The organism is Mycoplasma sp. 613B, assembly GCF_054343485.1.
Genome location: NZ_JBTGVH010000002.1, coordinates 1 through 57,671 on the forward strand (window position 1 = coordinate 1; position 57,671 = coordinate 57,671).

At 22.7% G+C, this 57,671-nt stretch carries 48 protein-coding genes, 1 tRNA gene and 1 rRNA gene (1 of these 50 running past the window's edge); 15 read left to right on the forward strand and 35 right to left on the reverse strand.

Annotated features, from left to right (window positions below; genetic code table 4):
* Positions 1–116: 116 nt before the first annotated feature.
* Together ACXX87_RS00340 and ACXX87_RS00345 are read right to left on the reverse strand one after the other, a co-directional pair.
* A complete protein-coding gene (locus tag ACXX87_RS00340) occupies positions 117–944 on the reverse strand; it encodes a hypothetical protein (RefSeq protein WP_458573057.1) in 828 nt (275 codons plus the stop codon).
* 1 nt (position 945) lies between these two features.
* Positions 946–3,111, reverse strand: coding sequence for a S8 family serine peptidase (locus ACXX87_RS00345; protein ID WP_458573058.1), 2,166 nt, complete (start codon positions 3,109–3,111; stop codon positions 946–948).
* A 448-nt stretch (positions 3,112–3,559) separates the two neighbouring features.
* Between ACXX87_RS00345 and trmB the strand changes: the two genes are divergently transcribed.
* The 8 genes from trmB to ACXX87_RS00385 all read left to right on the forward strand — a co-directional run bounded on the left by trmB (position 3,560) and on the right by ACXX87_RS00385 (position 9,709).
* Positions 3,560–4,171, forward strand: coding sequence for a tRNA (guanosine(46)-N7)-methyltransferase TrmB (gene trmB / locus ACXX87_RS00350; RefSeq protein WP_436358852.1), 612 nt, complete (start codon positions 3,560–3,562; stop codon positions 4,169–4,171).
* Positions 4,172–4,275: 104 nt separating this feature from the next.
* Entirely contained in the window at positions 4,276–5,106 is an 831-nt protein-coding gene (locus tag ACXX87_RS00355) for a hypothetical protein (RefSeq protein ID WP_458573059.1), read from the forward strand.
* A gap of 92 nt (positions 5,107–5,198) precedes the next feature.
* Positions 5,199–6,563, forward strand: coding sequence for a M17 family metallopeptidase (locus ACXX87_RS00360; protein ID WP_458573060.1), 1,365 nt, complete (start codon positions 5,199–5,201; stop codon positions 6,561–6,563).
* 224 nt (positions 6,564–6,787) lie between these two features.
* Complete coding sequence (locus ACXX87_RS00365) at positions 6,788–7,366, forward strand: DUF6088 family protein (RefSeq protein WP_458573061.1); 579 nt, start codon at positions 6,788–6,790, stop codon at positions 7,364–7,366.
* 8 nt (positions 7,367–7,374) lie between these two features.
* Positions 7,375–8,001: a type IV toxin-antitoxin system AbiEi family antitoxin domain-containing protein gene (locus ACXX87_RS00370; protein WP_458573062.1), complete on the forward strand. Its 627-nt coding sequence runs from the start codon at positions 7,375–7,377 to the stop codon at positions 7,999–8,001.
* Between the two features lie 16 nt (positions 8,002–8,017).
* Entirely contained in the window at positions 8,018–8,848 is an 831-nt protein-coding gene (locus ACXX87_RS00375; RefSeq protein WP_458557380.1) for a nucleotidyl transferase AbiEii/AbiGii toxin family protein, read from the forward strand.
* Entirely contained in the window at positions 8,841–9,053 is a 213-nt protein-coding gene (locus ACXX87_RS00380) for a hypothetical protein (protein ID WP_458559645.1), read from the forward strand. Before ACXX87_RS00375 ends, ACXX87_RS00380 begins: the two co-directional genes overlap by 8 nt.
* 209 nt (positions 9,054–9,262) lie before the next feature.
* Positions 9,263–9,709 carry a hypothetical protein gene (locus tag ACXX87_RS00385; protein WP_458573063.1) on the forward strand — a complete coding sequence of 149 codons (447 nt, stop codon included), beginning with the start codon at positions 9,263–9,265 and terminating at the stop codon, positions 9,707–9,709.
* Between the two features lie 1,024 nt (positions 9,710–10,733).
* Here the strand turns inward: ACXX87_RS00385 and ACXX87_RS00390 are convergent.
* From ACXX87_RS00390 to ACXX87_RS00415, 6 genes are all read right to left on the reverse strand, one after another.
* Positions 10,734–11,186, reverse strand: a complete 453-nt coding sequence (locus ACXX87_RS00390; RefSeq protein ID WP_458573064.1) for a hypothetical protein — start codon at positions 11,184–11,186, stop codon at positions 10,734–10,736.
* Positions 11,187–11,235: 49 nt separating this feature from the next.
* Positions 11,236–11,610, reverse strand: coding sequence for a hypothetical protein (locus tag ACXX87_RS00395; protein WP_458573065.1), 375 nt, complete (start codon positions 11,608–11,610; stop codon positions 11,236–11,238).
* Positions 11,582–13,618 (reverse strand): hypothetical protein, encoded by a 2,037-nt coding sequence (locus ACXX87_RS00400; protein WP_458573066.1) that lies wholly within the window; start codon positions 13,616–13,618, stop codon positions 11,582–11,584. Before ACXX87_RS00400 ends, ACXX87_RS00395 begins: the two co-directional genes overlap by 29 nt.
* A gap of 279 nt (positions 13,619–13,897) precedes the next feature.
* Positions 13,898–14,584, reverse strand: a complete 687-nt coding sequence (locus ACXX87_RS00405) for a hypothetical protein (RefSeq protein ID WP_458560377.1) — start codon at positions 14,582–14,584, stop codon at positions 13,898–13,900.
* 105 nt (positions 14,585–14,689) lie between these two features.
* The gene (locus ACXX87_RS00410) at positions 14,690–15,769 is read right to left on the reverse strand and encodes an SPFH domain-containing protein (RefSeq protein ID WP_458560378.1); all 1,080 of its coding nucleotides are present in this window, start codon (positions 15,767–15,769) and stop codon (positions 14,690–14,692) included.
* 17 nt (positions 15,770–15,786) lie between these two features.
* Positions 15,787–16,818: a hypothetical protein gene (locus tag ACXX87_RS00415; RefSeq protein WP_436358658.1), complete on the reverse strand. Its 1,032-nt coding sequence runs from the start codon at positions 16,816–16,818 to the stop codon at positions 15,787–15,789.
* 1,218 nt (positions 16,819–18,036) lie between these two features.
* On the opposite strand from ACXX87_RS00415, the gene metK reads away from it, so the two are divergent.
* Both metK and ACXX87_RS00425 read left to right on the forward strand, forming a co-directional pair.
* Positions 18,037–19,173 carry a methionine adenosyltransferase gene (gene metK, locus ACXX87_RS00420; protein ID WP_458573067.1) on the forward strand — a complete coding sequence of 379 codons (1,137 nt, stop codon included), beginning with the start codon at positions 18,037–18,039 and terminating at the stop codon, positions 19,171–19,173.
* Positions 19,174–20,166 carry a TM1812 family CRISPR-associated protein gene (locus ACXX87_RS00425; RefSeq protein ID WP_458573068.1) on the forward strand — a complete coding sequence of 331 codons (993 nt, stop codon included), beginning with the start codon at positions 19,174–19,176 and terminating at the stop codon, positions 20,164–20,166.
* Positions 20,167–20,668: 502 nt separating this feature from the next.
* On the opposite strand, the gene serS is transcribed toward ACXX87_RS00425, so the two are convergent.
* The gene (serS, locus tag ACXX87_RS00430) at positions 20,669–21,940 is read right to left on the reverse strand and encodes a serine--tRNA ligase (protein WP_458573069.1); all 1,272 of its coding nucleotides are present in this window, start codon (positions 21,938–21,940) and stop codon (positions 20,669–20,671) included.
* An 87-nt stretch (positions 21,941–22,027) separates the two neighbouring features.
* Here serS and ACXX87_RS00435 point away from each other — a divergent pair, with 87 nt between their 5' ends.
* The 4 genes from ACXX87_RS00435 (at position 22,028) to ACXX87_RS00450 (ending at position 25,828) form a co-directional block, all read left to right on the forward strand.
* Positions 22,028–24,157 (forward strand): AAA family ATPase, encoded by a 2,130-nt coding sequence (locus ACXX87_RS00435; protein ID WP_458573070.1) that lies wholly within the window; start codon positions 22,028–22,030, stop codon positions 24,155–24,157.
* Between the two features lie 55 nt (positions 24,158–24,212).
* The gene (gene pth / locus ACXX87_RS00440) at positions 24,213–24,791 is read left to right on the forward strand and encodes an aminoacyl-tRNA hydrolase (protein WP_458560382.1); all 579 of its coding nucleotides are present in this window, start codon (positions 24,213–24,215) and stop codon (positions 24,789–24,791) included.
* Positions 24,751–25,638 carry a tRNA lysidine(34) synthetase TilS gene (gene tilS / locus ACXX87_RS00445; protein ID WP_458560383.1) on the forward strand — a complete coding sequence of 296 codons (888 nt, stop codon included), beginning with the start codon at positions 24,751–24,753 and terminating at the stop codon, positions 25,636–25,638. The genes pth and tilS overlap by 41 nt, the downstream gene beginning before the upstream one ends.
* 116 nt (positions 25,639–25,754) lie before the next feature.
* Positions 25,755–25,828 (forward strand) — tRNA-Gly (locus tag ACXX87_RS00450).
* A 41-nt stretch (positions 25,829–25,869) separates the two neighbouring features.
* Here ACXX87_RS00450 and ACXX87_RS00455 read toward each other — a convergent pair.
* The 15 genes from ACXX87_RS00455 to ACXX87_RS00525 all read right to left on the reverse strand — a co-directional run bounded on the left by ACXX87_RS00455 (position 25,870) and on the right by ACXX87_RS00525 (position 42,708).
* Positions 25,870–26,112 (reverse strand): Smr/MutS family protein, encoded by a 243-nt coding sequence (locus ACXX87_RS00455; RefSeq protein WP_458560384.1) that lies wholly within the window; start codon positions 26,110–26,112, stop codon positions 25,870–25,872.
* A complete protein-coding gene (mutM, locus tag ACXX87_RS00460; RefSeq protein ID WP_458573071.1) occupies positions 26,113–26,931 on the reverse strand; it encodes a DNA-formamidopyrimidine glycosylase in 819 nt (272 codons plus the stop codon).
* A gap of 88 nt (positions 26,932–27,019) precedes the next feature.
* Complete coding sequence (locus ACXX87_RS00465; RefSeq protein WP_458560386.1) at positions 27,020–28,531, reverse strand: APC family permease; 1,512 nt, start codon at positions 28,529–28,531, stop codon at positions 27,020–27,022.
* A gap of 257 nt (positions 28,532–28,788) precedes the next feature.
* Complete coding sequence (gene whiA / locus ACXX87_RS00470; RefSeq protein WP_436358669.1) at positions 28,789–29,634, reverse strand: DNA-binding protein WhiA; 846 nt, start codon at positions 29,632–29,634, stop codon at positions 28,789–28,791.
* 35 nt (positions 29,635–29,669) lie between these two features.
* Positions 29,670–29,775: ribosomal RNA gene (gene rrf, locus ACXX87_RS00475) — 5S ribosomal RNA — on the reverse strand.
* Between the two features lie 66 nt (positions 29,776–29,841).
* The gene (locus ACXX87_RS00480; protein WP_458557638.1) at positions 29,842–32,706 is read right to left on the reverse strand and encodes an SGNH/GDSL hydrolase family protein; all 2,865 of its coding nucleotides are present in this window, start codon (positions 32,704–32,706) and stop codon (positions 29,842–29,844) included.
* 103 nt (positions 32,707–32,809) lie between these two features.
* Positions 32,810–34,336, reverse strand: a complete 1,527-nt coding sequence (locus ACXX87_RS00485) for a GIY-YIG nuclease family protein (protein WP_458559391.1) — start codon at positions 34,334–34,336, stop codon at positions 32,810–32,812.
* A gap of 9 nt (positions 34,337–34,345) precedes the next feature.
* Positions 34,346–35,002, reverse strand: a complete 657-nt coding sequence (locus ACXX87_RS00490) for a chromate transporter (protein WP_436358672.1) — start codon at positions 35,000–35,002, stop codon at positions 34,346–34,348.
* On the reverse strand, positions 35,002–35,571 hold the full coding sequence (locus ACXX87_RS00495) for a chromate transporter (RefSeq protein ID WP_436358673.1): 570 nt from the start codon (positions 35,569–35,571) through the stop codon (positions 35,002–35,004). Before ACXX87_RS00495 ends, ACXX87_RS00490 begins: the two co-directional genes overlap by 1 nt.
* 124 nt (positions 35,572–35,695) lie before the next feature.
* Positions 35,696–37,759, reverse strand: a complete 2,064-nt coding sequence (gene rnr / locus ACXX87_RS00500) for a ribonuclease R (RefSeq protein ID WP_458573072.1) — start codon at positions 37,757–37,759, stop codon at positions 35,696–35,698.
* A gap of 2 nt (positions 37,760–37,761) precedes the next feature.
* Positions 37,762–37,992, reverse strand: coding sequence for a preprotein translocase subunit SecG (secG, locus tag ACXX87_RS00505; protein ID WP_436358675.1), 231 nt, complete (start codon positions 37,990–37,992; stop codon positions 37,762–37,764).
* A 218-nt stretch (positions 37,993–38,210) separates the two neighbouring features.
* Positions 38,211–41,030: a DUF262 domain-containing protein gene (locus ACXX87_RS00510; RefSeq protein ID WP_458573073.1), complete on the reverse strand. Its 2,820-nt coding sequence runs from the start codon at positions 41,028–41,030 to the stop codon at positions 38,211–38,213.
* A complete protein-coding gene (gene dcm, locus ACXX87_RS00515) occupies positions 41,023–42,249 on the reverse strand; it encodes a DNA (cytosine-5-)-methyltransferase (RefSeq protein ID WP_436358677.1) in 1,227 nt (408 codons plus the stop codon). The genes ACXX87_RS00510 and dcm overlap by 8 nt, the downstream gene beginning before the upstream one ends.
* A complete protein-coding gene (locus ACXX87_RS00520; RefSeq protein ID WP_436358678.1) occupies positions 42,239–42,478 on the reverse strand; it encodes a hypothetical protein in 240 nt (79 codons plus the stop codon). Before ACXX87_RS00520 ends, dcm begins: the two co-directional genes overlap by 11 nt.
* 74 nt (positions 42,479–42,552) lie before the next feature.
* Entirely contained in the window at positions 42,553–42,708 is a 156-nt protein-coding gene (locus ACXX87_RS00525) for a hypothetical protein (RefSeq protein WP_436358679.1), read from the reverse strand.
* Positions 42,709–42,821: 113 nt separating this feature from the next.
* On the opposite strand from ACXX87_RS00525, the gene fmt reads away from it, so the two are divergent.
* Complete coding sequence (fmt, locus tag ACXX87_RS00530) at positions 42,822–43,661, forward strand: methionyl-tRNA formyltransferase (protein ID WP_436358680.1); 840 nt, start codon at positions 42,822–42,824, stop codon at positions 43,659–43,661.
* A 23-nt stretch (positions 43,662–43,684) separates the two neighbouring features.
* Here the strand turns inward: fmt and ACXX87_RS00535 are convergent, their stop codons facing one another.
* The 11 genes from ACXX87_RS00535 to ACXX87_RS00585 form a co-directional block, all read right to left on the reverse strand.
* Positions 43,685–44,695: a hypothetical protein gene (locus tag ACXX87_RS00535; RefSeq protein ID WP_458560390.1), complete on the reverse strand. Its 1,011-nt coding sequence runs from the start codon at positions 44,693–44,695 to the stop codon at positions 43,685–43,687.
* A 1-nt stretch (position 44,696) separates the two neighbouring features.
* Complete coding sequence (locus tag ACXX87_RS00540) at positions 44,697–46,508, reverse strand: S8 family serine peptidase (RefSeq protein WP_458560391.1); 1,812 nt, start codon at positions 46,506–46,508, stop codon at positions 44,697–44,699.
* A 24-nt stretch (positions 46,509–46,532) separates the two neighbouring features.
* Positions 46,533–47,546, reverse strand: coding sequence for a hypothetical protein (locus ACXX87_RS00545; protein WP_458560392.1), 1,014 nt, complete (start codon positions 47,544–47,546; stop codon positions 46,533–46,535).
* 151 nt (positions 47,547–47,697) lie between these two features.
* A complete protein-coding gene (locus ACXX87_RS00550) occupies positions 47,698–50,001 on the reverse strand; it encodes an alpha-amylase family glycosyl hydrolase (RefSeq protein WP_458560961.1) in 2,304 nt (767 codons plus the stop codon).
* Positions 50,002–50,205: 204 nt separating this feature from the next.
* Complete coding sequence (locus ACXX87_RS00555; protein WP_458560505.1) at positions 50,206–51,726, reverse strand: hypothetical protein; 1,521 nt, start codon at positions 51,724–51,726, stop codon at positions 50,206–50,208.
* Positions 51,707–52,183 carry a hypothetical protein gene (locus ACXX87_RS00560; RefSeq protein ID WP_458560504.1) on the reverse strand — a complete coding sequence of 159 codons (477 nt, stop codon included), beginning with the start codon at positions 52,181–52,183 and terminating at the stop codon, positions 51,707–51,709. The genes ACXX87_RS00555 and ACXX87_RS00560 overlap by 20 nt, the downstream gene beginning before the upstream one ends.
* A 191-nt stretch (positions 52,184–52,374) precedes the next feature.
* On the reverse strand, positions 52,375–52,827 hold the full coding sequence (locus tag ACXX87_RS00565) for a hypothetical protein (RefSeq protein WP_458560503.1): 453 nt from the start codon (positions 52,825–52,827) through the stop codon (positions 52,375–52,377).
* A 19-nt stretch (positions 52,828–52,846) separates the two neighbouring features.
* Positions 52,847–54,016 (reverse strand): hypothetical protein, encoded by a 1,170-nt coding sequence (locus ACXX87_RS00570; RefSeq protein WP_458573074.1) that lies wholly within the window; start codon positions 54,014–54,016, stop codon positions 52,847–52,849.
* Between the two features lie 206 nt (positions 54,017–54,222).
* Positions 54,223–55,551: a tRNA uridine-5-carboxymethylaminomethyl(34) synthesis GTPase MnmE gene (gene mnmE, locus ACXX87_RS00575; RefSeq protein ID WP_458560500.1), complete on the reverse strand. Its 1,329-nt coding sequence runs from the start codon at positions 55,549–55,551 to the stop codon at positions 54,223–54,225.
* Entirely contained in the window at positions 55,551–57,167 is a 1,617-nt protein-coding gene (locus tag ACXX87_RS00580; protein ID WP_458560963.1) for an ABC-F family ATP-binding cassette domain-containing protein, read from the reverse strand. Before ACXX87_RS00580 ends, mnmE begins: the two co-directional genes overlap by 1 nt.
* Before the next feature lie 115 nt (positions 57,168–57,282).
* Positions 57,283–57,671, reverse strand: the 3' portion of a protein-coding gene (locus tag ACXX87_RS00585) for an HAD family hydrolase (protein ID WP_458557578.1). It continues 427 nt past the right edge of the window; only the last 389 of its 816 coding nucleotides appear in the window; its start codon lies beyond the right edge, outside the window — the gene reads right to left on this strand; it ends in the stop codon at positions 57,283–57,285.

Genomic DNA, 57,671 nt, shown 5'->3' on the forward strand with positions numbered 1-57,671 from the left:
ATTATCTTTTTTCTGTATATTTTCTTTATTTTCGTGACAAGAAACGAGAAAAGTTAGTGTTGAAATTGTTGTAAGTACTGGTAATAATAATTTAATTTTTCTCATTTTTATATACCTTAACTATTATCTTTTTCTAATTCATGAAATTCAAAAGCGAGCGGATAATCTCAATCACGATCATATTTATCTTGATTTTTCTCATTAGTTAAATTTTCTTCAATTAAATCTTTAAGATTATTTGTTTTAGGAAATTTTATGTGAACAGTTTTTACTTCTTCAGTTAATCTACTTCTTGTTTCTACCAATAAAGAAAACAATACTATCTTTTTAGAGAAATAATTTTTTAATTTTTCTTCTATTGCTTCATCATTATCTAAATCAGTTGTTTTAATCATAGATTGAATTAATGATTTTTTTATTACATAAAACGCATTATTAGTTTCAAAATTATTTAAAAAATCAAAATCGAAAAATAGAAGAGAAGTATGGGTTTTCTTTAAATTTTTAAAATTAAAAGCAACACGTAAATCATTCATAAAAAATTTAAATTGTTTATAATTACTTATTGCTATAAATTGACGCAAATGGTTTAAATCAAAGTCAAAAATATGTTTTTTGTCTTCTTGACTAAATGGAGATAAACTAAAATCATATTTGAAATTTTCTTTTTTAAAAGGATTTTCAAAGAAAAAAGAAGTTAAATGATTTTTGTATACTACTCAGTCTCCGTACTCCGATAAAAAATATTTTTTGTATTTAACTTGATTTCATTCTTTGAATAATTCATCAGGATTATGATATTTATTGTGAGCAGGTTTTTCGAAAATAAATTTAAATTCATTATCTTTTTTCTGTATATTTTCTTTATTTTCGTGACAAGAAATAAAAGAAAATAAAGATAAACCACCAATGACAACAGGGATTAATAATTTAATTTTTTTCATTTTATTCTACTAAATGACTTATAGCAACTTCATCATCTAATTGTGAGATGGATGAATTTTGTTTATAAAGATAATATCTATATTTTCCTGATTTACTTATTTTGATATTTAAAATTTCTTTATTAGATTTAACTGATGTAGTTTCTTTAACTTTTTCTCATTCTTTTGTTTGGCTATTTCAATATTCTAAAACAATATTGAAATCTGTTACAACATTATTATTTTTAAACTCTTCTTCAAAGTAATTTTTATCTTTTTTACCAATATATATATTTTCAGGAATTTCTTTTTCAAAACCATTAAATAATCATGCTGAACTAATTTTTAGTATTGAATTATCTTTTAATTCTAATTCTTTTACAGTTTCATCTAATTTCCCTTTTTCTCTATCTCCTTTTATTGTAAATTCTCTTAAACTATCTACTGCCTCTTTTGCTTTTTTATAGTTTAAAATTCCTGCTCCAAAATCTTGATTATAACCTGTTCCATTAATTAAATTTTTACTAAATTCATTAAATAAATCAGATGAAACACCTATTAAAGAAAATATTGATACTGGTTTATTTCTAACTTTTGGAAAATTTCTATATAACTTAGAAATTACTCCTGTTACTAGTGGAGCAGCAAAACTTGTACCTTGCTCATCTTTAGAATTTTCAATAAATTTAAAATCATAATTTGTTCCTGGAGCAGCTACTGTAATATTTGGATAATCTTGTGAAAAATAGTAAGAGTTACTAGAGTTAACTGAAAAAGAAGTAGATTTTTTTGTTTCTGTGTCAAGTGCTGCAACTTTTATTGTATTTAAACCTAATTTCATTCCGTGAAAATTGTTGTTTATGTAATCATCTTTATGATTTCCTGCAGAAAATACAAAAATAATTTTATATTTTTTAGTAAATAAATCTAAAAAATATGCAATGTTATCATAAGAAGTTCTTAAAGTAATTGGGGAATATGGATTAGAAGAACCATAACCAAAACTTCCGTTTATTACTTGAATTCCTTTTGAAACTGAAGTTTTTAAGAGTTTTTCTAAATTATACATATTATTGAAAGTAAAAGTATATTTAGAACTATTAATTCTCCTGGTTGAAAGTAACAAATCATAAATTTTTGCAAAAGGATCGACTCCTTCTTTAGAAGAAATTAAACTAGCTACTTCTTCCTTATGATCCATTTGTTCTTCTATTGGAGTTTTAGTTTCAGAAACCAAATTATTAAATTTAAATAAATTATTATCTTTTCTTAAATTAATATTTTCAAGAACTCCTACTTTTGTTCTATAAACCCCTTCTGGTTCATTAGTTTTTTTGTCAATTTTTACTTTTGTTTCATCATAGTCATCATTAATTAAATCTAATTGTTTTCTAAAATGTGTTTTGTAGTCTGAAGTAGATAAATAATATCAACTTTCTTCTTTCTTTTTGGGTTCTTCTTTTTTAGTTGAAGTAGAACTGGATGATGAACTTGAAGAATAGGAATTTTTGTGTTGTCTATAAGTTCAATCATTGCTACTATAAGGATTATAGTTGCTAGAACTTGTACTTGCTTTTCCTGTATCTTGATCATATAATAGACATTTTCCCAAATCATCTGGTTTGTCAATACAATACTTAGTAATTAATCTTTCAGCTACATCTTTAAAAGATAAAGTTGCTACTATTTGTTCTTTAGAATAGTTAGCAAATTCTTTTTTATTGTCTAAAAATTCTGCAAATTTATTTACATTTTCCAAATCTACTTCTATGCTTATCATAGGAAGAATTTCAGAATAATAAGAATATTTAACAATATTTTTATCTTTAAGTTCGCTTAAAAGTAAATCTAAAACTTTTTTATTTTCTTTTGAATATTTTTCAATTTTGAGATTATTATCTAAATTATCATCTACAAAAACGTTTGTATATAATCTAAACACTTCTCTTCTTGGTAGAGATTCAACAAAATCACTTACCATTTTATCTTCTTTTGTTGGATTTTCTGAAAAACTTTCAGTTGAATAATTTTTTAATTTACTTAAAAATTCATAAATATTTAATTTTTTGTTTTCTTTATTATTTTTTTGTTGTGAATCATTAAGATTCATACTTACGCCTAAAACAAATGGACTTAATAAACCAGTTATTGGCATAAGAGTAAATAAAAATTTATTTTTCTTTTTCATAATTTTCTCCTTTATTTTATTTAAAAAGGTTGCAAAAAATCCTAAACTTAATTAGGATTTTCTTTTTAGTTTATTATTTAATTAAATAGATAAATTTATTTTAAAGTCCTAAAAAAGTAAAAATGAAAATACTGGTTAATTTTAATAATTAACTTGTTTATATTACGAATGATAATATTTTTAGTTATTTTCATTTTTCCTCCTGCAACCATAATTTCATTATAATACTTTTTTGCAAAATCTTCAAAATAAAATCAAAAAATATGCTATATTATGCTAATAATATTTTTTGATGTATTTTTTGTTAAAACTAACTTTTATTAAAAGATTTTTTTTGTTAAATAAAAAGCCTTTTATTTAATGATATCTTATTATTTTGGTTTTTAGAATTTTGTGTTGAAATTTATTTATTTCTTGTTTAAAAAATAAATTTTAGTATTATTTTGATATGAGATTAAGAAATATACCAAATGCAACAGAATTACTTTTAGAAAGCGAATATTTAATAACTGAATTTCCTTTTAAAGTGAATTCTAACACTGTACTTGAAATGGGTATGGGAAAAGGTGAAATGTTAGTTCAACTTGCTCAAAATAATCCTAATATTATGTATATAGGGATTGAAAAATATCCTACAGTTGCTTTAAAATCTATGAAAAAAGCAAAGAAATTAAATTTAAAAAATTTTAAAATAATTAATAAAGATATTGCAGAATTACCCAATTTATTAGAAGGAAAGGTAGATTTAATTTGACTAACTTTTTCAGATCCTTGACCTAAAAAAAGACACTATAAAAGAAGACTTACTTATAAAGATTTTTTAAATATTTATCAAAATTTATTATCTCCAAATGGTTTATTAAAATTTAAAACTGATAATGATGGTTTATTTGAATATAGTATTGAATCTATACAGGAATTTGGGGCAAATATTATAAATCTAACAAGGGATTTTCATAATAGTGACCTTTCTAAAAATAATATTATGACGGGTTATGAAAAAAAATGATCAGATAAAGGCAAAAATATAAATTATTTGGAAGTTAAATTTAATAAATAATTATGTATATAAATAATAAGAATTATCTTTTTTGAAATTATTTTACTAACTTAAAACTTTCAAAAGAAATATATTTATTTCCTTTTTTTGGTTCTTATGTTTTTATGTGATTATTTAAAAACATAGTCTTTTTGAATCTAAATGATAGTGATTTAGAAATTGATATAAAAAGAAAAATTTATTTTATTCTGTTTTTTCCTTTGTTTATAAGTTTCGTGTTTTTATTTGTATTTTTGATGTGCTCTGTATTTTTACTTCAAGAGTGAAATAATAATCCAGAAACAAGTTTCTATTTAAAATTTTTAGTTGCTACTAGCGGAATTATTATTTATATTTTACTTCATCCTTTATGAGTATTTCTTGCTTTTAAAGAATGTAAAAAATATTCTCATAAAGAGTACAATACAAAAGGAAAAATAGATTATAGTTTATTTCAAATAAAGGATCAAAAAGAGTTAATTTCCTTTGTATTTAGAAAAAACCATATAGATGATTTTTCTTGTTTAAAGCATTTTCAATTTATGATTAAAAATGAAACAAATAATAAAATAAAATTAACTGAAAAACAAAATATAAATATATCTAATAATTTAGTTGAAAATATAATTTTTAACTGATATAAAAAGCATTTTTACAAATTTAAATTAATGTTCTTACTAGTTTATATAAAAAATATAATTAAAAATCAAGAGCAAAATGATCTAAATAATAATGCTTTATATAAATACATAAATAAAGAGATTTTCTTTTTAATTGGTTTAAAATTGCTATTTTTTACAGCTTGAATTAGTTCTTTAATTTTAATTATTTTTCTATCAAATATTTTTGTCTTTTTCATTTTCTTATTCTGTTCAATACTTTCTTATTTAGTAATTTTAAAACCTTTTTTCGGTTTTATATTTAGAATAAAATTGTTGAAAAAACTTCAAGCATAAACATTTAACAAGATGTTTGTGCTTTTTTAATAAAAAAAGATAAAAATTTAAAAAAAAGTTTAAAATATATTTATTATAAGAATAGGAGAAAAATGATTAAATTTATAGAAAAATTAACAAATTCTAACTTTTCACTTGAAGCTGTATTCAAAGGTGAAAAGTTTGATTCAAATGTTATTGAAAAAAAATTCGCTTTAACTGAATTTATTACAGAGAAAAAAGCTGTAATGTTTTTAGGAGATAAATCAGAGTTTAAATTAAGTGATTTAGATACTTTATTAGATAAACTTGTTTCATTATCAAGAGTTTATGAAGTCAAACTTGAAAGTTTTGTAAATGAAGAAGTTTCATTAACAACACTTGCAACAAGATTACTAGAAAAATATGAATTTGTAAATGCAAATATTTACAACGTAAAAACAAACAAAAAAGAAGAAAAACATGATTTATATGTTTTAGTAAGTAATCTAAGTTCTTTAGATGCTGAACTTAAAAAAACAAAAGTGTTAGTTGAATCAGTAAATTTTGCAAGAAATTTACAAGCAACACCTCCAAACATTTGTAACTCAGAATGATTAGCAGAAAAAGTAAAAGAACAAGTTTCACAATTTAAAAATTTAAAAGTTACTGTTTTAAATAAAAAAGAAATTGAAAAACTTGGAATGGGTCTTTTATTATCTGTTAATAAAGGTTCTATGTATGAACCAAGATTAGTTGCTATTGAATACAACGGAAATCCTGATTCAGAAGAAAAAGTTGCATTTGTTGGAAAAGGTATTACTTTTGACTCTGGTGGATACAACATTAAAACCGGAAGAAGTATGCTTGGAATGAAATACGACATGTCAGGAGCTGCAATAGTAGCTTCAGCATTAAATGCAATTGCACAATTGAATCCTAAAGCAAACGTTGCTGCAGTATTAGCAATTACTGACAACAGAGTAAATGGTGATGCTAATTTACCAGATGCTGTTTGAACTTCAATGAATGGAAAAACAGTGGAAATCAATAACACAGATGCTGAAGGAAGATTAGTTCTTGCTGATGGAATGACATATGCTATTAGAAACTTAAAAGCAACTGCGGTTATTACAGTAGCTACATTAACAGGTGCTATTTTAGTAGCTCTTGGACATACATTCACAGGAACATTCTCAACTTGTGATTGCTTATGAAATAAATTAGATGAAGCTTCAAGACAACAAAATGAATTAATTTGAAGAATGCCTTTACACGATGATTTTGCTAAATTTATTAAAGGTTCAACAGTAGCAGATTTAAAAAATACTGACTTAACTGGAAATGGTGGTTCTATTTCTGCTGCTATGTTCTTGAAAGAATTTGCAGAAGGAAAATATTTTGCTCATTTAGACATTGCTGGAACAGCAGAAACAGGTGAAAAACCTATGGGTGTAATGGTTAAAACATTAGTTCAATATGCATTAAACAAAAAATAATAAAGATAAATTACAAACACAAACAAATCTGTTTGTGTTTTTTTACTAAATTTTTTATTTTTCCTTTATTAATCATAAAAAATATATAAATATTCAATATAAAAATGCACCAAAAAGTATATATTATTTGGTGCAAAAATGTAAGATTGTGATATAATAATTTTGTATAAATTCACCAAAAAGTTTATGTTATTTAGTGCAAAATAAAGAAATAAAGGAAAAATATGATAAGTAAACAAATAGAAGAAATAATGTATAAAAATAGGGGACAAATATTTACTGTTTCTGATTTTCTAAATTTAGCTTCTGTAAATACAATAAAATCTGCTTTGTTACGATTAAAAAACAAAGGTAAAATTCAACACTTAATGAGAGGTTTTTTTGTTTATCCAAATTATATAAGACTATTAGATGAATATTCTTTGCCTTCTCCTATAGAACTGGCAGAAAAAATTGCAAAAAAGTATGATTTTATTTTAACTCCTACAGGAAATACTGCATTGAATATGACGGGTATTTCAACTCAAGTACCAAATGTTTGTTTATTTTTAACAAATTGAAACTATAAAAAATACAAATATAAAAATTGAGATATTGTTTTCAAAAAAACAAGCAATAATTTAATTAATGGTTTTAATTTATATCAAAATTTAGTTATACAAAGTATAAAAACACTAGGACCTAATATAAGTGAAGAAAATATAGAAATATTAAAAAATTTTAAAAACAAGAATAAAGTACACTTTACAGATAAAATTAAAAAATTACCAAATTGGATTTTTAATATTATTCAAAAAATTTAAGGACTACTATGAAACATTTAGAACAAATTGAAAAAATAATTAACAAATATAATGGATTAATTAGTGCAAAAATTTTAAAAGATAATAATATTCCTACTTGATACCTTTATTATTTATACAAAAAAAATAAATTAGAAAAACACAAAATAAAAGGTTTTTACGTGCATTGTGATTATTTTAACTTAGACGAAGAATTTACTTTCCAATCCAAACACAAAAATGTTATTGTTAGTCATTTAAACGCTTTATATTACTGAAATTTAACAGACCATCATATTTGACTTAATCATTTTACCACTTCAAACAAAAGTATTAAATCCGAATACAAAATTTACAATGTAAATAAAAAACTCTTAAATTTAGGTGTTGTTACAATAAAAAATCAGTGAGGATTACCTATAAAAATTTATAATATGGAAAGAACTTTAATAGATATTTATAAAGACAGAAAAAATATGATTAAGGAAATATATTTAAAAGCATGAAAAACTTATCTATTAGAACCTATCCATCCTACTAACATAAAACGATTATTATATTATGCTAAAAAATTCAAAGTTCAATATGAAATTAAAGCAATATTAAATTATTTAGGTGTTTGAGAGAAAATGAGAGAATTAGCGAATTTAAAATAAAAACAAGGAAGTAAATATGAGTAATAAATTAATAAAAAATTATAGTGATTCTGTAAAAAATAAAGTGAAACATATCAATAATAAATATAAATTACCTCCAAATACAGCATTAAACACCTTTTTTATGTTAGAGTTTTTAAAATTAGTAGCAGAATCTAAATATAATAAAGAATTTGTAGTTAAAGGAGGGATGCTATTACTAAACAAATTAGGGTTAGATAAGAGATGAACTAAAGATATTGATTTTTTAAGTTTAAATAATGATATAAATTTAATCGAAAGCAAAATCAAAGAAATAATAAGAACAAATTCACAAATTAAATTCCAAGTGTTACCAAAAACAGAAAATATTAGAGAACAAGAATTATATGGTGGCATTAGAATATACCTTAAAGCATCTTTAAATAAAATAGAAACATTTTTTCATATTGATATTACAATTAAAGACGTTATTTATCCAAAAATTGTTAATAATGTTTATAATACATTAGAAAAACAACCTTTTAAATTACAAGAATTTCCTTTAGAAACTGTTTTTGCTGAAAAATTACACTCTTTATATGAATTAGGAGTTAATACATCTAGGTTTAAAGATTTCTTTGATTTTAATTTTTTAATAAATAATGTAGAAATAAATAGTTTAAAGCAAGTAATTAATTTAGTTTTTAACCATCGTCAAACCGTTTTTAATATAAATACTATGATTAATACAATTCTTAAAGTTAAAAATTCAAATAATATACAAAAATTATGAGATATTTATAAAATTAATATTAAAAGTGATTTAAAATTAGAAGAAATATTAAATAAATTACAAGAATTATTACAAAGGATTTTCAATGAATAATAGTAAAGAATTAGAGTTTATAAAAAAATATAAATATTATCGTAATAAAAAACAATTAGATAGTAGTGAATTTAGTAATTATTTATATGAGTTTTTTAAAAATAATACTTTAGATTTGTTTGAATTAGAAATTATATTAAAAAATCAAGTAAAAATATTTTTAGAAATACAAGATTTATGTGGATTCACATCAGTTAGAATATAAATAAATTTTTATTCAGGTAGTTTAGGAAGTGTAATAAATTTTTGTTTTTTTACTAAATTCTTTATTTTCCTGTGTTTCGCAGTTAAAAATTAAATATTAACCTATTTTACCTTGTTTAAATTCAGCATCTATTATTTATTATGATTGTATTTTACGGGATTATAATAGTTAGTCGCTTTAGCAAGTTAAATTTATCTATATGATTTTGAATGTTTCAAGTAGTAATGATAGGTTTATATTATTTATGAGATTGAACGTTAATTAGAAGAAAAGAAAATTCACTATATAATAACTTATATTCACAATACGCACCTATTATTTCTAATTATTTAACTCAAACTTACACCACAACAATTAATAACACCGATAATAGTGATAACAGTTCAAAAATAATTAATATTGATATGAGTCAAAACTATTTATCCCGAGGTTCTAACCAAAATAAATTAATTAATAATCAAGGAACTAAAAAAATTGAAAGTAAAAACAATGATGTTTCGTTAGATAAAATAGATGATTTATTAGAAGATAAAAATTTAAATAGATTAGTAGAAGATAAAAGAATAAATAGATTAGTAGAAAATAACGCAGTAAGTCCAAAAGAGATAGAAAACCAAAAATTAAGTTATTTTAATGAAGACAGTGATATATTTTAGATAATTGCTGTGATTAAGATTTATTTAGATGCCTGGCATCTATTTTTTTTAGTAATTTTAAAGATGCACAAAAACATAGTTAAAATCGACAGAAATTCTTCGGTGTAAATTTACATTATCGTTGATTATATCGAATTTCTAGCTGTTACAGAGTATATTTTAATTGAAGCATAGCGTCAGTAGGTTTAAATATTATAATTTATATGCTATTTTTTTTGGTATAATAATAGTATAAAGGACCCACACGTTTTGAATAGAACATAATTAGACACTATTTCGATGGTGTTTTTTATTTTTTACAACAGTAAATGTAATAAATTATTATAAAAGCACCACTAATAGAATAAATAGATAAAATTTGTGCGATAAATAATAAAAATTAGTATAAAAGAGTGCAATACATTGTAATCAACTCAAACGCACATATTTTAGGTATTATTACAGTATTAATTTAGAGAAAATATTTAGTTGCGAGTATTTTGTTATATTGGTTTAACTAAAAAAATAGTATAAAAAAAACACCATAGAGTAATATTACCTGTTGCTTAAATCTAATAATTACTTAAAAGCAACAAAAAGTATATATTAAATGGTGTTATAAAATATTGTATGTTTCAGTTTTTTTTATTTAATAATTCTAACGCAACAAATTTAATAATTAGTTACAATAAACGCACAGATAGGTTTTAGTATCGATTGTGGTGCTAATTTTATAATGTTTATCTATTGTAATTTACTGATAAAATACCTATAAATACTAATATTATAAATTCCAAAATAACTATTAATATAAAACACCCCCTGTAACGCTTATATTTTGCGTATTTTAAACGGTTTTGCTTTGGGAGTGTAAATACCAGAAAAAATTTCTGTTGAAAATAACGGTGTTTTTGTGAATGCGTAGCATTGTGTTTTTGTGAGTTTTAATTTTTTTAACAATTCATAATATTTTAAGATTATAAGATAATAGGTTTTAGTGGTAGTATTTTCTATTATCTCCTAATTAAAGTAATAAAAAAAACAACTATTTTCCAAGTTGCCTTCTGTTTTCAAAATAATCTAATCAATAAAATAATTCCTCTGTAATTTTATCTTGAAATGGTTTTAATTTTTCTTTTAGTGTTTCATCTGATATATTATTCATTAATTCATCTATTTCGGCTGAAATGTTACTTCATATGTTAGTTACTTCTGTCTTACAATAAAATAATTCCCCAAATTTATCTCTGTCAATCATTAATTCTATTGTATGTAACTCATCTTCTACTGGTTTAATTACTCTATAATCAACTCCTTTGGGGGAATCATAATCACTTAATAATTTCATTATGTTATCCATATGTTTTTGATTAAAGTCTTCAAAATTATAAGGTATTACTTTCTTTTCTTTTAATCATTTAACTATTTCACTATAAATACCTGATTTAAATCTTTCACAATCATTTTCATTTCCATTTTTATATCATCTTAATATCATTGTTTGTCTCCTTTTTAATTAATTTTTTTTGATTTATTATTTGTTTATGTTATTTTTTAGGTTTATCTTTAAAATTATCTTTTACTCATTGTTTTAAATCATAATTGTTTTTTGTTTTTTTATTTATCTCTAATGATTGTTTTGTTTTTTCTTTGCTTAATGAGTTGTTTAAATAATTTATCCCTAAATCATAGTTTGGTTTTTTATCAGTATTGTTTTTAACTACTTTTTTTGGTTTAGTTGTTTTTAGTGATTTATTTTTATCTTCATCTAATTTAATTTTATCAGTTTTAGTAGTTTTAACTTTTTTACTATCGCTATTATTAATTTTATTGTCTATTTTAGTTTTATCTATTTTATCATCTTTAATTTTGCTTGTATTATTAGATTTTTTACTATTTTTTTGGTTTTTTAATTTTATCATCTAATTCTGATTTTTCTTTAATATTTTTATCTACAACTATTTCGATATTGTTATTAGATATATTATTGTTTTGTTCTGATTTATTATCTATATTTTCAACAGTAACATCTTCTAATTTTTTAATATTGTTTGTAGTATTTATAGAATTTTCTTCTGTTGTATTGTCTAAATCAATTATTCAATCTGGTTTATTGTTCTCTATATTATCTACTTCTGGTTTATTATCTTTTGTTGTATTGTCTAAATCAATTATTCAATCTGCTTTATTTTCTTCTGCTTTATTTTCTTCTGGTTTATTTTCTTCTGGTTTATTTTCTTCTGGTTTATTTTGTTGTCTTGTTTTAGATATGTTTTCAAAGTTAATAATTAATCTTCCAAATTTATCGTCGTTAGATTTATCTGTTTTTTCAGTAATATTTATATTATTTTTAACGTTTTTATTAACATCTTTGGTTTTTATTTCGTCTTTAACTTTTTTGGTTTCATTTTCATTTAGTTCAGTATTTTTATTATTATCTTCAATTTTTTCTTCTTGTTTAGTTCCTTTTGCTACATCTTGTGGTTTTTCTTCAACTTTATTAGGTTCTGATTTGATTGTATTATCGGTATTGTTATTAATGTTATTATTATCTTTTTCAGTATTTACTTTATCAATATTATCATTAATTTTTTCTACTTTATTAGTATCTGATACATTATCGTTAGGTGTTGAATTGGTTGCTTTATTAATGTCGTTTGTAATAGTATTATTATCTGTGTTATTGTTGTTTGTAATAGTGTTGATTACATTATTATTACTGATATGTTCTTTATTAACAGTTTCTTTAATACTTTCTTTGTTATTTGTAACGGTTTCTTTAATTTTTTCAGATTTAATTTCTTTAATATCGGTTTTAGATTCTTTAATATCGGTTTTAGATTCTTTAATGATTGTTTCTTTTTGAATGGTATTAATTGGTGTATTATTACCCTCTTTTGTTGTTTCTGTAAATTTAGCAGGTAAGGCATTTAGTTTATCAATTAATGGTTTATTATCTGTTTTTAGATTATTTAATTGTAATTGGTTATTTGTTAATAATTTTTCATCTGTATTTTTAGTAACTATCCCTTTATCAAACTGTTCTTTAAATCTATCGTAGATACCTTTGTTAGTATTTTGAAAATCATTATACTTTTCTCTAACTTTTGCTTTAATATTATCGCTGGATAGTTTTTGTGATGCCTGTTGAAATATTTTATTAGTCTTAGCTTGTCTTTTTTCAGAGTATTTTTGTGATGTTACATACTCACCTTTACCTTGACGAACTTGTTTCTTTTTAATAGCAGTTTCTCAATTAGTTAATTTTTTATTAGATAATAGTTTTTTACCGATTTTTGACTGTCCAAAAGCACTATCTCTTATTTTCTCTGAATATTTTGAAACAACATTTGCTTTTTTCTCTAAATATTTCTGTCCAACCCCGGTTCCTAAAAATTTACCTTTTGCGTTTTTACCAAGAAATGCTCCAACACCACCGACTTTGGCAGCAAGTTTAACAGCACCACCAATAGCTTCTTTAATTTTTTCAAATGGTTGAGGTAATTCAGCATAAAATTCTACATCTCATCTAGCAGCTAAGTCATTACCCCATTTATTATATACTTCAATTGAAATTCCAAAAAATACTATTCCAATTAAAAATACAAATAAATTATTAATAGAAGAAGCAAAGTTTTGTCTAAATAGAAATTGAATTGCTGAATCTTTAAATAATACAAATATTAATTGAAATAAAATAAACACTGTAAGATATCCAACGTTAAATACTAAATTTTTTCAGTTAATTCATCATTGTTCAATATTTTCATAAACTGTATCTTTACGGGGATTATATGCTATTGATTCTACTATAATTGAAAAACTCTTAAATAATAGTAATATTGTATTAGTACCAAATGTAATTATATAATCAAACGCCCAAGTAAATAATGCTTTTAAAATTACAACTACAAATACAAATACAAACAATATTACTGAGTTTCCCAGTTGAAAATCAAATATTAACCGATTTTGCCTTGTTTTAGGTATTTTCGGTTTTTTTATTTCTATTTTTACTTGTTAACTTTTATATAATTTTTAAACTCTTCATAAATTTTTCAAGCGTAATTGGAAAATTCTCCTTCTTTTTTAGTTTTTAAGAGAATTTCATTTGTATTAGAATCTCTTTCAACAATAAAGTGAGACAAAAAACTTAATATTAGGTTAAGTTTTTCTGTCTATATTTATTACTTTCTCCTAAATATAATCTTATTGTTTTGCTGCTGCTAATGCTCTTAAGTCAGTTAATGTAGCAGCTATCATATTTATTCCTGCTAAATCAATTACTCCACCAGTTACAAAGTTTAGGATTGCCAGTGGTATTTCACTAGTCCCTGTTAAAATCCCTGGTTGTGATAAGAAAACTTTTACTAATCCTAAGAAAAATATATGTGGAAATGATATAACAATTCGTTCTTTTAATACAGATGGTATAGATACAACTGCATTTTTGTCTTTTGATACTTTAATAAGTTCACTAATTAAGAAGTATAACGCATATACAAAGTTAGCAAGCGCAACACTTATTACTAAAATTGATACTATACTACTTACTATTGTAACAGCGGTAATATTATGAGTCACACTAGCAATAGTAGCTCCGGTTAATAATGTTTTAGGTGCTACTCCTGAACCACTAATAATTTGTGTGTATGAATATGATAAAAATATACTTAATAGTGCTGCTATTGGCATTAAAATTTTTGCTTTTGCTCAGTATAATTGTGGTAGTGTTTTAATTTGGTTTTCTTCTTTGTATTTTATTATTGATTTATATAAATGTAATCCCATTATAACTGCAATACTTAAATATAATAATATAGCAAATATATCAAATACAAAACTAGTAAGTGGTACTGCTTTTGCTGGGAATTTTGCAAATTCTTTTAATTTCATTGTTCTCCTTTTTTTATTATTTATTTATTACAAAAAATAAACAACAAAATAAATATTGTATTCAAAATTTACTTTCTTGTTTATGTTTAAGTATTTTTCTTTTTACTAGATTTTAGAATCTTTTCTTATAATTTCTAATGCTGTTTCTTTTAAATTTGGAGAAACAACTAGAGTATTAGTGTTTTTTGATTTGATTAAATCGGATAATTTATCAATGGCTTTTCAAACTAATACTTCTTCTGAAATATTTGCAGATTTTATAATTTCAATATAGTCTCTTTCTGCTTCTGCTAATCTTTTTAATCTGTAATATTCATCTTCTGTTTCAAGTTTTTTAATTTTACTTTTTTCTTCTGCTGTGTTAATTTCTTTTAATGCTTTAACATCATCTTCGTCTAAATTAATATCATTATTTAAATTAACTATTTCTAAACCTGTATTAGATATAATTGATTCAATTTCTTTTAATAAATTAGATTTTAGTTGATTGTTTATACCTGATAATTCTTCTCAATTTTTGCTTCTTATAAAATCTGAAATAGAGTTTTTAACACCAATTTCTAATTTTTTCTTATGAGCTTCTTTTTGTCTATAAAATAATTCTGGTTCTAAAACCTTTCACATTAATACTAATTCAATATTTAATCTTTTGTTATCTTTGGTAAACAATTTGTTAATATCAAATCTCATTGGAGTTTCGTCTAAACCAAAAGTTGCTTTGCTTGCTCCTTCGTTTTCAAATAAAGAAGTTTTAATTTGTTCATCTTCTTCTCAGTAATATGTTCCAGGAGTTTTTAAAAATTGGGTAATGATTTTTGTATTTTTGTTTTCAATAACAGTAAACTCGTTTTCAGCAAGATCGATTCTTCTTTTTTGTCTTTCTCTTTCTTGTCTTTCTTTTTCTTCTAAAAGCATTTTAGCTATTAAATTATCGATTTCTGTACTGAAAGTCTCTAAATCCTTAATTGTATTATTTTCAACTTGCATAGAATTAAGTTTTGCTAAATTATTTTCTTTATCAGGAGATTTTAGAGTTTCTATTTTAGTTCTTAATTCTGATTTTTTTCTTTCAAAAGCTGCTTTTTTTCTTTGTGCTTCTTTTTCTTTCTTTTTCTTTAAAAAGAATCAAACACCAGCACCTATTACGATAACTGCAGCAATAACAGATATAATTATATATATCATTTTTTAAACATCCTTTCTTAATTTTTTATTTTTTTAACTTTAGTCACATAAAAGATTCCATGCTTTTCTCTTTGAATATTAACCATAGTACCCGCTTCAAGAAAACCTTGTCCTTGTGCTGCAAGGACTTTCTTTTCTTGCCCGCTAATTTTTATGCTTCCATATTTTGGATTTGGATTACTATTCTCTTCATCAGCATCTTGTAAAAGTATAAATTCTCCTGCTTGATAGTAAGGATTGTGATTTTTAAGTGCCAATTCAAAAGCTGATGAATTTGAAAATATTAATACTTTTTCTGAATTTGTATATGCTTCTTTTTCATATTCTTTTATTTTTAATTTAATAATTTCATTTCAACAAGTTTCAATTGTTTTTTCTGAAATTTCAACCAAAGAATAGTCTTTTAATTTATCTAGTATCTTGGTTTTATAAATTTTAAAATCCAAAATTTCAGCTTGTTCTAAAGATTTGCTTCTTTTAACATTTTCTTTTGCATTATTGAAGAATTCAATTGCAATTTTTTCAACAATTTTTCTAATTAGATATTTTTTAAATATTACTTCTTTTTCATTAAAAGCAACATAGATTATATTTTCTAAAGAAAATGGATTGAATGTATAATTTTTAAATTTAGCATCAAAATTTAATCATTCATCTAAAGATTTGTCTTTTAATGTTGGATTTTTAAAACATTCTAATACAGATTCATTTCCTGCTAATTTATAAATTTCTTCTAAGGTATTGACATCGGAATTATAAAAATATTTTGGTTCAGATTTAGATTCTGATTTTACAGTAATAGGATGAACTAAATTTGAAATAGTTTGATATTGTTTATAATCATATTCATAGGAAAGAGAAAATTCATTAATTTTATTTGTTTTCTTATTTTTATAACCTTCTAAATGTCATTTTCAAGTTCACTCTTCACTCATATCAACTTCATCTAATTTTCCTGATGTTAAAACATTTTCTCAACTTTCTTCAAAATATGTATAACCTTTCAATAAATAAAATAATTTAGAAATAATTGATTTTTTATTATTCATAAAACCTCCTTTCATAAAGCATTATACAAAAAAAAAAAAAACAAAGATTTTGGTAAAAAAGTCCATTTTTCTTTGTTTTTAGACTAAATTTAAAGAAAAAAAGAGTTGTATTTTTCTTGTAAATATACAAAATTTTTTAATTATTTAATATAAATAAAAAATAAATTTAAGAAATAAATATTTTCAAAAAGATTAATTATAAATCAAAATATATTAATAAAATTTTTAATTTATTAAAACAAAATAAGTAGATAATATTAGTAATTAAAATTAGAAGTACTTAATTTTGAAATCAACTCAATTTTTTTTCTTTTAATTCAAAATAGTTGAATCCTATATGATTTTCAAAATTCTTATTTTATATTAATAAAAAACTTAATAAATAATATAGGTAACTACAAAATTAAAGTTTGAATAACAAATCAAAAAAAATTAAATTAAGCTATTTAGTAAAAATTCCTAATACCAAAGAATATTAAATTATTTATATACAAATAAAAATAATATATTGAAATTTATTACAAGACTTACAAGCACCATTTTACAACTATGTAGAAAAGAAGAAGTATAAAGAATAAAAACTAGACTAAATCATTTAAAAACAATTTTACATTAACTTCAATTTTTATAACTACAACTCAAATATTTTAATTTAATAAAAATAAAAAAATCTCTCTTTAAAATCAGAGAGAAAATTATTAATTGAAATTTTTATTTCTTTAATTTTGAGGAAACTCAAAACAAAAATAAGAAAGATTCTTGTTAAAAAGAATAAACTTTATACGAAATATTATGTTACTATTTTGTTTACTTTTTATTAACTATTTTTTCCAAATATATGGGAAAAACAGGCATATTTGAAAAATATAACTCAATTTTTGCAAAATCCTATTTTTCTTAAATTTTTGGGGGGTAAAAATTGGTTCATTTTGCCAAAAAGTTTATTTTTCATTAAAATTTTACCATTTTTTTAACTTTTTGCCAAAAAAAATTATTTTTTTTTATTTTTGGAAAAATGTTGTATCATTTTAGTGTAAAAAAATACATTAAGAGTCACTGAGTTTAAGGGAACTTTGAAGTGAGCCAACCTGCAATGCAAGGTGGAAACCCTTGGGATATTAAATATCTGTCATGTATAGAAATCTTTAATGTTCCAAAAATTCTCTTTTGTAAATTAGAGAATTTTATTTTTTAAAAAAACAAATAACAAGGAGAAAAATGTATAAAAAATTATTTACAAGTGAAAGTGTAGGAAAAGGACATCCAGATAAAATATGTGATCAAATTAGTGATGGAGTATTAGATGCTATTCTAAAGAAAGATCCAGATGCAAGAGTTGCATGTGAAGTTATGGCTTCTAATAGATTAATTATCATAGGAGGAGAAATAACAACTAAGACTTATGTAGACGTTGTTAAAGTAGCTTGAAATACAGTTAAGAAATTAGGATATAATGAAAGTGACTTTACAATTGTTTCTAACGTTAATAGTCAAAGTCCAGATATCAACCAAGGAGTTGACAAAAAAGATGGAGAAATAGGAGCAGGTGATCAAGGTATTATGTTTGGTTATGCAACCGATGAAACACCTGAATTTATGCCTTTAGCAATTACACTTGCTCATGCATTAGTAAAAAGAGCAGAAGAGTTAAGAGTAAGTCATAAATTTAAATGAGCAAAGTCTGATATGAAAAGTCAAGTAACTATTGATTATACAGATGAAAAAAATATTAGAATTGATACTATACTTATGTCAATTCAACATGATGCTAATTATGACGAAAATGCCTTTAAATCCTTTATAAAAGAAGAGATTATGCTATTTATTTCTAATAAGTATAATTTAAATAATGACTATAAAATCTTAATAAATCCTACAGGTAAATTTACAATAGGTGGTCCTATTGGCGATGCTGGATTAACAGGGAGAAAAATAATAGTTGATACCTACGGTGGTGCTGCAAAACATGGAGGTGGAGCCTTTAGTGGAAAAGATTATACAAAAGTAGACAGAAGTGCTGCCTACGCAGCAAGATGAGTGGCTAAAAATTTAGTTGCCGCAAAAGTAGCAAAAAAAATTGAAATTCAATTATCTTATGCCATCGGTATAAGCAAACCAATTTCCATTAATGTTAATACTTTCAACACATCTAATTATAGTGATGAATTTATCTTAGAAATCATTGATAAAACATTTAATTTAACACCAGCAGGAATTATTAATGATTTAAATCTTAAACAACCTATTTATCAACAAACTGCTTCATTTGGACACTTTGGAAGAAATGATTTAGATTTACCTTGAGAAAGATTAAATAAGGTAAATGAAATAGAAAATATACTTAAAAAGAGATAGATGAAAAAATACCTTACTTTTGAAGAGCAGTTAGACAGATTAATAAATACAAAAAAAATGAAAATTTTTCCTAAGGAAAGACATGATACACTAAAAAATTTAAAAAATAATAATTACATCAATTACTTTACTCCTTTTAAAATGGTTTTTGCTAAAATCAAAAAAGATGAGTTATTAGATTGAAAATATATATTAGGAAAGTGAAAGGAAAAAAATAAATTTTTCAACTTTTTTCAATTCTTTTATGAAAAGGATAAAATAAATAATGAACATATTTATGAAAAATGATTTACATATGATAAATTAAAAAAGTATAATGAAAATAATAAAAAATTTTCTGAATTCTTCTTAAACATTGTGTTAGAAATAGAAAGAAGAATAAAAACTATTCTTGCAAACAATATTGGTAAATGGATGTTGAATACAGGATTTTCAGGAAAAGAATGAATTGTTTTTTTAGAAAAAACTTTTATTAACAATTCTAAAGAAGATATTAAGAGTTTTAATAAATTTAAGGAAAAAGTTTTAAATAAATCTAATTATATTTGAATCAATATAGAAGAATTTACTATAGGAAATTTAAAATTTCTCTTAGAAAAAATATTAAATAAAAAAAATAAATTTTTAGATGAACAAAAAAAGAAGGAATTAGTTAGAGAACTTATTAATATAACAGAAGAAGTGGATGAATTTTTAAGTATATTAAGTTTCATTTCTAAATTAAGAAATTTTTTAGCCCACTCTAAAAACATTCAATATTTTTTTATATTAGAAATAAATGAAATTATTCAAGGAAAATTAAAAGAAAAAAAGAATTTTAAGTTGATTATTAGTAAGGAAATAAAATTTCTATATAGGATAGATGAAAATTTTTTTCCAGCATTACCATATATTTTTGATTTATTGATTATTGAAGAAAAAAAGAGAATTAATGAAGATATGGTTAAAAATAAATTTAAAAAAGTACATGAAATTTATAAGTCTATTATTTAATTTAAAAACTCACTTTAAAAGTGAGTTTTCTTTGTTCCCCATACCAAGCCTAAAAAACGGACATAAATAAGGGATCCGCCAATTAGCGACCGTTCTTTCAATAAATAAATTCTACCATATTATTTTTTATTTTTTTTTATTTTTTTTATTTTTTTTTATTAAAACAAAAATAAAATGTTACCCCATTCCCAATATAAAATGTGACTTTTTGTTTATGTGGTTAAATTCATATAAAAAGAAATACAACTATAATGACACATTAGAATTTAAAAGAAAAGGAATTTTAAAAGTTATTTCTTCAAATAAAAAAAATATTAGCTAATAAAAACATTATAATTTAATTATGAAATCAGAATCACAAACTAAAAAATCAAATCAAAAAAAATAAAGCAGTTGGAAAAAAAAGACAACCAATGTCCCTGGAAAAAGAAAAATAAAATCTCCGATTTAAAATGGGAGATTTTTCTTTTAAAAAATTAGTTATCACAATGTTTTGTGGATTTTACTTTGAAATTTTAGTTAAACCATTCATATAAGGAACTAAAACTTTTGGAATATCAATTGTTCCATCTTCATTTTGATATTGCTCTAAAATAGCAGCAAAAACTCTATCAATAGCTATACCAGAACCATTTATAGTATTTGCATACTCTGTTTTATTATCTTCATTTTTATATCTAATTAATGCTCTTCTTGCTTGAAAATCACCAAAGAATGAAATTGATGAAACTTCTCTAAATCTTTGTTCTGAAGGAAGTCATAATTCTAAATCAAATGTTTGTTTAGAAGAAAAACCTAAATCTCCTGTGCTTAATGCTACTGTTCTATATGGAATTTCTAGTTTTTCTAAAATATTAGCAGCATCTTTTACAGTTTGGTGAAATTCATTCATTTTGTCTTTATCATTAACTATTTTAACTAATTCTACTTTGTGAAATTCGTGAGATCTAATTAATCCTTTAGTATCTCTTCCACCACTTCCTGATTCAGATCTATAACATTTTGTATAACCAACGTATTTTTTAGCAACATTTAAATCTAAAATTTCATCATTATGATAATTGGTTAAAGTTACTTCTGCTGTAGGAATCATTCACATATCATTATTTTCAATTTTATATAAATCTTCAGCAAACTTTGGAAGTTGTCCTGTTCCATAAAGCATTTTGCTTAAAACCATTGTAGGAGTAACCATTTCTGTATAACCATTTTTTACGTGTTCATCTAACATAAATGAAACTAATGCTCTTACTAATCTTGCTCCTTCATTTTTAAAAATAGCAAATCTAGAACCAGACATTTTAACTGCTCTTGCAAAATCTAAAATGTCTAAATCTAAACCAATTTCATAGTGTGGTTTTAATGTTTTTACAAGTCCTCTACCAATTTTGTCTTTAACTTCAACTACTACATTATCATTTTCATCTAAACCTACAGGAACTGAATCTAAAGGTAAATTAGGAATATTTAGTAATATATTTTCAATTTTAGAGTTAATTTCGTTGCTTTGCTCACTTAATGAATCAATTTGAATTTTAAGTTCACTTACTTCCTTTTTGATTTGGTCAGTATTTTCTTTATTTCTTACCATTTGACCAATTTTTGCAGATTTTTCATTTCTTTGACTTTCTAAAAATTGAAGTTTTGACATAACTTCACTTCTTTTTTCTCCAAGTTTAAAAATTTCTTCTACTAAAGAAATATCAAAATTTCTTGTTTTAAGTTTATTAATAACTTCTTCTTTATTATTTAATATAAATTTAATATTTAACATAAATAAAATTATAATACAAAAACTAAAAATATATCTTATTAGTTAAAATTGAATTGATATTTTTTAATAGTAGTTTATAATTTCCATATGAAAGAATTTGAAGTCAAAGTAGAAAGAAAGATTTTTGAAAACAATACTAAAAATTTCTTTATTTTTTTAGTAAAAACTAAAGAAAAACAAATAATTAGTCTAACTTCAAAAATTAATTTAGAATTAAAAAAATCTTATTTAATTACTGCTTTAGAAAAAAACCATCCAAAATATCAAAATAGTTGAGAATTAAAAAAATGTGAATTAATTATTGAAACCAACGAAAAAGAAATAGTAAAATACTTTTCTTCTTCACTTTTTCCAGGAATAGGTCAAAAAATGGCTCAAAGTATTTATAACACTTGGGGTGATAAATCCATATCTATTTTGAAAAATGATCCTAATCTCATTTATTCTATTCCTAAATTAATTCCCGAAAGAAAAGCAAAAATTATTTTTGACAAAATTTCTGCCAATTCTTTAAAACAAGAAATAGAGATTTTCTTTTTTTCAAACGGATTAGAAAATTTATATTCTAAATTAGATAAAAAATACAGACTTCTAGAATTTTGAAAATACTTAAAAGAGCAACCTTTTTGTATTTTAGATACAGTTGATGAATATGTTTTTGCTGATGTAGATAAAATGGCTTTAGCTTTAGGTATAAAACCAGAAAGTAAAATTAGAAAAAAATACATAATTTTAAATGAGTTTTTATCTTATTTAAAAGATAATGAAAATACTTTTTTAGAACCAGAAGAAATAAAACATGTATATAAAAATGCAAATAAAAAAATTTTTATGAGTATTGAAGAATTTAAAGAATATGTAAAGATTTTAATGGATCAAAAATTTTTATTTTTTGTCAAAGATAAAAAAAATATTACTCACTTTATAATGTATGAACAAGAGCAATTTATTGCAAAAACTATTAATGAAATTAAAAAGAAAGAATATAAATTTAAATATAAAAAATCTATTATTGGTAAGTATTTAGACGATATACAAAAAAATTCTGTTATTTCTGCTTTTGAAAATAATTTAACTATTATAACAGGTGGTCCAGGGACTGGTAAAACAGAAATTCTAAAATTCATTTATAAAGGATTTAGCGATGTTTTTGGAGAAAAAAACGTCGCAGTTCTCACTCCAACAGGTAGAGCCTCTTTTCATATTTTGCAAAAAGCATCCATCCCTTCTAGAACAATTCATTCATTTTTAGAAGTCTCATGAGAAAACGAAAATATTGAATATAATTTAGAATTAACAAAAGAAATTAATGCTTTAATTATCGATGAATTTTCTATGGTGAATACTGATTTATTCTATAAACTCTTAAAATCTTTGGATTTAAATAAAATCAAAAAGATAGTTTTAATTGGAGACAAAGATCAATTACCTTCCATTGGTTATGGAAATTTATTAAATGACTTTATTAACAGTGATAAATTTATTACTAATAAATTAATAAATAATTATCGTCAAAAAGACAAACAAGAAATATTAGAAATTGCAGCGTCAGTAAATAATGGCCAAATACCTGTATTTAAAAATAATTATGTAAAATTTTATGAAAGTAATGCAAAGTCTTTTCTAGAAATTTTCAATAAGCAAATTGACTTATTTTTATCAAAATTTTCAATAAATGATTTTATTGTAATTGCTCCAAAATATGCAGGAAATGCAGGAATTAATAATATTAATAAAATAATTCAAAGCAAAATTTTTGATGAAAAAAATAATACTTTTTTTGAAATAGACGGCATTAAGTACTTTGTTAACGACAAAGTTATGCAAACAGAAAATGATTCCAGTCAAAATTTAGTAAACGGGGAAATCGGTTATATAGAAAATATTCTGTTTTATAAAGAAAAAGTGGAATTTATAATAATTAAATTTAATGATAAACTAATTAAATTTACAGAGCAAAAATTCAGAAATTCTATAGTTTTATCTTATTGTGTTTCTGTACATAAATTTCAAGGTTCTGAAACATCTGCTCTTATATATTTAATTTTTAAAGAATATAATATATTTTTAAATAAAAAAATCTTTTATACAGGAATTACAAGAGCAAAGGATGAATTAATAATTATTGGAGAAAAAGATGCTATTGAAATAGCTGTATCAACAGAAGAGAGAGAAAGAAAAACAAATATCAATTATTTTTTAGAACAAAATGACTAAAGAATTTTACTTTTATTTGTAAAAATTATTCTTATAATGGAATATAATTTAAAATATGAAATTAATTATAGGTTTAGGAAATCCTGGTGTTGAATATGAAAATACAAAGCACAACGTGGGATTTTGAGTTTTAGATAAAATAGCTAATGAATTAGAATTAAAATTTGAAAGAAGCAAATTCAATGGTGTTTTTGCAAAAAAAGAAGATTATGTTTTAGCAAAACCATTTACTTACATGAATAAGTCAGGTGATTTTGTAAGAGAAATAATGTCTTTCTTTAAAATTCCTGCTGATGATATTCTTGTTATTTATGATGATATGGACTTTAAAATAGGTCAAGCAGCAATTAAAAATCACGGTTCTCACGCTGGGCATAATGGTATGAAAAACATTATTGAACAACTAGGTACTGATCAAATTAAAAGATTAAAAATAGGAATTGGTCGACCAGAAAATAAAAACACTAGAAATTACGTTTTAACCCCTTTTAGTCAAAATGAAAAAGAAATAATTGATAAAGTTGTTGAAGATGCCGCTCTTGCTTCAATTGAATTTATTTCAAACGATATAAGAATGGTTATTGAAAGGTTTAATGCTAAAAATAAAAAAGCAAAGAGTTCTCTTAGCAGTTAGTGGCGGACCAGATTCTATCTTTATGTTAAATAAATTTAAAAATAAAGATATTGTTGTGGCACACGTTAACTATAAAAAAAGAGAAACTAGTGATGAAGATCAAACAATAGTAGAGAATTTTTGTAAAAAATACAAAATTCCTTTTTTTGTTCTAACTGTTAGTTATGATAATTATGAAAAGATAGAAAATTTCCAAAATTTTGCCAGACAAATAAGATATGATTTTTTTAAAAAAATTTATAAAGAAAATAACTGTAATTTCCTTTATATTGCCCATAATAAAGATGATTTTTTTGAGACAATAATGCTTCAAAAAAATAAAAATAAAATAGTTAATTATTGAGGTATAAAAAAGAAAAGTCAACTCTTTGATATGCAAATTTATAGACCATTACTTTTTAAGTATTCAAAAAACAAAATTGAAAAAATATTAAAAAATAAAAACATAAATTTTGCCATTGACTATACAAATAACTTACCAATTTATGAAAGAAATAAAATTAGAATTGAGTTTAAAAATAAATCTTTTTATAAAAATCTAACAATTTTTTCTTACAAAATTAAAAACATTTTTTTATTATTTAAAGATAGAAAAAATAAAAAAATGTTGCAAAAATGAGAAAAAACAAATTTTGATATTGATTGATTAAAACAACAAACAGAAAAAAAGCAAAAAAATTTAATATATAACCTAATTCACCAAAAATTTTTAAATATAAATTTAACTGAAAATAAAATTAATTTAATTTTACAATTTCTCTTTTCTCAAAATAGGACATCTTCCTTTTTATTAAAAAAAGGTATTTTTCTTTATAAAGTAAAAAATCACATAATATTTAATGACTAAAAATCGCTTTTTTTATTTATTTTTTCCGTTTTTTTTAAATTTTTTTTAAAAAAATAAAAATTTCTATAAAAATTCTTGATTTTTACAAAAAATAGTTTATAATAATAAAGTATCTCGCGAGTGTAGTTTAATGGCAGAACTTCAGCCTTCCAAGCTGACTATGAGGGTTCGATTCCCTTCACTCGCTCCAATCATTAATTTGACCAAAAAAGCAAGCTATAAAGCTTGCTTTTAAAATGCTTTTTTGAATACTGAAAAGTTTATTTCACCTTCTGTAAAAAACAAATTTTCTCTTTCAAGAAAACTTCTAACAAAAACTTTTAATGTTCCTGTACCCCTTCCTACAATTATATTTAAACTGTCATATTGATTTGAATTATTAAATTCAAAAATGGCATTTGATAATACTATTTCTGCTTCTGATGTAGTTAATCCGTGCAAATCAATTGTTTTTTCATAACTTCAATTATTCATTTATTTTTGACATTCCTTACAGTAATAGGTTCCTCTACCATTTACTTTTATTTTTAAAATTTCATTTTGACAGATAGGGCAAGGTAATCCTTTTTTAGTGTGAACTTGTAAAAAGTTTTGGAAAGAACCTTTTTTCTTGTTTAATGATGTGTAAGAATTTATACTACTTCCGCCTAATTCAGTGGAGCGATCTAAAATATCTGTAGCTACTTCTAAAATTTCTTTAGCTTGTTTTTTGGAAATTAAATTACTAGGAGTTTCTGGATAAATTTTGGTTGCAAACAGCACTTCATCTACATAAATATTTCCTAATCCTAAAACAAGAGTTTGATCTAATAAAGAAGTTTTAATTGCTTTTTTTCTAGATTTTAATTTTTTATAAAATTCTTCTAAATTTGTTTGTGCAGGTATCTTTCCTAATTTAGCAAGTGGATTTGTTGTTAAATAATTTTGCTTTGTTCTTAAGTGAAAAGTTCCAAATGTTCTTGTATCATTGTAGTGTAAATTACTATTATCACTAAACTCAAAAAGAACATAATCATGTTTTAATCTTGTTTTTGCTGGTTCAAAATAATTATATTTTCCTTCCATTCTCAAATGACTTAAAATAATATTATCATTAGTTAAATGAAATACAAGAAATTTTCCTTCATTAGTTACTTCTACAATTGTTTGTCCAATTAAAGCTTCTTTAAACTTTTCTACGGAAATTTCCTTTATAAATGAATCTCTAAAAATATGAATATTCTCAATTTTTTTATTTTGAACATATTTATTTAATTCTTGTCTTACGACTCTAACTTCTGGTAATTCTGGCATAATATAAAAATTTTACACTTTTATTATAAATATTTCAAAAATATTATAAAAATGACTAAATATAAGAAAAAAATCGGTTTGTAACCGATTAATTTTCTGCTTCATATTCTTGTAATTTTAACTTCATTTCTTCTAAAATATTTCTTTTGAAAACTTTTTTCTCTAAGAAAATATTTAAATATAAAGAACCAATACAGAATCCTAAAAATAAGAAATAAACTAAAACAGGAACTCATTTATATATTAAATTTCCATTGTCTCTAAATAAACCTCATGAAGATTTAAAATCAGGGTTAAATAAATCTGAAAAAATTGTATATAAATAAACTACTTCTACAAAAGCAATACCTACAACAGAAATTACAGAAAATGTATAAAATAAATAACTATTTAATTTCTTAGTTTCTGTAATTTTATTTCTTTTTATTAAATATGAACCAATTACAAATCCATATATACCAAAAAAGAAAACTGTAGGATAATTTGTTGCTCCATCTATTCAACTATCCATTTTTAAAACCACTGAAGGTACTAAAATCAAGATAGCTCAAAAAGTTAAAATGATTGCATTGTATATTAATTCTGTTTTTTTAGCACCTATTTTTCTTTTTAGTGCATATGAACCAAAAAATAAATTTAAGTCAATTGCACTATATGTTTCACTAATAAATGCTAATGTTATTCCGTTTATTACTCCAAAAGTTGATATTAAAATAAAGAACACTACAGATGGAATAATATATTTAGATACAGTTTTTGGTAATGTATCTGCTAAAACTGTTCAAACAATACCGCTATTATGTAAAATGGATGACACAGCAATTAAAGTATATAAAATAACTATAAGAGTCATTCCAAATAAAATTACAAAAGGTAAATTTTTAGATGCATTTTTCATTTTGTTTCTTACAGAACCGGCAACTAAAAAAGCATCATAAGAAAAGAGAACTGCAGGAATTGCGACAATCATTCCTTTTAATCCAAAAGGTGCTTTCCCTTCAAAATCTAAAAACGCATTTACTCCACCTTCTGAATTATGAGTGTCAAAAAACGCAATTCCCACAACAACAGCAACTATTAAAGGAATAAATTTTGTAAATGTTACTACTGTTTGTATTATTCCGCTTGTTCTAATAGATAAATGATTTAAAGCTAAAAATAGAACAGAGAATAATAAACCTACTACAACAATTACTCAAAATGGAATTTTACCAAACTCCAAACTTGTTATTCCTGATAAGAAAAAGAAAAATATTTCTGATCCAAAAATACCTAAAACACTAGTTAATAACCCATAATAAAAAAGTGAATATAAAAATGATACTCCATACCCTGCTTTTACACCATAAATTTTATAAGCTCAACTAGATAAACCTGTTAATTTAGTTTTTCTGAAACTTCCTATTTCAGAAAAACTAAGAGCTGCACCAAGTGAAATAACTCCACCAATAATTCAACTCAATAATCAAGCTAATCCATTATTTCCGGTTGCTTTAGCTACTGATGCGTTTTTGAAGAATATTCCTATTCCCACAACAGAACCAATAAGCAACATCAATGAAACAAATAAGCCAATTTTTCTTACTGATTTTTCTTGCATAAAATCTCCTTATTATTTTTTATTATATAAAAGAGAAAAACTCCTACTTTTTTAAAAGTAAGAGTTTGTTTTATTCATTATTTTTAAAATAATTTTATTCTCTTACTTAAAAAAGGTATGAAAAAAAGCAATTGCATAAATTTCAATTGAGTTATTTCAGAACATAATAATTGAACTTGATTTGCTCATTTTCATACCCTTCCTAAGTTTATATAACAAATTTATTATATATTATTTTTGACTTTTTTATAAAAATATTATTTTGCTTTATATTTAGACACGATTTGAGCTAATTTTATCGATCAATGATTTAAGCCACCTTTAGTTTTTATTATATTATGCTCTTCTTTTAAAATTTCCACTATTTCATTTAAATGTAAATACGGGAATTTTACTCTTATTTCAAAAAAAATCACTTGATCATCAGTGAGTTGATCTACCAAATTATTTTCTTTTAAAAATAAATAATTTTTTATATCTCTTTGAGAAGCATTTACAAGTCTTTGTTGATTATGAAAGTCTAAATTAGCAAGTCTATTTGCGTTATTTTCAATATCTCTTTCATTTTTCAAATTGAAAAATTTTAAAAAACTAGTGTTTGCTCTAATTGCACTTAAAAAGTCCAAAATATTATTTACTTTCTTTTCATAAATAAAAAATTTATTTTTTCTTTTTTTAGAAATAAAATTAAATTCATAGTTATTTAATTTTTCAATCATTAAATTACCTATTTTCTCTTCAAAATAACTTATTTCAAGATGATAAGAAGTAGAATCTATGCCAGAAATAGTACCACCACCCAAAAATGTTCCTGCAAAAAAGAAAGCTGGTTCATTAATAACTAATTCTAAATCAATATCTTTTTTTAAAATGATTATTCAGTTTTTATTTTTAATTGAACGATAAAATTTAATCTTAAATTTATCTAATTTTTCCTTTATTTTCATAGAAATATCTGCTCTATTAATTTTTATAACAACTTCTAAATCATTATTATTAAATTGACAATTTGTAAAGATTAAACCTTTTAAGAAGCTTTTAAATTGCTTTTCTTTCATCTTGTTTTCAATTAATTCCATTTTTATTTCATGAGTAAATGACATAAAACCTCCTTTATATCTATAAAAAAGCAAAAAAAAAGCAGCAACTCCCTATTTTCCCATCTCTGGTATCTTCGGCGTAAAAGGTCTTAACTACTGAGTTCGGAATGGTATCAGGTGATCCCCTTTGCTATGGTCGCTTGTATATATATTACCACAATTTTAAAAATAGTCAATAATTTTTTTATTTTTTTTACTTGTATAAGCAAACTATTTGTTTAAATCTGGTTTTCCTTGTTTAATAAATTTAAATAGATTTTCTCTTCATTTAATATTGTGCTTGTTAGCTTCAGTATTATAATAAATCATTTTCATTAAATCGTTGTTATGAATTGATTTGGCTGAATCACCAAAAAATGATGAATATCTATTTCCAAATATTGAAGTTATTAATGTCTGTTGCTCTTTTGACTTTCCTGCTAAGGAATTATATATACTTTTTTCTATATTGAATGGTGAAGAAGAATAGTAAATAATATAGTGAAAAGAACTTTCTCTTGCATAAGTTTCATATGCATATCATAAAATTAATCCTGAAAATCTATATAGAAATTTTCTATATGGATTGTCCAATTCATTAACATTTGGATGAGTCTTTTTAAACTCTTTATATTTTTCAAATGCTTTTGTTGAAATTAAAGTAATTTTTGAAACTAAAGAATCACCGCTTAATTTAGTAATATCACTTATACTTAAACTTGTTCTTTTTTTTGTGTCAGGATCATTATTTATATTATTTAAATAATAAAAGAATAGATTCTTTTCTTTTGTTAAGTTTTCGGTGTTGCTAAATGGAGAATTTTCTATTATTACATTGAAAAAGTTAACAAAATTTTCTATTGAAATATCGCCAGTTTCTATTAATTTAAAAAAATCTGCTAATTTAGTTAAATCACCAGTTAGTGAATTGAAATCCAAAATACTAATTACTTTTTCAAAAGAAAAGTTATTAAAACTCAACTCTCCTTTAACAAAAGAATCTATTAATTTATCAATATTTTGTAAAACTAAATCAATTTTATCGACAGAACCTATTAAATCAGTTATAAAAGGTAAAATATTTTCCTTGTTTTCTTGAGGATTTTCTAAATTTAGTTTTTGTTCTATAGTATTAGATATAACATTTAAAATGGTTTCATTGTTTTTTAAGGATTTAATAAAATTTATTAAATTGGTTTTGAATTCTTCTTTATGGTTTTCTAAATAAACTACAAATAAAGAATTAAAATCATTAATTGAATCATAATGATTTTCATTTATAATAAAATCATTTAATATATCTGAAATTACTTTAATAAAGGATTTTTCCTTTGTTAAAGTTAAAATTGTTGCTTTATTTTCTTTTAAATTTACTAAGTTTAACTTGTCCAGATTTTCTAAAATAAAGGTTGTTGCAAAATTAGTTAATGCAGTTAATTTATTCTTATTTTTTATAGCAAAATCAGATTTTAAAAATTGTTTTAAAATTCTTAAAATAAATTTTTGATCTTTAAATATTGTTTTTAATTCTTCTAATAACAATTTAGAAGTTATTATTTGTGTACCTTCTATGCCATTTAAATCTAAATCATTTTCATCAAAATATTTTTGTAGTTTTAAAATTACAACATCTATAAAATCGGTTCTTAAAAACTCTTCCATTAATTTAAATATAAATGTTTTATTTTCTTCTGTTTTTTCATTAAAAAGTTCTACAATTTCATCATTTATTCCGTATTTTTCCTTTATTTTAGAAATAAACGAATTTATTATTTGATTAGTTAAATGGTGATTTGCATTAATTCAATTTAAGACTATTCTTTTCATTGAAAAGAGTTTGCTTTTTTCTTTATTTAATTCTGTTTGATAATTTGATTTTTCTAAAATCTCATCATTAAATAGTTTGGAATTTGAAATTATTTTAACTATCTCTTCGTTATTTTTTGAAAAATCAAAAATTTTATGAAAAGCATTTTTATCTTTATCTATATAGTTTTCATCTCAATTCTTAACTAAACTATAGTTTTTATCTATGTCATTTAGAGATAATTTTAAAATAATATCTTGAGCCATTTTTTTATATCCTAATTCTGTTGGATGAATATCAAAAATAGATTTTGCTCATTTATCATTATTAGATTTTCAATCATCTTCATCAAAAGTTTCAATATAATTAATTTTAGTTTCAATTGCTACTTTTTTAGAGACTGCATTAATGGAATCTAAAATTTGGTTACTTAAATTAACTTTTTCCTGTGCTATTGAACTAAAAAAATGATCAATTATATTTAATAGTCTCAATAAAGGCATTGGATAACCAACAAGTACAATTTCTGTTTTACTGTTTATTTCCTTTATTTTAGAGACTAATTTATTTAAATTTACATAATTTTCTTTAGAAATTCTTTCTAAATCTTGTTTTAAATTAAAAATTGCTTCTTTTTGAGTTTCTTTATTAAATAACTTTTCTAAGTTATTAAAATTTAAAGAACCAAATAAATCATTAGCCCCTAAACTTATTGTTATAAGATTAGATTCCTTTATTTTATTTTTTAAATTTTCTAAATTTTCTTTTTGAAAATCACCAAAAGCCTCTTTTATTCTATGTCTAAATGGATTTAGAGAGTCATCATCTCAAGATAAAAGAAATTGAAAATAACCTTTTTCTGCTTTAAGATTATAGTTTGCATTAGGTGCATCTAGTAAATATAATCAATCTACTATTCTTGTACCTGATAAAGCATAGTTATTAAACTGGTGTATTGCATTTGGTTTTAATTTGTTTATATAATTTGCTAAAAAAGCAGGAAAACTTAATCCTTCAATTTGATTATTTTTTAAATCTCCTGCAATTTCAAAACCGTATTCACTATTGAAACCGGCACTAATGGAATCTCCAATAGCTAAATAATTAATATTGTCTTTTAATAAATCTTTTTGATCATTATTAGTAATCTTAGTTTTTTGTGAGTTATTACTATTATCAGATTTATTTAAGTTTTGTTGAACATATAAAACGCTCGGGATTGTTATAACTGCTACAGATAATGTCAACCCTGTAGAAGCTCCTAATATGATTTTTGTTTTCTTTTTCATATTACCTCCTTGAGTTGCAAAAATAATACCATAAGAAAAAAATAAAATTAAAAAAATAAAGAAAATGTATAAAAATCTTATACATTTTTATCTATAAATAGCTTTAATTGAATTTTTTTAACTTTATTGCGTTTCTGTAATTTTTTGCAGTTTTGTCTACTTTTTCCTGTATTTTAGAAAGAAAAAGAAATAAGTATTCACTTACATTTATTTGATTATCTTTATAATCTACTAAGTATTTTGTTCTATGATGTTCATCTTTTTTAAGACCAAAAACTTGTATAGATAAAGAGTTTTTAAATAGAATTTTATCTATTGCTGAAATTTGATTTTGGAAACCATCAACTAAAATTAAATCTAGTTCTAAATGAGAAAATTTTTCTAAATATTTTTGAAAACCTTGTTTCATAAAATCGACATCAGAGTTTGATTTACTATTTTTATGAACATAGAAAAAGTTTAGATCTTCAATGTTTTCAGTCTTATTATAATAAAGAATAGAAGTGACTGGAACTTTATCTAATTCAAAAGAATTATCAATAATAATAAAATTTTCTAATTTTTGTAATTGTAATTTCTCTTTTAATTCTAAAATAATAAAATCTTGATTTTGATTTTTAATTTCATCGATTTTAGATATTCTATTTTTATTGTGAGATTCTGCATTTTCACAAGCTAATTTAAATTGTCCTTTTTTTGCTATTTGGATTTTTTTATCCAAATTAATTAAATTAAAATCTATATTTGAAAAATTAGCACCTAAAACTATTTTTTTAGGAATTATATTTTCTTTATAATACTCATTAATAAAATTTGCTATAAAAAGGTTTTTATCTGTATTTTTGTCAAATTTATCATCTATAATGCTTAACAAAGATCCTGCACGATAAATAAAAATTGTAGTAAAAAAGAATTTTTCAGTTTCTTGAATATCAAAAATATCAACATCGTATTCGATATTTAATTCTATAGTCTGTTTCTCATTAAGATTTTTCTCTAATTTATCTATAAATTTTTTAATTTCTAAAGCTAATTCTAACTTTACATCATCAAACTTATAAATTTCATATTTCTCTTTTAATTCCTTTATAAAAAAGGACATTTTGTTTGATAATAACTTTTTTATTTGAAAAAAAGTAGAGTTTAGAGATTCTTCATTTCATTGATCTTCTTTTATTTTAAGTCCATCTTTATATAAAAACATTTTTTCAATTAGATTTTGAATTTCTCTAAAACCGTAACTAGGTGGAAGTGGTCCAAAGTGATATAAATTCTTTCCTTCTTTAAAGTTATTTTCTCTTAAAATAGAGATTTTTTTATCTTTTTTAACTACTAAATAAGGATATTTTTTATTATTTTTTAAAAGAATATTATATTTTGGTTTTTTTTCATTAATTAATCTGGTTTCTAAAATTAAAGAATCTTTTTCGCTATTAGTTTCAATGATTTCAAAATCCCTGATTTCTTCTACCATTTTATAAGTATAACGAGAATTGATGCTACCTTTAAAGTATTGCATCATTCTGTTTCTCAAATTCTTAGCTTTACCTATATATATGATTTCATTTTTTTCATTTTTTCACAAATAAACTCCAGGTTTAGTTGTAACTTTTTTTACTTTTGTTAACACTTTTCTCCTTTACAATCAAGGTTCAAAAACAATAAATGCAGTTATTATAGAAATTAAAATTAATAAAAATACGGGTTTTTTCTTTATATTTCACACTATAGAAATAATTATAAAAAATATAGAATAAATTATTAATGCTATAAACCTTCATCCACTAAAAAACGAACTTTTTTCTGTTGATTTTACACCAAAATATCTTAAATTAGTATCATTAAAATAAATATTTGGAAATGTAATGCTTATAAATAATTGAATAGCAAGAGCAAATAAAATTCCTGCTAAAACTGGATTTAAATATTTTATAACTTTAGATAAATATTTATTTTTTTCTGTATTTTTTATTAATTTTACAGATAAAATCATTAAAAATATAGAAGGAAGACAAAAAATTAAATATGTAAAAAAACTTATTATTCATCCTCATCATTGTCCGTTTGAAACTAAAATACCAGTAAATGCTGCAAATTTGGTAGAAACTACACCGGGAGTAGAATTAGAAATGGTTATAACTGTATCAATTTGATCTTTTGTAATTTCTAGATTGAATGTATTTGATAAAAAATTTCAAAAATTTTCAAAAATAGGTATGAAAACTTGACCACCACCAAAAACAATTAAACCTATTATTAGTACTCCTAAAAAACAAGCTAAAATAGCTAAAATCATTATTTTTTCCCCTTTTTAACTCTAATAAATTCAACTATAAATACTATAAAAATAACTAATACTAAAGGAATTGCTGGTATATTAAAAGGACTTGGAGCAAACAAACAAAATGATAATGTTAGTATAAAAAGTGGAATTCAAATTGGTAAGCTTAATGTTTTAAAACTTGTTTTTAAATATCTATAAGCAAATGCTATTATTGTTCCAATTAATACAGGAATAACTGCTGCATTAATTACATATAAATATTTATTAGGTAAAAATGTTGTTAAAAAATAAAGAAGCATTGCCATAATAACGTGTGGCATTATTGCTAAAAGTGTAACTATCATTCCTTTTATTTTACCTAGTTTTACTATGGAAATATAAGATAACATTTCTATAACCGCTGGCCCAGGAATTAAATTAACAGCAACAATTCCATCATTAAATTCTTTTTCAGTTATTCATCCATATTGATCAACTGCATATTTTTTTATTATTGGCATTAGTGCATTTCCGCCACCAAAACCAATAAAAGTACATTTAATAATAAATAAAAAAACTTTTCAAAATTCCTTACTTTTCATAACATAAATTTTACATTTTTTTAAATCTCTGTTATATTTTTTTTAAAAAAAATACTTTTATAAAGGATTTATAGGTATAAAAGGATTTTTTACAAAAATTTCAAAATAAAAGCATAGTATAAAACTATGCTAAAATTGCGTTTATTTTTCCTTCAAATTTAGAAACAGATTCTATTTTTATATTTACAAAATCACCAACTTTATATGTTATTTTTTGATTAGATAAAAATAACTCATTTTCATCAACTTCAAATCCTTCCCCAGGTAAAGCGGAAACGTGAACTAATGCACTTGCTCCAGTTTCTAATTCAACAAAAAAACCAAATTTTTTAACTGAAACTATTTGTGCTTTAAATTCTTTATTATTGATTTTGTCTTCATAAAATTCTGCCATTTTTATTCCAAGAACTTCTCTTTCTAAAGAAATAGCGCTTTGTTCACTTAAAGAATTTTTTAAAGAAATTTCTTGTAATTCATTTTTGTATGCTTCGATTTTTTCTGTATTTTTTAAAAATACTAGTTCTCTAAGTAATCTATGAACTATCAAATCTGGGTATCTACGAATAGGACTTGTGAAGTGTGTATAATATTCTGAAGCAAGTCCGAAATGACCAACATTTTTTTCTGAATAAATTGCTTTTTGCATAGTTCTTAATAAATTAATTTTTATAAAGTTATCAAAATTAATTTTTTTAATTTTTTCCATTGCTTTGGCAAATTCCTTCGGTTCTTCTGTTAAAGGAATAGTTACATTTATATTTAATAGTTTTAAAACATGGTTAAAAGCATTTATTTTTTCAACATCTGGTGCTGGATGGATTCTATAAATAAAAGGAAAATTCTTTTTAGTCATAAATTCTGCAACATTTTCGTTAGCTCTTACCATGAAATCTTCTATCATGTTTTCACTTTCATTTCTTTCTCTAACTACTATATCAACAGTTTTTCCATTTTTATCTAAAACTACTTTTGATTCTTCGAATTCAAAATCTATAAATCCTTGTTTTACCTTATATTTTCGAATAATTTCTGTTAAATTTTTAGCATTAGTTAATAACTCAGAAATGTTTTTATCAAATTCTTTGTTTTTATTATAAAAATCATTAACTTCTTTGTATGTTAGTCTTTTGTAAGAGTTAATTATGGATGGATAAAATTTCATTCATACATTATTTCCTTTGGAATCAATTTCACATTCCATTGTAATAGTGAATCTATCAACATTAGGATTTAAAGAACAAATACCGTTAGAAAGTTCAAAAGGCAACATTGGAATAACTCTGTCTGCTAAATAAATAGATGTTCCTCTTTTTCTTGCTTCTAAATCTATTGTTTCATTTTCTTTAACATAATAACTTACATCAGCTATATGAACTCCTAAAATATAGTTTCCATTTTCAAGTTTTTTTACACTAATAGCATCATCAAAATCTTTAGTATCATCACCATCAATTGTCACTATTATTTCTTTTCTTAAATCAATTCTGTCACTTATATCTTCATTATAAATTGTTTGTGGTAAAAGTTTAGCAGCTAATAAAACATCTTCAGGAAAAATATGTGGTATTTCGCTTTTTTCTATACTTAACTCAATATCTTGAAAAGGTTTATTTAAATCACCATAGTTTTTAATCAAGTCAATAACTAAATTATTACCTTGTATATCTACTATTTTTACTTTTACTAAATCATTTTCACTAAAAGCGTATTTATTTTTTCATCTAAATCTTGCTTTTAAACGTGGATCTAAAGAAATAAAATCAAAAAAGGAACCATTTTTTTTAATGTAACCATAGTGAAAACTTTTTGATCTTTCAACCACTTTGTTAATTGCACATCATATTTCCCCATCTTTTTCTTCAAAACATGTTGCTTCAACCAAATCCTTGTCCAAAGAGTTGCAAGTATAAACTTTTGGAACAAAGAAATCTTCGGTTTCTGAAACTTTTATAAAGCCAAAACCTTTTGAATTTAAAGAAAATTCTCCTACAATTTTTTTAAATTCATGTTTATAAGAGTATTTTTGATCCTTACAAAACAAATGATTATTTTGCACTGATTTATTTAAAAAAATAGAAAATTCCTTATTTAATTTTCTATCTATTTGCATTTTTTTTACTAATTCTAAAAAAGTTAAAGATTTATTTGTTACTAATGATTGTATTGCTTTTAAATTAAATGTTTTCATTTTTAAAACAACCTAATGACTAAAGAAACTAAAAGTAAAACAAAACCCATTGAAAACATTGTTCATTTTAGTACTTTTTTAAGTCCTCTTTCTTTTGAAACTTTAAATAAATCTAAATCTGAAGAACCAACAAGTGCTCCTGAAAAACCATTAGAGTTAGGAGACATTAAAAGAGAAACTATCATTATAACTAATGAAATTATTACTAAAATTACTGTTAATGCTATTTTCATATTTCTCCTTTTCTTTTAATTTATTATAAATTATAAACAATTTATATTATAAAACTATTAAAAAGTTTAAAAAACTATTTTTAATTAAGAAGAATTTATGAATTTCTCTATTAAAAGCAACTGTTACAAAAATTTTTTTGTTTTTTAGTTAATATTTTTTTGTTACTTTATTAGTATTTATTAAATATTAAAAGGATTAAATCAAATATTCGCTATTTCTATTCATAAAACAATATAGAAATGTAAGCTTTAATGATTTCTTTTGTTCTTTTTTCTCTTTGATTTAATAATTCTAAAAATTCATCTTTACTTGAAATTTTATCAATGTCTAAATTATCTAATTTTGAAATTTGAATTTTATTATTAGTTCATTTTATAGAATTTGATGTTTTCATTTGTTCAAAATCAAGTAGATAAAAATCTGTATTTTGAAAACCTTCAATAGTTTTGTTTTCAATGTTGCTTTCTTTATAGTTTTTCGTTGTTTTATTACTAAATTTAGAGTTATCTTTTCCTAACAATAAAAACCCATTACCAATTAAATTAGTTATTCTCTCTATTTGTTCTCTGTTTATTCCTAATTCAAGTAAGTTTTTCAATGTACTTTGATCTAATTTTTGTGGAAAATTATGTTCATATGTATAAGGAATAAAATCGATACTTTGATATTTTTCTTCTTGTGATTTAAAACCTGTAAAACTCTTTGGAGTTTTTGAATTTTGTAAGCTGTAAATAACTTTTGCAATAATGTTTTTGTATAGTTTGTTATCGCTTTTACTATTTTGTTTTTCATATAAATATTTTCATAATTCATTGATTTTTTCAACAAGTGATAATTTTGTTAAATCAACTATTATTCTTTCTAAAAGTTCATAAAGTTTTGATTCATTTATTAAATTAAAATCTGAATTTAATAAATCATTTTTACAAATTAATTTTATGGAACTAGAAAGCGATTGTCCAGCAAATCTTATTTCTCATAAAGCTGAAAATTTTTCTATTTCAGCTAAATATTTACTAAAAATAACCATTTTTTCTGTATTTTCTTCATTTTCAAATAATTGCAAGTTATATGCTAATGATCAAATTAATTGAGTAAAAATAGTTTTAGAACCAGAATTAGAAATATTATTAATTTGAAAATTAACTTGTTTGTAGTCATAAATTTTTTGCTCATACTCTGTTAAAATGGCATTAAAATTATTTAAATATTTATTATTTTCTTTAATTTCACTATCACTTAATAAAGTAGAGAATTTATTAAAATGTCCAGTAGAACAATATTCAAATTCAATTATATCTTTTCATAGTAATTCCAATTTATCTTCAAATTCAAAATTACTATTATAATATTCAAATAAATTTTCAAATTTATTATAACAATTTGCTATTTCGTCATAAAATTTTTTGTTTGTTCTTTCCAATTCTTCAAATAATCTATATTTTATAAAAACTGCATCTAAAAAATTTGAAATTTTTTTGAGATCTTCATTTCAAACGTTTTTCTGTTTTCGTCTAAAATAAATATTAACAGTTAAATTATATAATTTTATCTTATTCTCTTTTTCATCACGATATATATCAAAAACTTTATTTCTTAGTAAATCAAGCACTCCTAATTTTTTGCTATATTGATTTAAATTTTGAAAAATTTTAGTTACAAAATCATCATCCATAACTTTTATATATGTAGTAATTAAGAATGTTTTATTTAAAATATAATCAATGAAATCTAAAAGAAAATCCTCGTCTTTTTTATCAAATTTCTTAACAATAAGGTTTATTATTTCAAAAGAGTTTTCGTAAAATCTATCCTTTTGTAATTGAGCATCTTTTTTTATAGAATTAAAAATATTTTGCAGACTTAAATAATTACTATCATCTTTTGCAAACTCAGTAATCATTTCTTTTATTTTAGGAATTAAGTGTATTAATTTTTCTTGAGCATTTTCAAAAAATTTATTTTTAGAAAATTTATATAATAAAATAATAATTATTATTAAAGACACCATTCTTTGTTGACCATCTACAATAGAGTTTGTTGTTGCATTTTGAACAATAATTATATTATTTAGAAAACTGAAATCATTTTTTCTTTGCTTAGTATTAATAAAATCATTATAAATAGATTCAAAAAGTCCAATTATAATATTAGAATCTCAAGAATAAGTTCTTTGATATAAAGGTAAAATATATTTTAATTCTTGCGAAGTAAAAATATCTTTAACACTTGTTTTAATGACTTCAAATTCACTTTTGGTTGAATAATTAGAAATTTTTTTAATTGCTTCATCTAAAGAGTTGTCTTCATATCTTACAATATTTTTTTCATAATTATCTATAACTTCATATAAAATAGATAAATAATCTTCTATCCCCGTTATGTTTTTTATGTCAGAAATTATTTTTTCCATATCATCATTATCGATTTCTTTATATAAAAATTCTAATACAAAGTCTTCATAAAATCGTTTTTCATTACCAACTTTTACTAAAGTGTTAAATATGCCTTTAAGTCTATCGTTAAATAATGTTTCATCTGAAACTACTAAAACATTTCATCAAAATTTTGTTTCAATAGAAGAATTCGAAATTTCCTTTTCTTCCTTAATGTCTCTTAATTTATCTATAACAAATTTTTTTATATAATTAGCAAAATTAGATTTTACAAATTTTTTAAGAGCATAGAAATTGTTTGATTCAGTCTTTCTTACATCTATTAATTCTTTATTAATTTTGTAATTATCTCCTATCGGTTCTATAATCCCAAGAGAAGATAAAACATCTAAAATTTGTCTAATTGTAGAGTCTGATTTAGACTTTTTGTCTTTATAAAAGGGGAATTGTGTGTTATTTTTAAATTCAGCTAAAACTTCTTTTTTATCAATTGTTAAAATGATTTCTTCATTTTCATCAACTTCATTAAGTCACTGAAGTACTGTGAAACTTAAATAAGAATAAATATTAGTTCCAATTGTTCAAGTAATAAAATTATTTTCTTTCATTCTGTCTTTTCATCATTTTATGTTTTTATTCATTATCTTGTCCTTTTTCAATGATTTTTATTACCTTAAATAAATTCTCTATTGCTTCTACTACAATAGAATTTCCTGCTTGCCTATAAAGACTTTCTTTTGTGAGAATATTTTTTTCATAGTATGGTTTTAATTTATTAAAATCTTGATCACTAAAACCCATTAATTTATAAGCTTCTCTTGGTGTTATATAACGATAATCTAATTTATGCTCTAAATTGTTTTTATGTTCAATAATTCCAACACAAGGTATTCTGTCTTGAACGGTTGTCAAGGTATTAATAATATAATTTTCACTTTTATTAATAATCTTTTGTGTTTTGACCATTTTTATTCTAGATTTTGTATTATTCATTAAAACATCTAGGTTTTCGCTGTAATTTAAGTCAAAATTAAAGATTTTTTCAAAAACTTTTTTTCTTTGATTTAGGCTTAATTTATTTTTAAATGCAATATTATCTACAAATTCTTTAAAACTTTTATCATCATTAAATGGTGTTTTTATTTCTTTTTTAACACTTAAAGCAAAAACTCTTTCTCTTTTTTGAATAGAACCAGCATTTATGCTGTTAATAGTGGTTGTAAAAGTTTTATAACCAAAATCTTCTAAAACAGAAAGCCATTTTTCATATTCAGGTTTGAATTTTTTACTTAATAGATTTGTTACATTTTCCATTAATAAGTATTTTGGTTTTTTACTTGCTCCTTTTAAAATTCTGTATATTTCTCAAATTAAACTAGAAGTTGATTTATCATCATTAATTCCTTTTGATCTTCCCATATTTGCTATTGATAAACCTTGACAAGGGAAAGAATAAGTTATAAGTTCTATATCTTTTTCTTGAATAATTTTTGGATCTAATTTAGTTATATCAACATTATTGTTTGATAAAATAATCGAAGCAGCTAACAGTTGCTTAAATTCATAGTCTTTAGAAATTATCTTTGCTGGTTTTTTAGAATCTAAAGAAATTGTAAAATTTAATAAAAATTTGTTTATTTCTTCTTCTGAAGTTAAATTATTGTTTTTCAAAATTTTTTTTAATTTTTTATCTAAAGAATTATGAATTAAACCATAAGCAATATTTGCTCTTGCATCTCACTCCACTGTTGAAACAATCTCAAAAATCTTTTTTTCTTTGTTTATTTTTGTTATAGCTTTATGTTGTGCACCAATACCTGCAAATGTTTCAAGAACATTTATTATTTTTTTAGAAGACAAAATCTACCTTAAAATTTTTTATTAAGATTTTTTTATTAAAAACTGATATAGCAAGTATTGTATTTTTGTATATTGAAATATTTTGTAAAAATTTTGCTTTTGGCAATGTTAATAAATAGATACAAAATTTATCTATTAGTTTACTAATTAAATTTCTGTATTTTTCTTTTAATTTACCCATTAAATTAGAAAAAATTGATAAATCTTCTAATTTTTCTTTCTTCTGCATAATTCAATTTTACAAAAAAAAAAAAAAAACAAATCTTTTGGTAAAAAAGACTTGTTTTGTTAGTTTTTCTTTAACTAAAACAGGAAATGATGTCCAAAAATTAAAAGTAAAATTAATCCTATAATCACAGCACCTACTGCTAAAGAAAATAGAAATTTAGCTAGTTTAATTAATCAAACTAATCCAGCTAATCCTAATATTAAAATTATAATAACAATTATTCCGCTCATTTTTTTTATCCTATAATTTAATTATATTACTTTTAGATAAATTAATTCATTTTAAATTAAAATTTTTGTTTCTTTATTTTATAATTTAAAGTAAAGAAAACTAAAGGAGAAAGATGAAAATTGTATTAGCAGGAACTCCAGAATTTGCAGTTCCTATTTTTGAAGAAATTATTAATAATTTTGAAGTGGTTGCAATTATTAGTCAACCAGACAAACCATCAAATAGAGGTTATAAAATTTTACCTACACCTGTAAAAATTTTAGCTAACCAATATAACATAAAGCTATTTCAACCTACAAAAATTTCAGAAATTACGGAAGAATTAAAGAAAATAGACTTTGATATTTTAGTCACTGCTGCTTTTGGACAATGAATTCCTACTTCAGTTTTAAGCATACCTAAAATAGCCGCTATTAATATACATGGTTCCTTACTTCCTAAATATAGAGGTGCTGCTCCTATTCAACACGCTTTATTAAACGGTGATAAAGAAACAGGAGTAACTTTAATGTATATGGTAAAAGAAATGGATGCAGGAGATATGCTTGCAAAAGCAAAATTAGATATAAAAGAAGAAGACACATCAAAAGATTTATTTCATAAACTTTCTTTACTTGCAAAAAATAATATTGTCCAGTGATTAAATAAATTATCTAAAAATGAACTTAAATCTGAAAAACAAGATGACAATCTTGTAGTTTTTTCGCCTAAAATAGAAAAAGAATTTGCTCAAATTTTTTTAAGTGATGATTATATTCAAGCATATAGAAAAATAAAGGCTTTAAACGATAATCCTGGTGCTTTTTATATTAACGAACAAAATAAAAGAGTGAAACTTTTTAGAGCTTCACTCTCTCCTATTAAAAATGCTTTAAAATTAACTTTTATCAACGGGATTTTATATATTTATGAATATCAATATGAAGGTAAAAAAGTTGTAAATGTTCTTTAAATTCTAAATTTTTAATATCTTTATTAATTTTCTAAAATCTTTGATTCTTGTACTAAATGTTTAAAAACTCCTGCATTATCATTAAGTGTTAAATTAATATCATTGATGGAATTATATTCTTTTTCTGAAATATTTACAGGAATAATAAATGAATATTGAAGTAAACGAACTAAAATTCAATTATTTAAAATATACTTTTTAGAAACTCCATAGGGTTCATATACTGGTTCTTCTGCATTGATATAAAAATCTTTTTTTTCTTTTTTTATTGCTGATATTGTTTTTATATTGAAAAAATAATTTTGATTTAATAAATTAATCATTTTTTCATTTTCTGTTTGATTTTCATCTATATCAATAGTTAAATTTATTTTATTTTGATTTTTATCAAAATTTAATGAGTTAAATTTAATTTTTGAAGAAACCAACTTTTGATATTCTGAAAAATCAACTATTGGTTTTACAATATCTGTTGTAATGTTTTTGTTAAAAGGATCGTGTAGATCTTTAGGATGCCCATCAATAAGTCTTGATATTGCAGTACTATAAAAATTTACTAATAATAAATTTTGATTTTCTTTAAATTTCAAATTAATTTTGTTTTTTAAATAATCTTTATTAAGAAGTTTAATTTCTAAGCCCAAATCAGTAGTTTTAATTTCACTACCTATGTTTTGATTTTTATTAATAAATGTATAATCTCTTTTGTTAGATGTAACATTTATTTTTTCTTCTGAATTTTGAGTTTTAGATAATTCTGTTACTTCTTGATAAGGTTTTTCAAAAAAGATTATTTTAGATTCATTATTTGCAAAAATTTCTCTATTTTGTTCATTGTTTAATTGAATAAAATCAATTTTTCAATTATTTTTTAAATCAGCTATATTTTCTAAATTTAAATTATAAAATTCATTTTTTTGTTTTTCTTCTGTTTCTTTTAATTTATTTTCCTCTCTATTTACTTTTTGATTAGAACAGGAAAAAACAATTAAAGGCAAAGAAATAAAAGGGATAATATTTAATAATTTTTTCATTTTAATCAAGTATTGCTCATACTCCTGTTAATCATATTATTTTTGCATTTACATCATTATTTGAAAAAACATTAAGTTTATATTCAGTTGCTAAATCAGAACTTGGTTTTATTATTACTTTAGATACATTTTGCAATCTATTTTCAGGTAAATAAGCAGCTGTACTTTCATAATGACTTAAATGATAAATTTTATAAACTGCAGATGAATCTGCAACTATTTCTACATCCACTGAAACAGTAAAAGGATTTACATATTTTTTTATTTCTTCTTCACTTAATTTATCAAAATTTTCTAATTTATAATATTCATTTTTTTCATGTAAATATGAGTAATTAGAAAATACAACAGTTGTTGGAGATGAAAATTTTAAATTGGAATATAAATAATAATGATGTGTATTTCCATCCGCAACTGGATAACGATAAATATTTAATTTTTTAGCTTTATCTCTAAAATATTTCATTTTTTCTCAACTTATATAACCAAAACCTTCTAAATCGTTATATTGTTCTCAAGAGTTTTTACTTTCAAAACTTGCTGTAAGAATAGCTTTTAATTGAGGTACATAAAATGGTTTTTTGTTTTTTATTTCTAACAACATTGACATACCTAAAAGAACTGGTGTTGAAAAACTTGTTCCAGTTAAATTTTTTTTATTTTTTTCATTAAGAATAGAAATAACAGGTATTTGCATATTATCTGGTCCTAAACCAAGTGGAGAATTTTTATTATTATCAGTTGCATTTTCAGAATAGTACTCAGGTTTTTTAGTATTTATATCATATGCTCCTATTATAAAAGTATTTTTAGATGAAACTAAAGAATTATCTCTTTGATAAAAATTATGATTATTTTCTATTTTATTCAAAATTTTATTATAAATGTCTTTAATATTTTCTGTTATTTTTAAATCTTTAATTTTATTTAATGTAGAAAATATAAAATCTTTATTTTTTATAAAATCTGATCTAAAATTAGAAAATTCTTCTCTTCCATTACCGGCTGAAATAAAAAATTTCATATTATATTTATAAGCATACTCATCTAATAACGATGATTCTCTATCATATATATAATAACTTGTTTCAAAGGAATCTATTTTTTGTAAAAGATTATAAAAAGTTTCTAATTTTTCTTTATCAGGAGAAAAAAGAAAATAATTTTTCAAGTTTATAAAATCTGAAAGATATTCATCTAATTTACTACCATAACTCATATTAACGTAAAAAACATTATTCTTTCTCATAAATTCTAAATTTTTTCTTAATACTTCTACATTATCATATGTTTTTCCATTTCAACCATCTTTTTTTCCTTTAAATGTTGTTGAATAAAAAATAGCATTTTTAAAAAAACCTGAATCACTTCCTAAAATGGAAGCTATTTCTGTAGCATGACTATTTTTTTTATATAATTCAGCAAAAGTTTTTTGCTTATTTTTGTCAGTTTTTTCTAAATCATCTAATTCTTCTTCATTGTAAATTACTTTATCTTTGTTTAGACGATTTTCATTATGGAACAAACTGTAAGTATCAGAATTTCTATATTCCTTTAAAGTTTGTCCATTGTATTTTAGCAAATTTGAATCAACTAACCCTCCATCAATAATTCCAATTTTCACTGGAGCATAACTAAGTTCTTCTTTTTTTATTCCTAAATGATTAAATAAGTTAAAAAACATATCATTATATATTTTAGGATCTCTCTCAATTGTATCAGTAGTTTCCATTTTTGCTGAAACAAAAGTGGTTAGTGTAAAAATAGGAGATACTGATAGTAATATTTTTTTAAATAATTTTTTTCTTTTCATTTTTTCCTCTTTAATTAAATTTTTTTAATATACTCCTGCATTATCATTAAAAATCAAGTTTATGTCTTTTAATGAGTTAAATTCTTTTTCAGTTAAATCAGTTGACACAATAAAAGAATATTGAATTAAACGATTAAAAATTGTTTTTTCTAAAATATAATCTTTAACTAAATGATGCGGTTCAAAAGATTGAATTTTTTGTTGACTTGTTTTACTTCAATTTTTATTTGGCGTATCAATTGAAATGGTTTTTATACTAAAATAATCATTTTGATCTAATAAATTAAAGTTTCTATATTTTAAATTTTGTCCTTTATCAAAATTAATTGAAATTTTTGCTTTCTTTTCAGTTTTATCAAAGTTAAAAGAATTGAATTTAACATTAGAAGCAACTAAATCATAATATTTATAAAAATCAACAATTGGTTTTTCTTTTGTTGTGTCAACCTTATCTTTTTCATTATTCAATCTGTAGTTTAAACTATAATCTATTTTAGATTGTACTCTTCTATATAAATTTACTAAAAGAAAATTTTCTTTTTCTTTTTGTTTAGACCACCAAAAAGAAGTTTTTTCTAAATTCTTTTTATTAAGAAGTTTGATTTCTAAAGCAAAGTCATAATTTTTAATTTGTGAATCAATACTTTCTTCTGAAATTAAAAACTTGTAATTTGCTTTATTTTCTGTAATGTTAAACACTTTAGAGTCAAATTTAGTTTGTTCATATTTTGTTCGATAAGATCAAAATCTGTTTAAATCTAATTCTTTTTCTTCTTTTTTATTAAAAAATATAACTTTTGATGTTTGATTTTGAAAAAGATTATTAGATTGTTCTCTACTTAAGTCTATAAAATCTATGTTATCTTTTTCTCTTAAATCTTCTATTTTATTTAAATTTCAATAATAAAAATCATTGATTTTATCTTCTTTTTGTTCTTCAACTGAAGCTTGGTTAGAACAAGAAATAATAGAAAAAACAGGAATAGTTGTAATAATTGTAGAATATAAAAATTTTCTTTTTATTTTAAATAATTTCATAAACACCTCCTTTATTTAATTATATAACTTATTCATAAATTTTTATTTTACAAAGATAAAAAGTGCATATTTATTTAGAATTTCCTTTATTTAAACATATTTTTGATTTTAAAAAACAAAAATTCCAGTTTTCTGGAATTCTGTTATTATATTAAGATTTTCTTCTAATTAAAAATAGTCCGATTTTTCCATTTCCTGTTCCTTCAATAAAAGTTGAACCATCGGAAACTCTTGTTGTTATATTTTTAGAAAGTAAGGTTTCTTCAATTTCAAATCCTTCTTTTAAAGAAGTGTTTGCTTGTGGTCTATTACCTCAAGAATAAATAGCTAATAAGTATGTGCCATCTTCATTTTTTCTTACTGTCATTTCATCATATCTAAGTGCATTATCGTGTCAAATTCAAAGAATTTCATTTGGATCACCAACATATTTTTCATCCATTTCTCTCATTGAAATAAATCTTTGTCTTGCTTTATTTATCTTAGAAACTAAATTATATGCTGAATTTTCATTAGCAACAATATCTTCTACTTTTCCTTCTCCCGCTGAAGATAATGTTGTGATAAAGTTATCTCTATCTCTTTCATCTTGGAAAAATACACGTTTTTTGAGATCTTTTCAATTAAATGCTTCTCTAATGTGTGTATCAGTTTGCCCGTCTTTTTTTCCACCTTGCATTAAAAGTTCATTTCCATCATATAAAATAGGATGACCACCACGAGAAAGTAAGGAAGTAAGAGCATATTCATAAGCGGATCTTTCATCATCATCTAATCTATGTGGTGAAATTATTACTGGTCTATTATTTTGTTCTTTAAAAGTTATAATTCATCTTTCAACATCATGATTATCTAAAAAAGGTAATCATTCATGTTTTTGGTTTAAAGTATCTGTTAAACTTTTTATTACATTTTTTTCATCATTTGGATTTAATGAGACATTAAGTTTATTTTTTCATTTAGTTCCATCAATAACTGAACTTAAACCTGGTTTTGAACCTTCTCATCCTCCTCAATAACCTTTAATTTCTGCTTCTGCTGGATCTCTTCATCATTCACCAAATAAAAAGGTTCTATCGCTAAATCTAGAAATTCCTGCAGTATTTGCTTTTTTATATTCACCTTGTACAACATCTCTTCATCTTTCAAATAAATTTCTTACCATATCACTATTATTAGCTCTTGGTTTTTTAGGATTATCAGATTTAAAGTAATGTTCAAAAGCATCATATCTAAATCCATCAACTCCTTTTGCTGCTCAGAATTTGTGGACATAATCTATTTCTTTTAAAACATCTTCATTTGTAAGATTTAAATCAGGCATTCCTGCTCAAAATTGAGCAACTCATTTTTTATTTGAAGATTTTGGATTGTTTTCTAGATGAACTTTATCATAAACATTTTTAAAGTATTGTCTTATATTATCTTGTCCTTCATTTCCTAATGGATTGTTTTCTGAATTGTAAAAATAATAATATTTTTGATATTTTTCATCACCAGCAAGTGCTCTTTGGAATCAAGGATGCTCATAAGAAGTATGATTAAATACCATATCTATTACAACTTTAATTCCTTTAGAGTGAGCTACTTTTAAAAATTCTTCAAATGCTTTTAATCCACCAAGTTCAGGAGCAACTTTTGTATAATCAATTACATCATAACCATGATAAGAACTTGCAGGATGAATTGGTGATAAATATAAAGTATCAATACCTAAATTAACAAAATAATCTATATTGTCTTTCAATCCTATAAAATCACCAATTCCATCATTATTACCATCAGCAAAAGAATAAACTGTTAATTGATAAATTGTATTTGATTTAGGTTTACTTTTATCAAAAGGAGCAATATATTGGACAGAATCGCTTTCATCTTTATAAGTTAAATTATCCAAAGCTCCTGATTTTTTAATTTCTTTTAAAAACTTTTCATTTGATCAACCTCTTAAAGTTTTTATTTTAGATAATTTTGCTCTTTCAGGAGAGTTTAAATATTCTTCAATACTATATTTATTTACTCTATTTCCTGTTAAATCAGGAGTTTCTTCATCTCAAACAGGAGTTTTATTAATAATCTCTTCTTCATTTTGATTATCTACTGGAGAATTATTTTTGTCTGGATTTTCTGAATTTTTGTTTTCAGAATTTACTTTAGTTTTTTGATCATCTGTTTTAGTTGTAATATTATCTTTTTCTTCTTTTTGATCTTCTGGTTTTGTATTCTCTACTTTACCTTTTTCTACAGGTTTTTTTGTTTGTTTTTCAGCAACTGGGACAATTGGGACCTCAGTTTTTTCTTTTCTTTTTTCATTTTCTGTTGGAGTTTTAGGATTATTTATTTTAGTTTTTTCTATTGATTCTTCTCCATATTTGCAAGATACAGTAAGAGAAGAGAAAAATGTAACAGTTGGAATTGTTCATAATAAATTTAAAGATTTTCTTTTTTTCTTCATACTTTTTCCTTTTTAAATACTTATATATTTAATTATATCAAATATAATACATAGAATTTTAATTTTTATGAACAAAAAATAAATAAAATAAGAAAAATTTCAAATTTTCATTGAAAAAAACCGGAACACATTCTCTTCAAATCTTTTTAGATGTGTTTCGGTTTATTATTTTATTAGGATTAAAAATGTTTTTAAATATACAATTTACATTGTTGATGATTTAAAATAAATTTCTTTTATTTTTAATATTAAATCATTTATGTTAATTTCATACATATCTTTATTTTTATTTAAAATTTCAGAAAATTCTTTATTTAAATCAATCTCTAATTTTGTTTTTAAATTTTCTTCATTTTCATTTATTAAGATATTTAGCATTAATCAGTATATTTGTTCTTTTGAATTAGTATAAATAATATTATTAATAATTTTAGTATTACTTTCATAAAATTCATCAAAAGAAATGCTTGAATTAAATAATAACTGTGAGTTATTAAAATTTCACTCATAAGTATTAATAACTTCTATTATTGGTGTTTCATATAAACTTTCAATAATTATTTTTCTTTTTAAAAAAAGAAAATCAAAAAAATCTGACATTTTATTTTTTAAAAAGAATTTTTCCGTAAATTGATTTAAATTTAGTAAATCTTTGCTTGTAAATTTCTTTTCTACTCACTCTTTTTTCTTTTGAATAAAAGATGAAATACTTAAATCTTTTTCGTCGTATTCAATGTGAAAAATAAGTTTTAAATTATTTAAATATATTTGTTCTATTAGTGAGTTAATAATATTCATATTTCATTTTTGTTTATTATTCAGTATTTGTTTAATAATGAAAATAGTTTTCTGCATTTTTTCATCATAAGGGAATATTTCTGTTTTTTCTAATTTAGGCAAGTGAAATATTTTTGCTAAAAATAAGTATTCTACTGGTGCAATATATAAATGTTCATTTTGTTTATTACATAAAGATAAATCAATATCTTCAGTTAGAAAAAATTCAAAACGAGTTTCTTTATCTTTTAGATTTATTATTAAAGAAATAAGAAAAGAATTGTGAAAAACAACTTTTCCATGTTTTTCAAAAATGTTTAAAATTTCTTTTTTATCAATTAAATCCCCATGCTTTAAAAATAAATCAACATCATTATATTTACCTAAAAATTTAAAATTTTTAAAGAAATTAAAAGCAAAACTGCCTTTTATTATAGTATTAATTTTTAAATTTGCCAAATCTTCAGAAATACGATTTATTTTTTCCATTATTAAAGTTCTTTGGTTTTTTTCTTCCTTTTTAATTTTTAACTTTAAAATTAAGTAATAAGGAATAGGTAAAAAAGTACTTAATAGTAATCTTTTATTATACATTTTTAAAGCAAAATTTAATTTTGCTTGATATTTAGAATCAGAAATAAATTTCATTATTGTTTTTTCTTTTATAAAAAAAATAAAAAAGGATTTAAATTTTATCTCTATATCAGGATTCTCTTCTACTTTAATTCTTATTTTTATTAATTTCATATATACAAACAAAATATAAAGATATAAAATACCAGCAACTCATAAAGTTCCTCAACCAAATCAAAATAATGGAAAATATTTATAATCTAAAGAAAGAGTAGTTCATACTATTATTATCACACTTATTCAAATGAAAAATAAAATGTTAGAATAAGTCTTTAAATAGAAAGAAATTCTGATTTTATTTTTTAAATTTATCATTTTTCACCTCTTTAGTAAAGAAAACTAAATTTATTTGAACATATAAACCCAATAAAGGATGTGTACAAGCTATTCTTTTCAATTTTTCTTTTTGTTTAATTGATTTTTTTTCTAATTTATTTTCTGATTTTTTTCCTCAAAATCCTATTAAAAATAAAACTTTAAAATATTTATTAATTTTTGTTATTTCTCATTCTTCTAAATTTTCTTTGTCTTTAGTGATTTTAAAAATTTTCAATAAGTTATATAAATTTCAAATATATAAAGGCATTATTGCAAAAGCTGGTGCAAAACTAACTAAAACAAAAAATCATCAATTTTTTCAAAAAAAAGTTACTTTAATAATTGTAAAATATGTAAGTAAAATAAAATAAATTCAAAATAATAAATAATTTGTAAGAATTAAAAAAATATTTCTTTTTATAACTATACCTAATTTATATAATATTTTTTCCATATTAAGCTCCTTTTACTATTTTTAAAAAAGTATTATTTTGTCTAAAATTAAAAAATCAAAAAACTAAATTTTAGTTTTTACAAATTTGTTTTTGATTTTTTCTTTATTTGTAACTGTGATATTTATTTTATTTGAATATTTAGATTTTTATTTATTAAATGTAATTGTTTATAAATAGTTATTATAAACAATTAATTTGAGTAGAAAATAATTCAATAAATTGGAAATAATAATCCAAATAAAGGATTTATTCCAGAAATTTTTTCTAATCTTTCTTTTTGTTTAATTGATTTTTTTTCAAGTTTTTCTTGTGATTTTTTACCTCAAAAAGCAACTATAAATAAAAATTTGAAATATTTTTCTATTTTTTTTATTTTGTCTTCTTCTAATTTCTCTGCTTTTTTTGTTAATTTAAAAATTTTAAAAAGAAAAACTGTGTTTCAGATGTATGAAGGTACAATTATGAAAGCGGGTCAAATGAAAGCAAAAAATAAAGTTCATTCACTTTGTCAAAAAAATGGATCTCTAATTATTGTAAAATATGCAAGTAAAGATAAATAAATTATTAATAATACATTATAAACAAGTAACAAAATAAAGTTTCTTATTATCGCATAAGCGAATCTATAAAATATTTTTTCCATATTCTTCCTCTTTTATTTTTTAATATCTATAATCATAATTTGAGTTATCTGATATAAATTTTTCATCTAATTTATTTTTAAAAAAGGTTTTGTAATAATTATAATCTGAATCTTCAGATAATTGAACCAATTGAGCAAGAACATCTCTATCTTGAGAATTGGTAGAATTATCACCATTTTCTAAATCTTTATAAGTTATTTTTGCTAATCTATCTAAAAATTCTTCATATTTTTTTATTTGTGAGTCCACATAAGCACGTACACTAGCTGTAACTATTGCACCAGGAATAGTGAAAAATCCTAAAGTAAAACCTATTGTTGTATATTTTAGTGCTTGTGAATGTTCTTTTTCAGTTTTAAGAAAACTTTCATATGATTTTTTTAGTTCCTCTACTTTGTCAAGAACTTCTCCTTCTATAACGCTTCTACTTTGTCCTACATTTAAAAGATGTGAAACTTCTTTTTGAAATTTTTTATACATTATAGAATTTTCTTTAATATCTTTTATTGTTTTTTTAAGCATTAATGCATTTGTTTGACCGAAAACTTGAGTAAGTTGATGAACAGAGGCATCATCTATTAATTTAATTTGTTTTAAAACTCTAATTTTGAAAATTTTTGATTTATATTGACTTTCTTTTAAAAGTTCATTATTTTTATTTGAAATTAAGAAATCAAAAAAATTAATTTCATTTAATAAATCAGAAAGATCTAAACCAATAGAAACTTCCTCTGGTATGGGTAACAAAGGACTTACTGCTATATAAATAATATTAAAAACATCTTGAAAAAGTTGATATTTCAAAGAATCTAGATAAGGTTGATTTAAGAGTGAGTGAAGAGAACTTACTACTTTGGCTGCATCTTCTTTTATAACGCTTCTTTGACTAATATTTAATAAATGACCAACGTCCTTATTAAATTTTTTGTAAAAATACATATTCTTTAAAATTTTAATTTTAGTAGTTGAGTCTTCTCCTAAAAAAGTTTTTTGCTCTTTTTCAGGAAGCAAAGATAAATTATTAATATATTTTAATAATCTAATTTTAAATAATTTAGCAGAATAAGAACTTTCTGCTTCTAAAAACATTGATTTTAACAATATTAAGTAATCTAGTTTTTGTAACTTTTGATTTATTTCGTTTTTAAAGTCAATTTTTTTCTCTATAACTGTATTTGGTATGAACATATTTTCTCCTTTCAATACAATTTTATTCTTATTTGTTCTTTTTTTTATTTTTTCAATAGAATAAATTTAAAAAATATAAAATAATTCATTTTTTTTCATTTTCGATTTTTTTTCTTTGAAATATGCAAAATAGTGATACCGTTTAAATAGTTTTTGAAATTAAAAATACCAGTAAAAATTACTGGTATGATTTATTCAAAATATAATTATTTTCCAAGACAAAAATTTTTAAACATTGAATCCAATAAGGTTTCATTATCTGCTTTACCTTTAATATTTACCAAGTCTTCTCACGACTTTCTTAAATCTACTATAACTATATCTGGTTCAAAACCATTTTTTAAAGAAAAAATGGCGTTTTCTATTGAAAGAAAAGAAGATTTTATTAAAGAAAGTTGTCTTATATTTGTAATAACTTTTTCATTATTAATATCAATGTTTTGATAATTTTTTATAATCTCATTCTCGAGATTTTCTATTTCTTTATTTTTAGCACTTATATAAATTTTGGTATTATCTAATTTTTTAGAATCCAATAAATCTTTTTTATTATGAACAGGGATATATTGTTTATTTTTAGAAAAATCAACAATTTGTTGATCGAATTGGTCAGTTTCTACTGATGCATCAAGTAAATGGATGACAATATCAGATTCTTCTATTTGTTTAAAAGAGCGTTCTATACCTATTTTTTCAACTTTATTTGTTGAATTTCTAATACCAGCAGTATCTTTTATTATAAAAGGTATACCTTCTAAAACAAACTCAGATTCAATAACATCTCTTGTGGTTCCTGCTTCGTCTGTTACTATTGCCTTTTCTTCATTTAAAAAAGCATTTAATAAAGAAGATTTTCCAGCATTTGGTTTACCTACAATAGCGATTTTTACACCATCATAAATAACTCTAGATCTTTCCGAAAGGTCTATAGTGGTTTTGAGTTTTTCTTTTAATATTTCTAATTTTGGTAAAAGGGTTTGATTAGTTAAAATTTCTACATCATCATATTCAGGATAATCGATATTAACTTCTATAATTGCTATTATTTCTAACAATTCACTAATTAAATTTTTAATATAATTACTTGTTTTTCCATCAAATTTTTCAATAGATGCTTTTGTTTGTAACTTGGTTTTAGCATGGATTAAATCATTGATAGCTTCTGCTTTGATTAAATCCATTTTTCCATTTAAAAAGGCTCTTCTAGAAAATTCTCCTGGTTCAGCCATTCTAGCTCCATTAGCTAGTACTAATTCTAGAATTAAATTAGTATTAACTATACCACCGTGTGCATTTATTTCTACGGTATTTTCCCCTATAAAATTATTTTTGCCTTCAAATCACATTACTAAAACTTCATCAATAAGTTCATCTTTATTTTTGATTCAACCATAAGTAATTTCTTTATCTTTACCAACTTTTCCTGTGAAAATTTTTTTAACAATCAAAAAAGCGTCTGGACCAGTGATCCTAATTATGGAAATTGCTTGGTTAACCAAACCTCCAGATGAAATCGCGGCAATATTATCAAACATTAGTATCCCATTTTTTTCTCATATTCATCTAATGTCCCTCTAAAAATAAAAGAGGAATCTGGTTTGATTTCTAAAATTACATTAGAAACTTGTTTAACTAAAGCACGATTATAAGTTGTAAAAATCATAGATGATTTATAATCAGCAAGTCCTTCAATTACTGAATCAATTGATTCTGCATCTAAGTGATCTAAAGGTTGGTCAAATACAAGAAAATTAGATTCTTTTAGCATCATTCTAGAAAACATTAATCTTGCTTTTTCTCCACCGGATGTTACCTTAACATTTTTAAAAACAGAATCACCACTAAAAAGCATTCTACCTAAAAAACTTCTCATTCTTTGATCTGAGTTATCTTTATTAGATTCTTCTGTATTTTCAATTGGTCATTTGCTTAATCATTCCATTAAGTTTTCTTCTTTATCAAAATATTTAGAGTTATCTGATGGGAAATATTCTGGAGTTATTGTGGATCCTCAAATAACTTGACCAGAAGTTGGTTTTTCAAGTCCAAGCAGAATTTCAAGTAGTTTGGTTTTAGCAATGTCGTCTTCACCAAGTAAAACCATTTTTTCGCCAGGTAAAATATCAAATGATAAACTTTCAAACAAAGTTTCTCCTGTCTCTGGATTAACATAAGATAAGTCTTCTACTCTTAAAATTTGCTTTCCTGGTTGTTTAAAAATATCAAATCTAATAAAAGGATATTTTCTTGAAGAAGGTTTAATTTCTTCAAGAGTAATTTTTTCAAGTGATTTTTTTCTTGATGTTGCTTGAGATGATTTTGAAGCATTTGCAGAGAATTTAGCAATAAAAGCCTGTAATTTAGCAATTTGTTCTTCTTTTTTAGCATTAGAATTTTTTTGCATTTCTCTTATTAATGTTGAAGATTCTTTTCAGAAACTATAATTACCTGTAAACATTTTAGCTTCACCAAAATCAATATCTACAATGTTAGTACATACTTGATCTAAAAAGTCACTATCGTGTGAAACAACAATAACAATATTTTGATAATCAACTAAAAAGTTTTCTAATCATTTGATTGCTTTTAGATCTAAATGGTTAGTAGGTTCGTCCATAATCAAAATATCTGGATTTCCAAATAAAGCCTTTGCTAAAAGAACTTTTACCTTTTGTGAAGCTTTTAAATCGCTCATTTTTACATTCCATTTTTCTTTAGGAATATCTAACCCAGATAATAAAATTTGTGCATCATTTTCAGCGTTTCAACCGCCCATTAGACCGAATTTTTCTTCTAATTCCCCTGCTTTTGTATAGTCTTCTTCTGTAGCTTCTGGATTTTCATAAATTGCATTTTTTTCTTGTTGAATTTTAAATAATTCTTCATTTCCCATAATAACCACATCAGTCACATTAAAATCATTATACATATTGTGATCTTGACTCAAAACTGAAATTCTTTGGTTTTTATCTTTGATAATTTCACCTGAAGAAGCTTCAATTTGCCCTGAAATTATTTTTAAAAAGGTAGATTTTCCAGCTCCATTTGCTCCTATAATTCCGTAAGTGTTTCCTTCAGTGAATTTTAAATTAACATTGTCGAATAATTTTTTATCATAAAAAATTTTGGACAGATTTTTGATTTCTAACATTTTACTCCTTTATTTTTTATTAATAGTATTTAATTTATTATTTTATTAGTTAGTAATTTATATTAAATTATATATGTTTAATTTCATTTTATTAAAAAAGACACTAATTTGTGTCTTAAATTAGTTTTTCCATTGTTTTAGCAATAGCATCTGTATTATGATTTCCAATAACTTCACAAGCAACTTCTTTTGATGAAACTGTTCCGTTTTCCATAGCAAATCCTTTATAAGCGTTTTTTATCATTAAAACATCATTTCCTGAATCACCAAAAGTAATTAAGTCATTTGTTGTTAAATTCAATAATTCTAAAACTTTTTTTAGTCCATAAAATTTATCTGTATTTTTTGGATTAACATCTAAATAAACTCTATTTGTTAACAAACAAGTGTATGAATCCCCTATTAATTTGCTGTATTTATCAAATAATTGCTTGATTTTTTCTTCAGAATTTCTTAAAGCTAATTGGGTTATTTTTTCATTATTTTTGTAAATTGCATTTAAAA